Annotated in this window: 53 protein-coding genes, 2 tRNA genes and 1 pseudogene (1 of these 56 only partly in view); 33 read left to right on the top strand and 23 right to left on the bottom strand. The window is 54.3% G+C overall.

Annotated elements, in window-relative coordinates:
• Positions 1 to 90 precede the first annotated feature (90 nt).
• Genes IGQ16_RS05205 through IGQ16_RS05215 form a run of 3 tightly spaced genes read left to right on the top strand, consistent with a single transcriptional unit; the run spans position 91 to position 1,495 of the window.
• The gene (locus tag IGQ16_RS05205) at positions 91 to 561 is read left to right on the top strand and encodes a thioesterase family protein (protein ID WP_024125375.1); all 471 of its coding nucleotides are present in this window, start codon (positions 91 to 93) and stop codon (positions 559 to 561) included.
• A gap of 12 nt (positions 562 to 573) precedes the next feature.
• Positions 574 to 900 carry a 2Fe-2S iron-sulfur cluster-binding protein gene (locus tag IGQ16_RS05210; RefSeq protein WP_297060496.1) on the top strand — a complete coding sequence of 109 codons (327 nt, stop codon included), beginning with the start codon at positions 574 to 576 and terminating at the stop codon, positions 898 to 900.
• Between the two features lie 4 nt (positions 901 to 904).
• The gene (locus IGQ16_RS05215) at positions 905 to 1,495 is read left to right on the top strand and encodes a CPBP family intramembrane glutamic endopeptidase (protein ID WP_297060498.1); all 591 of its coding nucleotides are present in this window, start codon (positions 905 to 907) and stop codon (positions 1,493 to 1,495) included.
• 2 nt (positions 1,496 to 1,497) lie between these two features.
• On the opposite strand, the gene IGQ16_RS05220 is transcribed toward IGQ16_RS05215, so the two are convergent.
• The 5 genes from IGQ16_RS05220 to IGQ16_RS05240 all read right to left on the bottom strand — a co-directional run bounded on the left by IGQ16_RS05220 (position 1,498) and on the right by IGQ16_RS05240 (position 6,913).
• The gene (locus tag IGQ16_RS05220) at positions 1,498 to 3,111 is read right to left on the bottom strand and encodes an HD family phosphohydrolase (protein WP_024125372.1); all 1,614 of its coding nucleotides are present in this window, start codon (positions 3,109 to 3,111) and stop codon (positions 1,498 to 1,500) included.
• A 61-nt stretch (positions 3,112 to 3,172) separates the two neighbouring features.
• Positions 3,173 to 4,093: an NAD(+) kinase gene (locus tag IGQ16_RS05225; protein ID WP_024125371.1), complete on the bottom strand. Its 921-nt coding sequence runs from the start codon at positions 4,091 to 4,093 to the stop codon at positions 3,173 to 3,175.
• A 4-nt stretch (positions 4,094 to 4,097) separates the two neighbouring features.
• Complete coding sequence (gene kaiC / locus IGQ16_RS05230; protein ID WP_011056334.1) at positions 4,098 to 5,654, bottom strand: circadian clock protein KaiC; 1,557 nt, start codon at positions 5,652 to 5,654, stop codon at positions 4,098 to 4,100.
• A 75-nt stretch (positions 5,655 to 5,729) separates the two neighbouring features.
• Positions 5,730 to 6,056 carry a circadian clock protein KaiB gene (kaiB, locus tag IGQ16_RS05235; protein ID WP_011056333.1) on the bottom strand — a complete coding sequence of 109 codons (327 nt, stop codon included), beginning with the start codon at positions 6,054 to 6,056 and terminating at the stop codon, positions 5,730 to 5,732.
• A 5-nt stretch (positions 6,057 to 6,061) separates the two neighbouring features.
• Complete coding sequence (locus IGQ16_RS05240) at positions 6,062 to 6,913, bottom strand: circadian clock protein KaiA (RefSeq protein ID WP_297040093.1); 852 nt, start codon at positions 6,911 to 6,913, stop codon at positions 6,062 to 6,064.
• Between the two features lie 201 nt (positions 6,914 to 7,114).
• On the opposite strand from IGQ16_RS05240, the gene IGQ16_RS05245 reads away from it, so the two are divergent.
• Positions 7,115 to 9,241, top strand: coding sequence for a histidine kinase dimerization/phospho-acceptor domain-containing protein (locus tag IGQ16_RS05245; RefSeq protein ID WP_297060500.1), 2,127 nt, complete (start codon positions 7,115 to 7,117; stop codon positions 9,239 to 9,241).
• On the opposite strand, the gene hemL is transcribed toward IGQ16_RS05245, so the two are convergent.
• The gene (gene hemL / locus IGQ16_RS05250; protein WP_315862939.1) at positions 9,232 to 10,467 is read right to left on the bottom strand and encodes a glutamate-1-semialdehyde 2,1-aminomutase; all 1,236 of its coding nucleotides are present in this window, start codon (positions 10,465 to 10,467) and stop codon (positions 9,232 to 9,234) included. The two genes, IGQ16_RS05245 and hemL, sit on opposite strands and share 10 nt — an antisense overlap.
• 681 nt (positions 10,468 to 11,148) lie before the next feature.
• On the opposite strand from hemL, the gene IGQ16_RS05255 reads away from it, so the two are divergent.
• The 5 genes from IGQ16_RS05255 (at position 11,149) to IGQ16_RS05275 (ending at position 18,800) form a co-directional block, all read left to right on the top strand.
• Positions 11,149 to 11,385 carry a hypothetical protein gene (locus tag IGQ16_RS05255; RefSeq protein WP_024125367.1) on the top strand — a complete coding sequence of 79 codons (237 nt, stop codon included), beginning with the start codon at positions 11,149 to 11,151 and terminating at the stop codon, positions 11,383 to 11,385.
• A gap of 50 nt (positions 11,386 to 11,435) precedes the next feature.
• Positions 11,436 to 12,182, top strand: coding sequence for an A24 family peptidase (locus tag IGQ16_RS05260; RefSeq protein ID WP_367116115.1), 747 nt, complete (start codon positions 11,436 to 11,438; stop codon positions 12,180 to 12,182).
• 123 nt (positions 12,183 to 12,305) lie between these two features.
• Positions 12,306 to 14,981, top strand: coding sequence for an alanine--tRNA ligase (alaS, locus tag IGQ16_RS05265; RefSeq protein ID WP_297060504.1), 2,676 nt, complete (start codon positions 12,306 to 12,308; stop codon positions 14,979 to 14,981).
• A gap of 33 nt (positions 14,982 to 15,014) precedes the next feature.
• Positions 15,015 to 16,247, top strand: a complete 1,233-nt coding sequence (locus IGQ16_RS05270; protein ID WP_024125365.1) for an LL-diaminopimelate aminotransferase — start codon at positions 15,015 to 15,017, stop codon at positions 16,245 to 16,247.
• Positions 16,248 to 16,256: 9 nt separating this feature from the next.
• Entirely contained in the window at positions 16,257 to 18,800 is a 2,544-nt protein-coding gene (locus IGQ16_RS05275) for an O-antigen ligase family protein (RefSeq protein ID WP_024125364.1), read from the top strand.
• A gap of 27 nt (positions 18,801 to 18,827) precedes the next feature.
• Here the strand turns inward: IGQ16_RS05275 and IGQ16_RS05280 are convergent.
• Positions 18,828 to 18,901, bottom strand: a tRNA-Met gene (locus IGQ16_RS05280).
• Between the two features lie 318 nt (positions 18,902 to 19,219).
• On the opposite strand from IGQ16_RS05280, the gene IGQ16_RS05285 reads away from it, so the two are divergent.
• From IGQ16_RS05285 to nagA, 8 genes are all read left to right on the top strand, one after another.
• Positions 19,220 to 19,825, top strand: coding sequence for a hypothetical protein (locus IGQ16_RS05285; protein ID WP_297060505.1), 606 nt, complete (start codon positions 19,220 to 19,222; stop codon positions 19,823 to 19,825).
• A 51-nt stretch (positions 19,826 to 19,876) separates the two neighbouring features.
• Positions 19,877 to 20,575 carry a response regulator transcription factor gene (locus IGQ16_RS05290; RefSeq protein WP_297060507.1) on the top strand — a complete coding sequence of 233 codons (699 nt, stop codon included), beginning with the start codon at positions 19,877 to 19,879 and terminating at the stop codon, positions 20,573 to 20,575.
• A gap of 84 nt (positions 20,576 to 20,659) precedes the next feature.
• Positions 20,660 to 23,227, top strand: coding sequence for a leucine--tRNA ligase (gene leuS / locus IGQ16_RS05295; protein WP_024125361.1), 2,568 nt, complete (start codon positions 20,660 to 20,662; stop codon positions 23,225 to 23,227).
• A 114-nt stretch (positions 23,228 to 23,341) separates the two neighbouring features.
• Complete coding sequence (locus IGQ16_RS05300) at positions 23,342 to 23,548, top strand: DUF2839 domain-containing protein (RefSeq protein ID WP_024125360.1); 207 nt, start codon at positions 23,342 to 23,344, stop codon at positions 23,546 to 23,548.
• A gap of 7 nt (positions 23,549 to 23,555) precedes the next feature.
• Positions 23,556 to 24,803, top strand: a complete 1,248-nt coding sequence (locus IGQ16_RS05305; RefSeq protein ID WP_024125359.1) for a D-alanyl-D-alanine carboxypeptidase — start codon at positions 23,556 to 23,558, stop codon at positions 24,801 to 24,803.
• Between the two features lie 13 nt (positions 24,804 to 24,816).
• Positions 24,817 to 26,448, top strand: a complete 1,632-nt coding sequence (locus IGQ16_RS05310) for a DUF87 domain-containing protein (RefSeq protein ID WP_297060509.1) — start codon at positions 24,817 to 24,819, stop codon at positions 26,446 to 26,448.
• 60 nt (positions 26,449 to 26,508) lie between these two features.
• A complete protein-coding gene (locus IGQ16_RS05315) occupies positions 26,509 to 26,736 on the top strand; it encodes a ferredoxin family protein (RefSeq protein WP_024125357.1) in 228 nt (75 codons plus the stop codon).
• Positions 26,733 to 27,875, top strand: a complete 1,143-nt coding sequence (gene nagA / locus IGQ16_RS05320) for an N-acetylglucosamine-6-phosphate deacetylase (protein ID WP_297060511.1) — start codon at positions 26,733 to 26,735, stop codon at positions 27,873 to 27,875. The genes IGQ16_RS05315 and nagA overlap by 4 nt, the downstream gene beginning before the upstream one ends.
• Here nagA and IGQ16_RS05325 read toward each other — a convergent pair.
• Positions 27,850 to 28,122, bottom strand: coding sequence for a CD225/dispanin family protein (locus tag IGQ16_RS05325; RefSeq protein WP_024125355.1), 273 nt, complete (start codon positions 28,120 to 28,122; stop codon positions 27,850 to 27,852). The genes nagA and IGQ16_RS05325 overlap by 26 nt on opposite strands.
• A gap of 210 nt (positions 28,123 to 28,332) precedes the next feature.
• On the opposite strand from IGQ16_RS05325, the gene IGQ16_RS05330 reads away from it, so the two are divergent.
• The gene (locus tag IGQ16_RS05330) at positions 28,333 to 29,202 is read left to right on the top strand and encodes a tetratricopeptide repeat protein (protein ID WP_024125354.1); all 870 of its coding nucleotides are present in this window, start codon (positions 28,333 to 28,335) and stop codon (positions 29,200 to 29,202) included.
• A 1-nt stretch (position 29,203) separates the two neighbouring features.
• On the top strand, positions 29,204 to 29,752 hold the full coding sequence (locus IGQ16_RS05335; protein WP_297060513.1) for a GNAT family N-acetyltransferase: 549 nt from the start codon (positions 29,204 to 29,206) through the stop codon (positions 29,750 to 29,752).
• Here the strand turns inward: IGQ16_RS05335 and recA are convergent.
• The gene (recA, locus tag IGQ16_RS05340) at positions 29,719 to 30,786 is read right to left on the bottom strand and encodes a recombinase RecA (protein ID WP_297060515.1); all 1,068 of its coding nucleotides are present in this window, start codon (positions 30,784 to 30,786) and stop codon (positions 29,719 to 29,721) included. The two genes, IGQ16_RS05335 and recA, sit on opposite strands and share 34 nt — an antisense overlap.
• A gap of 68 nt (positions 30,787 to 30,854) precedes the next feature.
• On the bottom strand, positions 30,855 to 31,667 hold the full coding sequence (locus IGQ16_RS05345) for a hypothetical protein (protein WP_297060517.1): 813 nt from the start codon (positions 31,665 to 31,667) through the stop codon (positions 30,855 to 30,857).
• A gap of 123 nt (positions 31,668 to 31,790) precedes the next feature.
• Between IGQ16_RS05345 and IGQ16_RS05350 the strand changes: the two genes are divergently transcribed.
• The gene (locus tag IGQ16_RS05350; protein ID WP_297060519.1) at positions 31,791 to 32,159 is read left to right on the top strand and encodes a co-chaperone YbbN; all 369 of its coding nucleotides are present in this window, start codon (positions 31,791 to 31,793) and stop codon (positions 32,157 to 32,159) included.
• 14 nt (positions 32,160 to 32,173) lie between these two features.
• Complete coding sequence (locus IGQ16_RS05355) at positions 32,174 to 33,331, top strand: DUF58 domain-containing protein (RefSeq protein WP_024125349.1); 1,158 nt, start codon at positions 32,174 to 32,176, stop codon at positions 33,329 to 33,331.
• Here the strand turns inward: IGQ16_RS05355 and IGQ16_RS05360 are convergent.
• Entirely contained in the window at positions 33,328 to 36,018 is a 2,691-nt protein-coding gene (locus IGQ16_RS05360; RefSeq protein WP_297060521.1) for a CHAT domain-containing tetratricopeptide repeat protein, read from the bottom strand. The two genes, IGQ16_RS05355 and IGQ16_RS05360, sit on opposite strands and share 4 nt — an antisense overlap.
• A 527-nt stretch (positions 36,019 to 36,545) precedes the next feature.
• Between IGQ16_RS05360 and IGQ16_RS05365 the strand changes: the two genes are divergently transcribed.
• Positions 36,546 to 36,806: a hypothetical protein gene (locus IGQ16_RS05365; protein ID WP_024125347.1), complete on the top strand. Its 261-nt coding sequence runs from the start codon at positions 36,546 to 36,548 to the stop codon at positions 36,804 to 36,806.
• Positions 36,807 to 36,962: 156 nt separating this feature from the next.
• The gene (locus tag IGQ16_RS05370) at positions 36,963 to 37,178 is read left to right on the top strand and encodes a hypothetical protein (RefSeq protein WP_297060524.1); all 216 of its coding nucleotides are present in this window, start codon (positions 36,963 to 36,965) and stop codon (positions 37,176 to 37,178) included.
• Here the strand turns inward: IGQ16_RS05370 and IGQ16_RS05375 are convergent.
• On the bottom strand, positions 37,175 to 38,620 hold the full coding sequence (locus IGQ16_RS05375; protein ID WP_297060526.1) for a DUF58 domain-containing protein: 1,446 nt from the start codon (positions 38,618 to 38,620) through the stop codon (positions 37,175 to 37,177). The two genes, IGQ16_RS05370 and IGQ16_RS05375, sit on opposite strands and share 4 nt — an antisense overlap.
• Positions 38,617 to 39,558, bottom strand: a complete 942-nt coding sequence (locus tag IGQ16_RS05380) for a MoxR family ATPase (protein ID WP_024125344.1) — start codon at positions 39,556 to 39,558, stop codon at positions 38,617 to 38,619. The genes IGQ16_RS05375 and IGQ16_RS05380 overlap by 4 nt, the downstream gene beginning before the upstream one ends.
• Positions 39,559 to 39,659: 101 nt before the next feature.
• On the opposite strand from IGQ16_RS05380, the gene IGQ16_RS05385 reads away from it, so the two are divergent.
• Complete coding sequence (locus IGQ16_RS05385; RefSeq protein WP_297060528.1) at positions 39,660 to 40,415, top strand: hypothetical protein; 756 nt, start codon at positions 39,660 to 39,662, stop codon at positions 40,413 to 40,415.
• 144 nt (positions 40,416 to 40,559) lie between these two features.
• A complete protein-coding gene (locus IGQ16_RS05390) occupies positions 40,560 to 43,088 on the top strand; it encodes a glycogen/starch/alpha-glucan phosphorylase (protein WP_297060530.1) in 2,529 nt (842 codons plus the stop codon).
• Positions 43,089 to 43,168: 80 nt separating this feature from the next.
• Here IGQ16_RS05390 and IGQ16_RS05395 read toward each other — a convergent pair whose 3' ends face one another.
• Positions 43,169 to 43,531 (bottom strand): DUF6464 family protein, encoded by a 363-nt coding sequence (locus IGQ16_RS05395; RefSeq protein WP_024125341.1) that lies wholly within the window; start codon positions 43,529 to 43,531, stop codon positions 43,169 to 43,171.
• 112 nt (positions 43,532 to 43,643) lie between these two features.
• Between IGQ16_RS05395 and IGQ16_RS05400 the strand changes: the two genes are divergently transcribed.
• Positions 43,644 to 44,294, top strand: coding sequence for an exopolysaccharide biosynthesis protein (locus IGQ16_RS05400; protein ID WP_024125340.1), 651 nt, complete (start codon positions 43,644 to 43,646; stop codon positions 44,292 to 44,294).
• Between the two features lie 81 nt (positions 44,295 to 44,375).
• Entirely contained in the window at positions 44,376 to 44,942 is a 567-nt protein-coding gene (locus IGQ16_RS05405) for a hypothetical protein (protein WP_225871806.1), read from the top strand.
• On the opposite strand, the gene IGQ16_RS05410 is transcribed toward IGQ16_RS05405, so the two are convergent.
• The 6 genes from IGQ16_RS05410 to rsmH all read right to left on the bottom strand — a co-directional run bounded on the left by IGQ16_RS05410 (position 44,939) and on the right by rsmH (position 49,031).
• A complete protein-coding gene (locus IGQ16_RS05410; RefSeq protein ID WP_297060532.1) occupies positions 44,939 to 45,169 on the bottom strand; it encodes a hypothetical protein in 231 nt (76 codons plus the stop codon). The genes IGQ16_RS05405 and IGQ16_RS05410 overlap by 4 nt on opposite strands.
• Positions 45,170 to 45,193: 24 nt before the next feature.
• Positions 45,194 to 45,266, bottom strand: a tRNA-Ala gene (locus tag IGQ16_RS05415).
• A 10-nt stretch (positions 45,267 to 45,276) separates the two neighbouring features.
• Positions 45,277 to 45,828, bottom strand: coding sequence for a photosystem II reaction center PsbP (psbP, locus tag IGQ16_RS05420; RefSeq protein ID WP_024125338.1), 552 nt, complete (start codon positions 45,826 to 45,828; stop codon positions 45,277 to 45,279).
• A gap of 24 nt (positions 45,829 to 45,852) precedes the next feature.
• Positions 45,853 to 47,619, bottom strand: a complete 1,767-nt coding sequence (locus IGQ16_RS05425; protein WP_024125337.1) for a penicillin-binding protein 2 — start codon at positions 47,617 to 47,619, stop codon at positions 45,853 to 45,855.
• 9 nt (positions 47,620 to 47,628) lie between these two features.
• The gene (locus tag IGQ16_RS05430; protein WP_024125336.1) at positions 47,629 to 48,069 is read right to left on the bottom strand and encodes a hypothetical protein; all 441 of its coding nucleotides are present in this window, start codon (positions 48,067 to 48,069) and stop codon (positions 47,629 to 47,631) included.
• A gap of 89 nt (positions 48,070 to 48,158) precedes the next feature.
• Complete coding sequence (rsmH, locus tag IGQ16_RS05435; RefSeq protein WP_024125335.1) at positions 48,159 to 49,031, bottom strand: 16S rRNA (cytosine(1402)-N(4))-methyltransferase RsmH; 873 nt, start codon at positions 49,029 to 49,031, stop codon at positions 48,159 to 48,161.
• A gap of 59 nt (positions 49,032 to 49,090) precedes the next feature.
• On the opposite strand from rsmH, the gene IGQ16_RS05440 reads away from it, so the two are divergent.
• The 4 genes and pseudogenes from IGQ16_RS05440 to IGQ16_RS05450 all read left to right on the top strand — a co-directional run bounded on the left by IGQ16_RS05440 (position 49,091) and on the right by IGQ16_RS05450 (position 52,116).
• Entirely contained in the window at positions 49,091 to 49,636 is a 546-nt protein-coding gene (locus IGQ16_RS05440; RefSeq protein WP_297060534.1) for an Npun_F5560 family protein, read from the top strand.
• Between the two features lie 297 nt (positions 49,637 to 49,933).
• Positions 49,934 to 50,068: pseudogene (locus IGQ16_RS11730) on the top strand (nucleotidyltransferase); the annotation flags it as partial.
• Between the two features lie 29 nt (positions 50,069 to 50,097).
• The gene (locus IGQ16_RS05445; protein WP_297060536.1) at positions 50,098 to 50,730 is read left to right on the top strand and encodes a hypothetical protein; all 633 of its coding nucleotides are present in this window, start codon (positions 50,098 to 50,100) and stop codon (positions 50,728 to 50,730) included.
• 27 nt (positions 50,731 to 50,757) lie between these two features.
• Positions 50,758 to 52,116: an OB-fold nucleic acid binding domain-containing protein gene (locus tag IGQ16_RS05450; protein ID WP_297060538.1), complete on the top strand. Its 1,359-nt coding sequence runs from the start codon at positions 50,758 to 50,760 to the stop codon at positions 52,114 to 52,116.
• Here IGQ16_RS05450 and IGQ16_RS05455 read toward each other — a convergent pair.
• Positions 52,113 to 53,363 carry a SufS family cysteine desulfurase gene (locus IGQ16_RS05455; RefSeq protein ID WP_024125332.1) on the bottom strand — a complete coding sequence of 417 codons (1,251 nt, stop codon included), beginning with the start codon at positions 53,361 to 53,363 and terminating at the stop codon, positions 52,113 to 52,115. The two genes, IGQ16_RS05450 and IGQ16_RS05455, sit on opposite strands and share 4 nt — an antisense overlap.
• Positions 53,364 to 53,653: 290 nt before the next feature.
• Here IGQ16_RS05455 and IGQ16_RS05460 point away from each other — a divergent pair, with 290 nt between their 5' ends.
• Positions 53,654 to 54,892 (top strand): DUF4912 domain-containing protein, encoded by a 1,239-nt coding sequence (locus IGQ16_RS05460; RefSeq protein WP_297060540.1) that lies wholly within the window; start codon positions 53,654 to 53,656, stop codon positions 54,890 to 54,892.
• Between the two features lie 81 nt (positions 54,893 to 54,973).
• Here IGQ16_RS05460 and IGQ16_RS05465 read toward each other — a convergent pair whose 3' ends face one another.
• Together IGQ16_RS05465 and IGQ16_RS05470 are read right to left on the bottom strand one after the other, a co-directional pair.
• On the bottom strand, positions 54,974 to 55,849 hold the full coding sequence (locus IGQ16_RS05465) for an alpha/beta hydrolase (protein WP_024125330.1): 876 nt from the start codon (positions 55,847 to 55,849) through the stop codon (positions 54,974 to 54,976).
• 83 nt (positions 55,850 to 55,932) lie between these two features.
• Positions 55,933 to 56,253: a DUF1815 family protein gene (locus IGQ16_RS05470; RefSeq protein WP_024125329.1), complete on the bottom strand. Its 321-nt coding sequence runs from the start codon at positions 56,251 to 56,253 to the stop codon at positions 55,933 to 55,935.
• A gap of 355 nt (positions 56,254 to 56,608) precedes the next feature.
• Between IGQ16_RS05470 and IGQ16_RS05475 the strand changes: the two genes are divergently transcribed.
• Positions 56,609 to 56,739, top strand: the 5' end (the start) of a protein-coding gene (locus IGQ16_RS05475) for an NUDIX hydrolase (protein WP_297060542.1). The gene runs 304 nt beyond the window's last position; the window shows 131 of its 435 coding nt (coding positions 1–131); it begins with the start codon at positions 56,609 to 56,611; the stop codon falls past the right edge of the window.

The following is a 56,739-nucleotide window of genomic DNA, read 5'->3' on the forward strand; positions in this document are numbered from 1 at the left end:
TACCCTAATATTAACAATAAAGGCTGTGGCGTGTTTTTGCCGATGGCTGGTGTTGGACAACCCGATGGGATGGCGATGGAATGGCGATAGATGAATACACCACCCCTGCGCGACTATCAGCGCACGGTTCATTTTGCGGATACCGATGCGGCTGGGGTCGTTTACTTTGCCAATCTGCTGCGGTTTTGCCACGAGGCCTATGAGGATGCCCTTGCCCAGTTGGGGGTAGATCTGCGGCAATTTTTCAGCAACAGTGGCCTGATTGTGCCGATTACGGAGGCGCAGATGCGCTTTTTGAAACCCCTCTACTGTGGTGATCGCCTGCGGGTGACCATTGACCCCCAAAGACTGGATAGTAGCCGTTTTCAACTGGCCTATACTCTCTACAACGGGGCGGGGGATCGGGTAGCCATTGCCCAGACGCAGCACATTTGCCTGCAACTGCCCCAACGCCAGCGAGTAGCGATTCCTGATCCTGTGCGGACATGGTTGAAGTCTGCCCCCGAGGAAGCCAGCGATCGCGAGGATTCGGGGGATAATAGGGAAGATGTTGCGTCATAGCTCACTGCCAGAATGACCCAAACCTTTCGTGTTGAGATCCTGCACCAAGGGCAAACCTACACCTTTGAAGCCAGTGCCGATAAACCCATCCTGCAATCGGCCACCGCTGCGGGAATTGATCTTCCGAGTTCCTGTAATGCCGGAGTCTGTACCACCTGTGCTGCCCAAATTCAGGAGGGTACCGTGGATCACGGGGATGCGATGGGGCTGAGTCCCGAACTGCGGGAAAAAGGCTATGTCCTCCTCTGTGTGGCCCGCCCCTGCTCAGATTTGAAACTGATCTCGGAAAAAGAGGAAGAGGTCTATCACTTCCAATTTGGTCAGTTCCAGAAAGCGTAGGCCTATGGAGGAATTCCCCCTGCCCGATGAGCCCCTGAGTCGTACACAGGTCTTAGTGGCCATGGCGTTAACGGCCATCCTGTGGCTGATTTTGGCGCGGGTGTGGTTATTTACCCCCTTTTCTGGCGGACTTCTGCCGCTGCGCTGGGATGTCTGGGCAGTGGTTTTAGGGATTGCCCTCTGCCTAGGAATTACCGGCATCGGCGCTATTTTGTATCGCCTCTGGCCTGCCTACCGCCACGCGTCAGATACCTACCTGAAACTTGTGCTTTCACCACTGCTGTGGCCTGATCTGTTTTGGATTGGCATTCTGCCCGGCCTTAGTGAAGAGCTGCTCTTTCGCGGGGTGCTCCTACCGAGTTTGGGGCTCAACTGGGCAGGGATTATTGGCAGTTCTGTGTGCTTTGGCATTTTGCACGCTGGCTCCCGGCAGCAGTGGCCCTATGCCCTGTGGGCAACCATTGTTGGCGGATTCTTTGCCTATAGTGCCGTGGTAACGAATAATTTACTCTTAGCGATCGTTGCCCATACCTGTACCAATTGGCTGGCAGCTACGCTTTGGAGAGTCTCGTTTTTGCAATCGTCCGCCAATTAGCCCTAGCGCTGGTGCCCCAGCACCCGAAAGACCTCCTGCTGCTCAAAGAGTTCCACTAAATCGGGATTGATCTTAAATTCCTTGGCTTCCTGCCACAAAACCTCTAGGGCCTTATTCACTGGTAGGCTCTTTTTGTAGGGGCGATCCTTGGCTGTGAGGGCATCGTAAATGTCAGCGATCGCCAACATTTGGGTTTGGAGAGGAATTTCGGCTGCGCCAATACCCCGTGGGTAGCCACTGCCGTCCAAGCGCTCATGGTGACCATAGGCAATGATTGGCACATTTTTAAGATGGGGGGTCCAAGGAATACGGGCAAGAAACTGGTAAGTATAGGTCACGTGGGCTTCGATGATCCGTCGTTCCTGTTGGGTGAGATTGCCACGGCGCACCAAGAGTTGTTCAAGTTCAGTGGCCGTAATGAGGGGATGGAGTTCGCCATCAACGCCGCGATAATAAAACTGGGTCAATTCCTGCAGGCGGGCAAGGGGTTCTTCCTCTAGAATTCGCGGCTCATTGGCCTGCTCCAGCAATTGCCAGTAGTTCTCTAAGGTGTGCAGTTGTTGCTGGAGTTCTTGGTCGAGCTGTCGTAGAAAAGCGCAGTGCTGACACCCCTGTTCTGGGGTATGGAGCTGATGGGGATGGGAGAGTAAATAATTGACTTTAGCTTGAGCGGTTTCCATTTCCAGGGTGCGGCGGACAAGGGCAAAGCGTTGGCGAATGACCTCCAGTTGTTCGGGGTAAATTTTCTTTTGCTTGTTGAGAATCGCCTCCGGCACGCCCACCTTGCCAAAATCGTGGAGCAGGGCAGCATAGCGGATTTCCTGTAGCTGGCGATCGCTAAAGAAAACATCGCGAAAGACGCCCCTAGAGGTGGCACTGGTGATCTCGGCGAGGCGCACCGTCAGAGCTGCCACCCGTTCGGAATGCCCTGCGGTTACTGGATCCCGAGTCTCAATGGCTTGAACCGAAGCGGTGATAAATCCCTCAAAGAGCTGTTCAATACTTTCAAGTAAATGGTTGCGCTCAATAATCACAGCGGCCTGACTAGCCAGCGATCGCACAATGTGTTCTTCCCAAGGGCTATAGGGCTGGGTGAGAGCCACGCTGGTTTCCGGTGTCAGTAGGGTGTCGGGCGATCGCTTGCGGTTAATCAGTTGCAGAACGCCAATCACCTCACCACTGACATTTTGCATCGGCACCACCAGCACCGAACAGGTTCGATAGTGTAGGGCTTCATCAAAGGAACGATTGAACTGGTACATCTCGCTCCCCTTAAGGGCATACACATCGGCAATATTCAGCGATTCCCCCGTGAGAGCGGCATAGCCCACCAAGCTATCGGCGGTGAGGGGTACGGTATAGTCCTGCACTTGCTCAGGAAGGGTGACGCTATCGTTTTGAGCTGCCTTGAATTCCAGCACCGCCCGTTCGCGCTGAACTAGAAAAATCGTGCCAGCATCGCTAGCAGTAATTTGGCGACTTTTCGTCAGAATCAGATGCAGCAGTTCCTCTAGGGATTGACTGGCAGAGAGGGCAATCCCAATTTCTAACAACTGATCAACCAGGGCTTCCGCCTCTTGGCCAAGAACAGCGCGTTCAAAAGGACTGAGAATCATAACAAGGGTTGAGTGAGGAATGCCCCTAATTATAGAGACCTTCTGTGGGGGCGGTTGTGATCTAATTGCGGTGATTGTTGTGATAGGGAATCCGTGCCCCTGCCCAGGCCAACTTCTCCCGTAGGGTTTGATAAAAGGAGTAGTGATCCCGCAGGATGATAAAGCGAGCTTGACAATCGGCCATTGTCACCTGTACCCGCTGTCCTGGCCAAATGGAGGTAGCCAGTACGCCATCCATCCACAGCTTGGTATTGAGGCTGTGATCCTCCAACGGCCAAATGCTGACTGAGGAGCGCGCAGGCAAGACAATGGGGCGGCTAGAGAGACTCAAAGGGCAAATGGGCGTCACCACAAGGGCTTCCATCCCCGGGTGCAAAATGGGGCCATTGGCGGCGACCGTATAGCAGGTGGAGCCGGTAGGGGTGGCCACCAGTAACCCATCCCCTTGGTACTGATCCACAACATCGCCATCAATTTCCATCTCGAGGATGGCAGTGATCATGCGATCAGCAGAGGCCGGCTTAATGCACATTTCATTGAGGGCATAGTAGCGATCGCCCACCGCTTCAGGATGAGCCTTTGACCCCTCAAAAACCTGGGCCTGCAGCATCATCCGCTGTTGCATCGCGTACTCGTCCCGCTCAAGGCGCTCCCAAACCGCCTCCATATCGCGAAACAACTCCAGCGGCTCCGTCAAAAACCCCAAATGCCCCCCCACATTCACTGCTAGAATTGGAACCCCAGGCGCCGCTAGATGCCGTGCCGCGGCTAAGGAGGTGCCGTCTCCCCCCAGAACAACGGCCAGATCAATCGGCTCTGTCACTGAAGCCATAAAGACGGGGTAGGGGTTGTCCTTAGGCCCACTCGGCCCCACAAGCACATTGGCGCCACGCTGTTGCAGCTGACGGGAAGCGCGATCTGCCCATTCCTTGCTCTGGCGATCGCCCGCCTTGTGCACGACAATGACTTGGTTTAACTGCATGGGGCTACTCGCTCTCTAGATCCTGCATCCCCTTGGCAATTCGCGCCAGCTCTGTTTTCTCGTCCACGGAAATGCGGGTGGGGGTACCGCTAATAATCCCCTCAAAGTTGCGGAAGGAATCGCGGATTTCTGCCCCCTTCTCAGTGATCACATACTCCCGAATCCCCTTGTCGTGCCAAGAACCACGCATCTTAAAGACGTTAATTGCCCGGGACATCTCACCGCGGATTTCCACGTACTGCAAAAGCAAAATCGTATCTGTAATTGTGGAGATATGGGACTCGGTAATCGAGTTGGACCCCATAAACTGATCCGTGGTGTTGGTGAAAAAGCCAGTGATTTCCTCCTGTTTGGCAAATCCAGTAACCCCGATAACAAACTGCCGGAAGGCATTGTTACTCACCCCCCGCGCCAAGGCAGACAAAGAGTCAATGGCCACCCGTGAGGGCTTAAAGTCTGCAATCTCCGACTTGATAATTTGCAAGTGATCCTCAAGCCCCGCTGACTCTGGATAGGCACAAATGATCCGCAACAAACCCCGCCGTTCCAACTCCTCAAAATCAATGCCCCAAGAGGAGGCATTGCGCGACAACTGCGCCCGCGATTCTTCGTAGGCAAACAGCAGTGCCCGTTCTCCCTGTTGGCAGCCCGTCTCCAAGAATTTACTGACCAAGAGAGTCTTGCCAGTACCCGTAGCGCCCGTGGCCAAAATAATCGAATCCTTGAAGAAGCCACCGCCACACATCTCGTCGAGGGTCTTGACCCCTGAAGACACCCGCACATTCGATGAGCGCTGGGTCAGGCGCATGGCCCCCAACGGGAAGATGTTAATACCGTTGTTGATTGTAAAGGGATATTCCCCCTTCATGTGGGTGGTGCCCCGCAGCTTGAGAATTTCAACCGTGCGCCGCCGCCGTTCTCCCTCAAGAACATTACGCAAAATAACCACATTATCGGAGACAAACTCCTCAACACCAAAACGCGCCACAGGGCCGTATTCATCTACCCGCTCGGTGGTCATAATCGTGGTCACGCCCAGTTGCTTGAGGCGAAAAGCCAGGCGAAAAATTTCCCGCCGCACCACCGAGGCCGCATCGTATTGCTGGAAAACCGCTGTTACCGAATCAATGGAGACCCGGGTTGCTTTGTATTTGCGAATGGCATACTGAATGCGCTCAATCAGAGCAGATAAGTCAAAGTCACCAGCCACCTCTTGGCCATCGGGATCCGGAGAAGCATCCAGGATAAATAGCTTGCCTTGGTCAATCAGACTTTGCAGGTTCCAGCCAAAACTGAGGGCGTTTTTGATAATATCTTGGGGGGATTCTTCAAATGTAACAAATATACCTGGCTCATTAAAAATGGTAATGCCATTGTAGAGAAACTGAACTGCAAAAAGGGTCTTCCCTGTGCCTGAAGTGCCGCTGACTAAGGTGGTGCGTCCTTGGGGAAGTCCCCCATGGCTGATATCGTCAAAGCCCTCAATCATCGTCGGGATTTTCTTGACTTCCGCCGAGGACTGCTCCGTTGGACTGGACTGATGTTCGGGTAGGTTTGTCATAGAAGATTTTTAGATTCGGTATTGCACAAAAATTCCAAAAAGCTATTCTAAGCTGAGAGACTCTAAGAACTGTGCCTATTCCAAGCCTAAGTCATCCTCGGCTTGGTCACCAATCTCTTCATACAAGAGATCTAAGCCAATGAGCACCTTCTCACGATTGGACAAGTCCCCAATAATACGGCGTACAGGGGGCGGTAGGACTTTGGCAAGGGTAGGCGTGGCCAAAATTTTATCTTCCTCAGCCAGTTGGGGATTTTTGAGGACATCGATTACCTTGAGGGCATAGACTCCCTTAAATTCTTTTTCAAGAATGTTATTGAGAGTTTTTAGAGCCCGCACTGAGTTGGGTGTGTTACCGGCAACGTATAGCTTGAGAACATAGGTTTTCCGCAAGGGGGCCATCGGCATTACACCTCCCGCGGAATGGAACGACGATACATCTCGCACAGATGGGCGATCACATCAATCAGCGTCAGGCGATAGTCGAGCAAAATGTCCTCACTGCGGCCTTCGAGTTTGAGTTGCTTGGAGAAGTTATCCATGAGTTCGACGTGAATCTCTAGCACTTGGGAAACAGAAATATCTGCGAAGAATGCTTTACTAACAAACTCGTCAATGCGCTCATTAACTTTGGCATCGGTGTTAAAGTATTCAAGGACAATGGTACGATAAATTGAGCGCAATTCGTCCAGCAGTTTGCGTTTATCGGCAGGGGACATCCGTCGGAAAAAAAATGCTGTATCTCGTTTGTAATACACCCCCAGGTAGCCGAGTCGCTCCTTCAATTTTTGGGAAAGACGATGCTGGGGGTCAACATTACTGCTCTCTTTGAGGGCTGGCATGCGAAACAGGACATGGGGCGGCACTGCACATCCCGGACAGAGCTTGACAAAGCCTGTGATGGCTTCCTCAATTTGACGGTTGAGCTGATCCAGCTGATCGGTTGTCAAAATCACTTCAGCAATGTGATAGTGGGGACCGACGGGTGGAGGGGCTGGTGTGGCTGGGAAAATGAGGATGGCGGGCAATAGGGTGGCGCTGTGGTGAAGATAGGTAATGATTTGCGGAGTCCCCTCTCCCCATTCTAAAATTAAACAAGCGATGCTATTGCGCCGTGCCTCTAAATAGTTACAAAACTCCCTCTCGCTTGAAAAGTAAACCAGCTCATCAATATCAGAGGTGTGCAAACGAACGAGTTCTTGGCCAATAGCGGGCGAGTAAACTAAGCCACAAATTGTTAGTGCGGTTGACTGCGCCACGTGCTTTCAGAACTGGAGTTTGCATCTGATAGCATCCTATCACTTTCCCGCAGGTGGTGACAGGGTCTTCTGGAGGCCTGTTGCCATTTCATTACAAGCTTAGGCTCGCCAGTACAAAACACACTCAACAATGGAAAAACCAGTGGCAGGGCATCCTATCTCCTTATTTGATGTACCCCAGTTCAGAAAAGGACTGTATCCATGAATTCCCTCTCCCTAGCGAGCTTTACTGAACCGGCAATGGCGGTGGGGGCCGGTCTGTCTCTCAAGGAGGTGTATCAGCGTTGGCAAGAAACCCTCCCAGAAACGATCGTCGTTGTGGATGAGGGGCAAAAACCTGTGGGGGTGGTGCAGGGCTGGGGGTTGGCTTTGAGTTTGGAGCGGGAAGGGACGTTAGCCGACTTCGCGGTAGGCAGTGTGACGGCTCCTTGGCGATCGCCCGTGGTGGGGGTACCGGCAGTGTGGACGCTATTGCAGTTTCAGGAATGGCTGCGCACTCAAGCCCAGATGCCCCCCTATATTGCGGTTGTGGATGCACAGGAGTGCTTTGTGGGACTGCTGGATCAGCGACGCTTGCTCTATCATTGGGCCTGCCAGCCCCCTTTGCCTTGGCTGGCAGTGATTGAACAATTGCCTTTGCCAGTACAAATTCAAAACGCCCAAGGGAGAGTGATTTGGCAAAATCATGCTTGGTCAGAATACTTAACTGACTTTTTGCCGCTGGTACAGACTAAATTTGAGGGCATGAGTTGTCAGGCACTAGAGGGGCGATCGCTCTGGCAGGTGTGCTCATTTCCCTTGAATTTAATGTCGTTGGACTGGGAGAGAGCACAGAGCAGTGTGGCGATCGCTAGCGATCGCTATTGGGTATTTTTTGCCCAACAGCGCCAAGAGGCTGATCCAACGACCCCCACCCGCTTGCAGCAACTCCGCCTCCATCAGCAAAAGCGCCTCCTCCTGAGCTTGGGACATGAACTCAAAAACCCCCTAACGGCAATCCTCGGCCTTACCCAACTCCTGTGGCAACACCCCCTACCCGAGCAACAGGACTACCTTGCCCTAATCCAGCGTAGCGGTTGGCAAATGAATCGCCTCATTCAGGCATGGCAGGACTACACCCGCGCCCTCTGGCGAGAGTTGGAATTGCAATGGGAAACTGTAGAACTGGCGGATTTGTGGTTGCGATCGCAGGAGTTGGCGGAGCATCTCTACAATCTGACCCCGCCGAGTTGGCATTGGCAAATTGATCAGCCCTTGAGTCATGTCTACCTCTGGGGCGACGCTTTGCGGCTACGGCAGATTCTTGGCCATCTCCTAGGGTGGCTGATGCTCTTTCCCAGCGATCGCTATGGACTGCGCTTGAGTCGCTGGCAAAATTGGCTGGCGTTGCAACTGTGGGAAGAGGGACATGGTATTCCTCTTCAGGATCACGATCGCCTGCTACACGAATGTCTCGAGGACTACGCCGAAGTAACAATGGGGCTGATGCTAGCCCACCAACTCTGTCGTCTCCACAATGGTGAGCTTTCCTTTATCGCCCAAGCCGATCGCTGGAGTGAGTGGACAGTGCTGCTGCCCTTTAGGGAGGAACTTCCCCCTGAATTGCCCACTACAGCTCAATTGATCCTTTTAATCAGTAATGATGCCACGTGGATCATGCACACCACTGCCGCATTGCGAGACAGCCATTACGGATATATGGTCGCTCGCCATCCCCTTGAAGCGCTGGATAAGCTGGAGCAACTGCAACCCACAGCAATTATCGTCCGCCCCGCCAGTAGTCTCATTCTGGCTGATGTGGTTGAAAGTCTTGCCACCAGTCCCTTCACTGCCACTGTGCCGTTGATCATCCTCTCCGATGAGGCCACTCCTTTGGGCCTGACCGGTTTTGTGCAACGGCTGCCCTTGAGTAGTCATCCCAGTCTGCTGATCGATGTCCTCGATCGCTGGTGTTTTCCGCGACTGACTTCTCCAGCGGCAAAACCAACCTTTGAGCATCCCCCCCTGAATCAGACGGTACTTCGCCTCGGTTTACTCCATGAAATTAGTCTACCCCACCTGCGGCTTCTCGAAGCAGAAGACCTTGAACAGGCCGATCTCTTGGTGGATATTTGGCAGCCTGACGTTCTGATTTGGGACTTGCCCGCTGCGGAAGTCCCCCATCTGGAGAATCACCCCAAAGTGCGAAAACTCCCCGTGATTACCTTGGCAGAAGATAGCAGCCGAGCCATTCATCAATTGGGAGATGTCATGGTCTTTCCCTGCCTCAACCTTGAGGACTTAATGGATGTGGTGCTCCTTGCTGCAACGGTAAAGACTCAAAGCTGACTCAGGACTGTCCGCGCCGCCGCAATGGTGCGCTCAATATCCGCCTCCGTATGGGCAAGGGAGGTAAAGCCCGCTTCAAACTGGGATGGCGCAAGGTAAATCCCCTGCTCTAGCATGCCGCGGTGGAAGGCAGCAAACTTTTTCAAATCGGACTGCTTGGCTTGATCATAGTTGGTCACCGGACCAGCGGTGAAAAAGAGGCCAAACATACCACTGATGTGCCCACCACACACCTCGTGGCCAAACTCCCGGGCAGCGTCTAAAAGTCCCTGTACCAGCTTGCCCGTGATCCGATCCAAGTACTCATAGCTGCCGGGGCGGCTGAGAATTTCCAGGGTTTTAATGCCCGCTGTCATTGCCAAGGGATTGCCGGAGAGGGTACCCGCTTGATACACAGGCCCCGCAGGCGCCACCATCTTCATAATGTCAGCGCGACCACCATAGGCACCCACGGGCAGACCACCGCCAATCACTTTTCCGAGGGTAGTTAGATCCGGTGTGACCCCAAATTTTTCTTGGGCACCGCCATAGGCAATGCGAAAGCCCGTCATCACTTCGTCAAAGACCAAGAGGGCGCCATATTGTTTCGTCAGCTCCCGCAGTCCTTCGAGAAAGCCCGCATCGGGGGGAATAAAGCCAGCATTGCCAACCACGGGTTCAAGGATCACACCCGCAATATCATTGGGATACTGTTCAAAGAGGCGAGTGACCGCTTCCAGATCGTTGTAGGGCGCCGTTAATGTTGCGGCGGTGGTTGCTTTCGGCACGCCGGGAGAATCGGGTAAACCCAAGGTGGCGACGCCTGACCCCGCCTTGACCAAGAACATATCAGCATGGCCGTGGTAGCAGCCTTCAAATTTGATCACTTTTTCCCGCTGGGTATAGGCACGCATTAGCCGCAGCACTGCCATACAGGCTTCGGTTCCGGAATTCACAAAGCGCACCATCTCAACGCTAGGGACAGCGGCAATCACCATTTCCGCCAAGATATTCTCAAGCAGGCAGGGGGCACCAAAGCTAGTTCCCTTTTCGAGGGCGGCATGGAGGGCGTCAATGACTTCAGGATGGGCATGGCCAACGATCGCGGGTCCCCAAGACCCCACATAGTCAATGTATTGGTTGCCGTCCACATCCCAAATGTGGGCACCCCTGACGTGATCAAAGACAATGGGCTGGCCGCCGACGGACTTGAAGGCACGCACAGGTGAACTGACGCCACCGGGCATGAGTTTTTGGGCAGCGGCAAAAATTTCTTGGGATTTGGTGGTCTGAAAAACAGTCGTGGTCAACGTCAACTCCCTCAAGCATTGGCGTGCTCACAGTATTATAGGCAATTCTTCTGCTCCTTAACCCCACAAGGGCACATGTTGCAATTCTTTACGGTCTTGGCGGTTGATTTATGGCTTTTGGGAGAATCACACTGGATTTTTAGCCACAGCACAGCTATCTTTACAAGAGGTCTATTGTCGTCCACGCCACTTCTGCCAACTTTCTCCATCTTCTCCCACTGAATTACTCCTCTACGGTGGCAACTAGTCTTCATGCCCACACATGGCTGGAACCAGGGGAGTGTATTTGGCCTCAACCCAAGCCCGTGCAAGTCATGCTTCCCCTCAAGGAATCCTTGCTAAATCAGCACTTCAGCATAGCAATAGCGATCGCGGGGGTCTTGGCATGATGAAACAACCAATTCTTTAGTAATACTCTCCTCAGGTGATTTCCCAGGGAAGACGTCCTCGCTCTGTGGTAGCTCTATCTCTCCCTTGGTGAAGAGAAGATCATCAATTTTCAGGCGGCGGATTTCAGATCTGCTTTTGCATAGGCGGAGCACTTGGTGAGAACTAAATGGTTGACTTAAAGCCAAACATCACCGTTTCTCATTGTTCGATTGCCGAGGAGTGGGGCAGATGCCAGTTTTGCAAACCATGGAAACCGTTGATACCCCCCTATTAGCCGCTGCTCAATCCATCTATAATCTCTACCAGCAGGTTCATGGGGCAAAAACGGTGCCTGCAGGTGTTGCTATTAATCGGCAAACCCTACGGGGTTATGTGCTGTTTACTAGCCAGCCAGTCCTGCTGCCCCAAGAATGCTTTATTCCCTACGATCATCTGCCGGAAGTAACACGCCTATCAATGCACTAACTGTTTTGACCTTTGCCAGCTACTGCTTTGTTTTTGGCCTTGGGGCAGCGGTGGGAAGCTTTCTCAATGTTGTGATCTACCGTGTGCCAAGGGGGCGATCGCTCCTCTATCCACCGTCTCGCTGCCCGATCTGTTTGACAACGCTCAAGCCCTGGGACAATATCCCGATTTTGGGCTGGCTATTCCTGCGGGGGCAATGTCGGTATTGCCATGCGCCAATTTCTTGGCGGTATCCTGCGATTGAGCTGTTGACGGCACTGCTTTATGTCCTGATTGTGGCTGTCAGTGGTTGGCAGGGGCAAACGCTGGTGCTGTGGCTGCTGAGTGCATGGCTCTTGGCCTTGGCCTTGATTGATCTTGATACGATGACGCTGCCCCATCCCCTGACGAAGTGGGGGTTGATCACTGGGTTGCTCGTGAGAGGCTTAACCACGGGTCTAGGAGGACTTACAGAGGGGATCATTGCCGCAGTGATTGGCATTTGGCTTTTTGATCTGATCCGCTGGGGGGGAGCGATCGCCTTTCATCAAGAGGTAATGGGCGGCGGAGACGGTAAACTAGCAGCGATGATCGGCGCTTGGCTGGGTTGGCAGGGGCTGCTTGTTACGTTTTTTTTGGCCTGTGCCCTCGGTGGCCTCATGGGGGGATTCGGTATTGCCCTGGGTTGGATTCAGCGCCGCCAGCCCATTCCCTTTGGCCCTTTTCTAGCAGTGGCGGCCATCTTTAGCGGTCTCTTTGGCCGCCAATTGATTCATCTTTACCTGGAAACCTTTTTACGCGGCGTGTTTGTTCCCTAAGCGAATGCCATGGAGGTAGAGACTTCAACTTGGCGATCGCCTATGGATTTCACATCCAAGACAATCCAGTATGATGGAATAGTATTTTTGCCGTTTATTACGCTCCGTTGAGACTTCGCTCCAATGACCTCCTCCCCCTCTGCGTCGGCGATCACTGCTCTCACCGGTGATCAAATTCGCCAGAAATTCCTCGATTTCTATGCGGCCAAAGGACACACCATCTTACCGAGTGCGTCCCTGATTCCTGAGGATCCAACGGTGCTGCTGACGATCGCTGGCATGCTCCCCTTCAAGCCAATTTTCCTCGGTCAAGAAGCGCCGAAGGTGCCCCGCGCCACCACCGCTCAAAAATGTCTGCGCACCAATGACATTGAAAATGTGGGTCGCACCGCTCGCCACCACACGTTCTTTGAAATGCTGGGCAACTTTAGCTTTGGCGACTACTTCAAGGCGGAGGCCATTGTTTGGGCATGGGAGCTGATGACCACGGTTTATGGTTTAGCTCCGGAACGCCTCTTGGTGAGCGTCTTTGAAAATGACGATGAGGCCTATGACATTTGGCATCGCCAAGTGGGCTTACCCAAGGAGCGCATCCAGCGCATGGGCGAGGAGAGCAACTTTTGGACGGCGGGGCCGACGGGTCCCTGTGGCCCTTGTTCTGAGATTTACTACGACTTCTATCCAGAAAAGGGGCTAGCTAACGTTAATCTCGATGACGATGGCCGCTTCATCGAACTCTACAACTTAGTGTTCATGGAGTTGAACCAAGACGACCAAGGTCGCCGTACCCCCCTCAAGGCGAAAAACATTGATACCGGTATGGGCTTGGAGCGGATGGCGCAGGTGCTCCAAGGGGTGCCCAACAACTACGAAACGGACTTAATTTTCCCAATTATTGAGGCAGCCGCGCAGCGAGCCGGGATTCAGTACCACAAAGCCAATGCCAGCACCCAAACCTCCCTCAAAGTGATTGGTGATCACACCCGTGCGGTGGTTCATCTCATTGCCGATGGTGTCACTGCCAGTAATGTGGGGCGTGGCTATGTCCTGCGGCGGTTGATTCGGCGGATTGTGCGCCATAGTCGGCTGTTGGGAATCAATGGGCTGGTAACCCCTGATCTTGCTCAAGTGGCGATTGATCTGGCTGCCCCTGTCTATCCCAATGTCCGCGAGCGGCAGGCAGTCATTCTCAGCGAGCTCCAGCGGGAGGAGGAACAGTTTCTCAAAACCTTGGATCGGGGTGAGAAGCTCTTGGCGGAGATGCTGTCTCCCCTGAAGAAGGCTAAGGGCAAAAAACGCAGTCAACCGCAACTGGCAGGGCGCGATGCCTTTGTTCTTTTTGATACCTATGGCTTCCCATTGGAGTTGACCCAAGAGATTGCCGCAGAGCAAGGTATTGGTGTGGATGTGGCTGAGTTTGAAGCCTGTATGGCGGAGCAGCGACAACGTTCCCAAGCAGCCCACGAAACTATTGATATTACCGTTCAGGAGGGGATTGATTCCCTGGCGGATCAACTGCATCCTACGCAGTTTCGCGGCTATGACGAGTTTAGTTTGACAACGACAGTAACAGCGATTTTGGTGGCGGGTCATCCGGTAACAACGGCAACGGCAGGAACGGAAGTGCAGGTGATCCTTGAGGAAACCCCCTTTTATGCCGAATCAGGGGGTCAAATTGGCGATCGCGGGTACTTGGCCGGCAGTGATGCCCTGGTGCACATCCACGATGTGCAAAAGCAAAAGGAATTGTTTGTTCACTACGGCAAAGTGGAGCGCGGTAGCCTAAAGGTGGGCGATCGCGTGACTGCACAAATTAATCTCAGTTGTCGGCGGCGGGTACAGGCGCACCACACAGCAACGCACCTCTTGCAGGCGGCCTTGAAAAAGCTGATTGACGAGAACATTTCCCAAGCGGGGTCACTGGTGGCCTTTGATCGGCTGCGCTTTGACTTTAATTGTCCCCGTGCCCTGACCCGTGAGGAGCTGCAACAGATTGAAGATCAAATTAACGCCTGGATCAGCGAAAGCCACACCACCCACACTTATATCATGGCCCTGAAGGAAGCCAAGGCCAGGGGAGCGATCGCCATGTTTGGCGAAAAATATGGTGAGCAGGTGCGAGTTCTCGATATTCCCGGTGTCTCTATGGAACTCTGTGGTGGCACCCATGTCCACAACACCGCTGAAATTGGCCTCTTTAAGATTGTGAGTGAAAGTGGGGTGGCCGCTGGAATTCGTCGCATTGAAGCCATTGCTGGCCCGGCGGTGCGTGACTATTTGCAACAGCGCGATAGCATTGTCCGCGAGCTGTGCGATCGCTTCAAAGCCAAACCGGAAGAGGTTCTCGACCGCATTAGCCAACTACAAGCAGATCTCAAAGCCCAGCAAAAGGCACTGGAACACCTCAAAGCGGAACTGACCCTCGCCAAGACCCAAGCCCTCTTGGAGCAGGCTGAAGCCGTCGGCAATACCCACCTTCTCATTGCCTCACTGGCGGGCGTGGATCCCCAAGGGCTAAAAACCGCCGCCGAGTGGCTCCTAAATAAATTGGGTAGTGGAGCTGTGGTGTTGGCCACTCAACCTGCTGCTGACAAAGTGAACCTCTTAGTAGCTGCCAGTCAGGATATTGTGCAGCGGGGTGTGCATGCCGGTCAACTAGTCGCAGAACTTGCCCAAGTCTGTGGCGGGCGCGGTGGGGGGCGTCCCAACTTTGCCCAAGCGGGGGGATCTCAACCGGAAAAATTGGCCGAGGCGCTGGAATTGGCGCACTCTCGCCTGAAAGGGATTCTCGAATCCTGATATATTGACCTTCTGTTCCCACTCAACCGCACTATGGCCTTTGTTAACGCAAACTACCTCAAACTCAAAGCGGGGTATCTGTTTCCAGAAATTGCCCGCCGTGTCAATCAATTTTTGCAAGCCCATCCCGATGCTCCCCTGATTCGCCTAGGGATTGGTGATGTCACCGAACCACTGCCGGCGGCCTGTCGCCAGGCGATGATCAAAGCCGTCGAAGAAATGGGCGATCGTGCCACCTTCAAAGGCTATGGCCCTGAGCAGGGGTATCCCTGGCTGCGGGAAAAAATTGCTGCCCACGACTTCCAATCGCGGGGCTGTGACATTGATGCCAGTGAAATTTTTATCTCTGATGGCTCCAAGTGCGACACCGGCAATATCCTGGACATTTTTGGCAGCAACAACCGCATTGCCGTTACAGACCCCGTCTATCCCGTCTATGTGGATACCAATGTCATGGCAGGGCATACGGGCGAAGCCAATGAACGGGGGGAGTACGCTGGACTGGTCTATTTGCCAATTACCGCTGAAAACCACTTCACTGCCATGCTACCCAGTGAACCTGTGGACTTAATCTACCTCTGCTTCCCCAACAACCCCACCGGTGCAGTGGCCCCGCGGGAGCATTTGCAGGCCTGGGTAGACTATGCCCGTGCCCACAAAGCAATCATCTTCTTCGATGCTGCCTACGAAGCCTTTATTACCGATCCGGCTATTCCCCACTCGATCTATGAAATCCCCGGTGCCCGCGAGTGCGCCATTGAATTCCGTTCCTTCTCCAAAAATGCCGGCTTTACGGGAACCCGCTGCGCTTTTACCGTTGTGCCCAAGGATCTCAAGGGAGAAACCAGCGGTGGTGAAGTGGTGCAGCTCTGGTCGCTTTGGCTACGGCGACAATCCACGAAGTTTAATGGCGTCTCCTATATTGTGCAGCGGGGCGCCGAAGCCGTCTATTCTGAAGCCGGCCAAGCCCAAGTACGGGAATTGGTGACCTTTTATATGGAAAATGCCCGTCTTATCCGCGAAAAACTGACCCAAGCAGGCTTTGAGGTCTATGGCGGTGTCAATGCCCCCTACGTTTGGCTGAAGACACCTGCCGGTATGGGTAGTTGGGACTTTTTCGATAAATTGCTGCACACCTGCTTTGTAGTGGGTACTCCCGGTGCTGGCTTCGGGGCCGCGGGCGAGGGTTATCTGCGTCTTTCGGCCTTCAATAGCCGCGAGAATGTGGTTGAGGCCATGGACCGCGTCGTGGCAGCCTTTACTTGAGGAGACTGGATGAGCCAGGGGGAAAGCTGGCAGGAAAAAGCCGCTAGGCAAGAGGGGATATTGCTGGGGCTCCTCAGCGCAGCCGGCTATGCCCTTTTTACCCTTCTGCCGGACAGTCACAGCCTAATGGTGGCTTGGCCTTGGGTACTCCTGTGGCAAGCGGCAGTGGGGGTGCCTCTCCTTTGGTTTTTGCAGGTGTTGGCCTATCAACGGCGGGTGCAGCCCTTGGGGAATGGCTTTGATGGCGTGGTGCTGTTACTCCTGTTGGCATTGGGGATTTCCGGAACCCTGAGTGCCTTTCCCAATCAGGCTCGCTGGTATGGCTGGGCACTCTTGGGGGGAATCGCTGTCCTTTATCCCCTAGGGGCTTGGTTGCGCACTCCAGAGCGACGCTGGCAAATCGTGGGCTTTCAAGGCTATCTCACTGCCCTCGTGATCCTTGTCAGTTTAAGTCTTTGGTTGGGCACAACGATCGCCACGGCAATTTTCGATACCCCCCAAGGATTACCCCCCCACCTCAATGGGGACAGTTTGGAACTCCGCAACTGGGCACCCTTTGGCCACCAAAACTATGTGGCGGGCTATCTGCTGCTAGCGTTACCTTTGGTGGGACTTTTGGCCATTGAAGCAGAAGCCAGTGAACCGTGGTGGCGATCGCGCCCATTTTGGATTGCCGTGCTGCTTTTGGGTCTAGTCACCCTCTACACCACATTTTCACGGGGGGGCGGCCTCGGCTTGCTGGCAATGGTGATTCCCCTTGGGGTGGGTTGGATTTGGCACTATCGCCGCCAGCGCCGCTCTGGGTGGGGATTCTTGGCTTTGGTGGGCTTAGCGGTGGTTGCTCTGGCCAACGATCGCCTCCGACGCAGCTTAGCGGCTCTTTTGCAGGGCGGACAAGGGAGCGAACTGGCCTACCGCTGGATTACCAGTATGGTTGGCTGGCGCATGGGAGCTGCCCACCCTCTTAGGGGGAATGGCTTGGGCAGTGTGCCCCTCTGGTATCAGCACTATCGTCCGGGCTGGGCTGGCCGCGAAGCGGAGTGGATTTATCAGCTCCACAGTACTCCTGTGCAACTGTGGGCAGAGCTGGGGATTGGTGGGACAGCCGCTTTGGCTTTAGGGGTAGGGCTCCTCGTCTATTGGGGCAGCCGCTACCGTCGCTGGTGGCCGAACTTAGAAGAGCGGGAACAACGGCTGGCGATCGCCCTCTACCTCGCCCTTTGGGGCTATGGGGTTCTCAGTCTCACGGATTTTCAGCTCGATAACGTCGGTATTGGTGGTCTCTTTCTGATTGAACTGACACTCCTAACCACCCTGATTCGCAGTGGTCAAGGTCAAATCCCTCCCGAGCGGTTACGAACCCGCTGGGCACTCTCTCTGGTGGCTGCTGGTCTGGGGATCACCGTGGCAATGGCGGCTTGGCTCACCCCCATCCATCGCGCTTGGAGCAGCAGCAGCGAAGGCTTCCTAGCACTTTTGACGCGCCCCCCCGACTGGAATCAATTTAGCGAAAAGCTCTTCCATGCCCAGGAACTCGCCCCTTGGGAACCCTACTATCCGCTGCAACTGGGCTGGAACTATGGTCAACGAGCCATGATGACAGATAACCCCACGGCCCAGGGCAATCTCTTGCGTACTGCCATCCTGGAGTTTGAGAAGGGCATTGCCCTGTCTCCCCACCTTGAGTTTGGCTATAGTAATCTGGCATGGCTTTACTGGCGCAGTGGCAATTTTGCAGCAGCAATTCCTACCTTTGTGAAAGCGGCTCAATTGGTACCCGCTAAACGGGGGAATTTTCTGGGACTAGGCTTAGCCCTCATTGGTGCTGATCAACCCCAACTTGCCACCCAAGCCTTGACCCTTGAGGTGCTGCGCCATCCCATCTTCATCACCAGTCCAGCTTGGCGGGTGGCCCCTTTGGCGCCCTTTTACCAACCAGTTCTGAAGGCGGTCACGGAGCGCTATCGTCAGCTAGGGCAAGAAATTCCCAGCGATCGCCCTGCCGGAAACTATGTGCGTCAGGTGTCAACCCTGCTGCGCTGGTGGCAAGGGGAATTGCCCTCGGCTGCTGACCCCCTCGCTGTGTGGCTGCGCCCCTTGGCCAACCCCAGGGAGACAACACTCAAGGCTCCCACAACGCTGGCAGTCTTTCTCAAGGCGTGGGCTGCCCCCAACAACCGCCGTGACCTCTTGGCCTCCATTTGGTCGGGTAGCCCAGAGCAACTGGAACAACTCGTGCGCTCCATGACTGGTCAGCCAACCCCCCTTGATTGGCTGCGTTCTGCAGCACCTGCCGTTGCCATTACCTATACCCGCGCCGGTTTTGGCGTGAATAGCCGCCACATTGATGGCCCTCAACCCACAGACTTTTTCATTGCCATTGACAACTTGCCGATGGTAACTCTGTTTGCACCGCTGTGGCCAGACAACTACTTTTTGCCCGAACTGGATCAAGCGCTAGAGGGCGATCGCCAGCGTCTTATTGCTGCCCTGCACCAAATCAAGGCCGACACCCATGCATCAGCCGGGCACAAAGACATCGAGAGTCAGTAGGCTCTGGGATTCGTCTAAAACTTGAAATGGCGGGGCATGGATTTGAACCATGGACCTTCGGGTTATGAGCCCGACGAGCTACCAGACTGCTCTACCCCGCGTTGCTTTAGCTTATTTAGCATAGCGTATTGTCTAGGGGCTTGGCAAGCGATCGCCAGCGGATTGACAACCCTTTTTTGCATAGAACGGGCTCAAAACAGCAAAAGCTCCAATTGAAAAGAATTTCATCCCCTTGAGCTATCCCCTGTTTTAGAAACAGCGCCATCAGTAAATAAAATACTATACTATTGAAGAAATAGATTATTTTAATTATCTGACTCAGACTAAATGTAGCAGCGCTAACTTACAAAACCCGCAAAAGTAAATAAATTATTAAAGTGAATTATTAAAGTGGGCTTGTTGAGCTTACTCCTTTAACCATGTGCCTACCTCCTCCGCTCCTCAGTACACTCCAAGAAATCTATCAACACCAAGCCTCAATGCTCTCTGAGAGCCCCCTGCCAACCGAAAACCAGCTTCTGCTTCTGATTGAGGCACTCCCAGAAGCAACCCGTGCCACCCTAGCAACACTGCTGATGTGCCACTCTCAGACTAAGGCGTCTGTGCCCATCAACTTGGCCTACCTCTTGACACTAGAGGGTGAAATCCTCAATCTACTTGGTGTGACATCCCCAGTACGCCCTCTGTTGACGCCGCCAGGCCTACAGAGGCTGCAAAACTATCTGCCATGGTTTAGGAAGGCTAGCCAGATTGTCCAGAATCACCTCGGTTGCGACCTTGTGCGCAATTACTGGTTGATTAGCCGCCCTAACGATCCCTGGCTGCGCACCATTCGGGTTGAGATCTTTTACAATGAGCAAGGGTCTGCTCCCGATCGCTGCCTCAACGAGGAGCAGCAAGATCTGTTACAAATGTGGTTAGAGCAATTTATTCTCTACTGCTATCGCCTTTTACCCACGCTCCCAGCAGAGGCAATGGCAGCAGGAATTCCTGTTCCTCCTCAATTGCTACAAGCAGCGGCCTAACTCAAAAAGACCTTGCTCAAACTTTGGTGTCCGTCGGCCATCAATTGAATTGTGGAGCACATTCTGCTACTAGAGGATGAAACGGAACTAGCCGACCCCTTAGGTCACATCCTACGTCAAGAGGGCTACCACGTTGACGTGGCCTATGATGGTGAAACGGCTCAAGCCTACTGGCAAAGGCAGCGCCCCTACCACCTATTGATTTTGGATTGGATGGTACCCCCGCCCACAGGGCTAGAACTCTGTCAACGATGGCGCCAAGCAGGTGATGAGACCCCCGTTCTCTTTCTCACTGCTCGAGATACAGTCGATGACCGGGTATGCGGTCTGGATGCCGGTGCCGATGATTATTTGGTGAAGCCCTTTGAACTACGGGAATTGCTAGCACGGGTACGGGCACTGCTGCGACGGCGGCATGCGATGGGGTGTACAGCCCCCATTCTTTGCTGGCAGGATTTGCGTTTAGATGTTGAAGGTCGTTTGCTCTACCGGGGACAACAGTGCATCTGCCTGTCGGAAAAGGAAACGGCACTTTTGGCGCTCTTCCTCAAGCACCCGACGGAACTGCTCAGCCATGAATTGATTGCCAGTCAACTGTGGCCGGATCAGCCCTGTGTCAATCGCAACCTATTGGCAGCCCAGATTCGGCTCCTACGCCGCAAAATTGAGCACAGGGATGAACCCTCCCTGATTCAAACGGTCTATGGTCAAGGCTATCGGCTACGCCCAGTTGCTGCACCTGAAAGCTAAGGCCACCGTTGCAGCATCTTGGAGGGGGAGGGGCCAGATACAATCCAGATACAATAGATAAGCTGTTCTTTCGGGAAAACTGTTGTGGACGATCGCTACGACCCCCAAGTGATTGAGGCCAAGTGGCAACAGGAATGGGCTGCACGCCAACTGGATCGCACCGACACCGATCCGCAAAAGCCCAAATTCTATGCCCTCTCCATGTTTCCCTACCCCTCAGGGAATCTGCACATGGGGCACGTCCGCAACTATACGATTACCGATGTCATTGCCCGCTGTCGGCGGATGCAGGGTTACCGCGTTCTCCACCCCATGGGCTGGGATGCCTTTGGCCTGCCGGCGGAAAATGCTGCCATTGAACGGGGAATTCATCCCCGCCTTTGGACACAACAGAATATTGGCCAAATGCGCCAAGAACTGCAACGTCTTGGCCTCGCCTACGATTGGGAACGGGAGGTGACCACCTGTGACCCCGACTACTACCGCTGGACACAATGGCTGTTTTTGGAATTTTTTGAGGCGGGCTTGGCCTACCAAAAAGAGGCAGCGGTGAACTGGGATCCCGTGGATCAAACGGTTTTGGCCAATGAGCAGGTGGACAGTGAAGGACGGTCCTGGCGATCGGGGGCCTTAGTGGAACGGCGACTGCTGAAGCAATGGTTCCTGAAAATTACCGCCTATGCTGAGGAACTGTTGAATGACTTGGAACAACTGACCGGCTGGCCAGAGCGGGTGAAATTAATGCAGGCCAACTGGATCGGTCAGTCCACCGGTGCCTATTTGGAATTCCCAATTGTGGGCAGCAATGAGAAAATTGGTGTTTTTACCACCCGTCCCGATACCGTCTACGGCGTAACATACGTGGTACTGGCGCCAGAACATCCCCTCACGCTGAAGGTGACCACGAGCCGCCGCCGCAAAACCGTCGAAGCCTTTATTGCCAGTGTGCAACAGGAAAGTGAACTGGAACGTACAGCGGGCGATCGCCCCAAACGGGGTGTGGCCACCGGCGGCAAAGCCCTAAATCCCTTTACCGGCGAAGCAATCCCCATTTGGATTGCCGATTATGTCCTCTACGAATACGGTACCGGTGCCGTGATGGGCGTACCTGCCCACGATGAGCGGGATTTTCAGTTTGCCAAAGCCCACAAGCTCCCCATCCGCCAAGTGATTATCCCCCCAGACGGCAAAGCCAGTGCCCGCCCCAAGGCCGCCTATACAGAGCCGGGGAGATTGATCAACAGTGGTCAATTTGATGGCATGGACTCCACCGCAGCTAAAGTAGCGATTACCGAATACGCAGCGGCTCAAGGCTGGGGACGGGCGCAAGTGCAGTATCGGCTGCGGGATTGGCTCATTTCCCGCCAACGCTATTGGGGCGTCCCCATTCCCATCATTCACTGTCCGCAGTGTGGGCCAGTGCCGGTGCCGCGCTCAGAATTACCGGTGCTCCTCCCTGAAGACGTGGAGTTTACCGGTCGCGGGCCTTCTCCCTTGGCGAAGCTTGCTGCATGGCGCGATGTCCCCTGCCCGCAGTGTGGTGGGCCGGCCCAGCGGGAAACGGATACCATGGACACATTCATTGACTCCTCTTGGTACTACTTCCGCTACGCTGATGCCCGCAACAGTGAAGCCCCCTTTGACCCCGCAGCCATCAAGGACTGGTTACCGGTGGATCAGTACGTGGGGGGAATTGAGCACGCCATTCTGCATTTGCTCTACTCGCGCTTTTTTACCAAAGTCTTGCGCGATCGCCAGCTCGTGCATGTGAGTGAACCCTTTCAGCGACTGCTCACCCAAGGCATGGTTCAAGGGCGCACCTACAAAAATCCGCGCACTGGTAAATACATCATTCCCAGCCGCATCCCCGATCTCAACCAACCCACCGATCCCGACACAGGGGAAGCCCTAGAGGTGGTCTATGAGAAAATGTCCAAGTCGAAGTACAACGGCGTTGCTCCCGGCGATGTCATCCAACAGTACGGTGCCGACACAGCGCGGATGTTTATCCTCTTCAAAGCGCCCCCCGAAAAAGACCTGGAATGGGACGATGCTGACGTTGAAGGGCAGTTTCGCTTTCTCAACCGCGTCTGGCGACTCGTACAAACGTTCAAAGCCAAGGGGGGTCGGCTGGGGCAACCCCTGCCCACAACCCTAACCAAAGCCGAAAAAGATCTGCGCCGTGCCATTCACACAGCCATTAAAGAAATCAGTGAGGACATTGAAGGTGACTATCAACTGAATACGGCTGTTGCTGAACTCATGAAACTCAGTAATGCCCTCAGCAGTGCCGACTGCTACACCTCTGGGGTCTATAGCGAAGGCATCCAAACCCTACTCACCCTCCTTGCTCCCTTTGCCCCCCACATCAGCGAAGAACTTTGGCACCAACTGGGGGGCACTGATTCAATTCACCGCCAGCCTTGGCCAAAAGCAGACCCCACTGCCCTCGTTGCCGATGAAATTACCCTTGTCATTCAGGTCATGGGTAAAACCCGTGGCGCGATCCAAGTGCCAGCCGCTGCCAGCCAAGCCGAACTTGAGGAAGCTGCCAAGCACTCAGAGATTGGCCAGCGCTATCTCGCGGGTAAAACCATTAAAAAAGTCATTGTTGTGCCGGGCAAGTTGGTGAACTTCGTCCTAGAGTCCTAAAGGTAAGCCCTTGGCGGCGGTTACTCTAGAGACTTGTCAAGGACTTGTCAAGATTGCTCACCATTGCTCCCCAAAAGCTCTAGGATAAGGACTGTAACTGTTCTCGCAGCAACTATGGGTGAGGCAAAGCGGCGCAAAGAAACCCTCGGTGAGGCCTACGGTCAACAACAGGGGGGCTGGCTAAAAAAGGAGCAACTGTTGCTGATTCAGAAATGGGTGACGCGAGGAACGTGGCTGGGGATTGGCCTACTGGTGGTGATTTGGTTAACAGTGCGTTTTATCGGCCCCAGTTTTGGCTGGTGGGAATTGACGGTGAATTAGAGGGCCCATGTTGGAGCTATTGGCAGCAGTAGCATGGTACTGGGGACAGCCGCCCTTTGAGGCTCTCAAAGCAGTGATTTTTCCCTATCATGCGGCGCTGTATCAGTATCGCGATCGCTACCTGCAAACGCTAGCTGAAGAAGGCTTTGCCCCCAGCCAACAGGGGATTTGGATTCAAAGTGCCCAGCAGTTACTTGTAAACCACCAGGGAGATCGCCCCCTTCCTGCTGCATCGGTCACCAAAATCGCCACGAGCCTTGCTGTTCTCGACAAATACCCCTTTGAGCATCAGTTTCTCACTCGCATTGGCACGACAGGCAGGCTACAAAATGGTGTCCTCAGGGGGGATTTGGTCTTGATTGGCGGCAATGATCCCCTGTTTGTGTGGGAGGAGGCGATCGCCCTTGGCAATGCCCTCAATCGCTTGGGAATTCAGCAAGTGCAAGGGAACTTAGTCATCGTCCCTCCCTTTATCATGAACTTTTACTCTGACCCCCAGATCAGCGCAGAGCTATTCAAACTGGCCCTAGATCATCGCCGGTGGACCCCCGAAATTGCAGCGGCCTATGGGCAGCACCTCAAGGAACAACCGCGCCCCCAAGTGAGTATTGCCGGTGGAACACGCTTCCAAGGTACGATCCCCGCCAATGTCACGATTCGCCTAGAGCACCGCTCCCTTCCCTTAGGGGAAATTGTGCGACAAATGAATATCTACAGCAACAATGGAATTGCAGAAATGCTGGCAGAAATGGTAGGAGGTGCTGCAACCGTGGCTCAAGTGGCTGCCCGTAAAGCCAATGTTTCCGCCGCTGAAATTCAACTGATCAATGGTTCAGGGCTGGGGGAGGAGAATCGAATTTCTCCCCGGGCAGTGTGTGGTATGCTCTTTGCCCTCCAGCAGGAGTTAGCCGCGAAAAACCACAGTTTGGCAGATGTGCTACCCATGGCAGGGCGCGACGGCGGTACATTAGAGGATCGTCAATTGCCTGCGGCAACGCTAGTGAAAACCGGTTCCCTTTGGAATGTGAGTGCCCTAGTGGGGGTCTTGCCTACGGCTCGATACGGCACTGTCTGTTTTGCACTCTTGAATGGTGGCAGCAACCTAGAGGGCTTTCGGCGGGCGCAGGATCGCTATGTGCAGCACCTCAGTCAAACCCTCCAACCGAGTCAACTACCGGGGGCGGAATTCCACAGCCAAGCTGGTGCTCCCCGCTTTGGGGATCCCCAACGGATCCAGGCTGTAACGGCGCAATAAAGACGCAATAAAGATGACGGCTCAACAACTGGGAATAGTCGTCCAAGGCTCCCTCAGTCAAGGCCTTGAAGTGCGACTCAGTGGTCAGGTTTCAGTGGAGGAACTGCGGGTTGGGCAATTTTTGGTGGTGCAAGGCCGGCGATCGCGCTTCTTTTGCCTGCTGACGGATGTTGCTCTCGGCACTGCCAATCCCCGCATTCTCCTCAATCCCCCCGCCCTTGAAGATACCTTTTTGCAGGAGGTGCTAGCAGGCAATGGCACGTTTGCCACCTTGAGTGTGGCGCCAATGCTAATGATTCTCGACGATGAGCAGGAACTCCGTCCTGTGAAAACCATTCCTGCCCACTTCAGTCCGGTTTACGAAGCCAGTGAACGAGACTTTCGTGCCGTCTTTGGCTGGGAGGACGATCCGCAGCGGCGCCACTTTGCCATTGGTACCCCTTTGGATATGGCGGTGCCCATTTGTTTGGATTTAGATCGCTTTGTGGAGCGCAGCAATGGCGTATTTGGCAAGTCGGGCACGGGCAAGTCCTTTTTGACGCGGCTGTTGTTGTCGGGGATTATCCGCAAACAGGCGGCGGTGAACCTGATTTTTGATATGCACTCGGAGTATGGCTGGGAGGCCACCCGGGAAGGCAAGCAACTGAGTACCGTTAAGGGATTGCGGCAACTGTTTCCACGCCAAGTAAAGATCTATACCCTTGACCCTGAATCCACCCAACGGCGGGGCGTGCGCGATGCCCAGGAACTCTACATTGGTTTTGATCAAATCGAGGTCGAGGACTTGGCGCTGGTGCAGGCAGAACTCAACCTCTCGGAGGCCAGCCTAGAAAATGCAATGATTCTGCGCAACGAGTTTGGTAAGGGCTGGATCACTCGCCTGCTGATGATGACCAATCAGGAGATTCAGGAGTTTTGTGAAACAAAAATGGGCAGCAAGGCTTCTATCATGGCCCTGCAACGCAAACTCACGCGGCTGGAACAACTGAAGTACCTACGCAACACCTGTAGCAAGAACTACATTGGCCAAATTTTGGCGACCCTGGCTGCAGGTCAACATGTGGTGATTGAGTTTGGCTCCCAAGCGAATATGCTCTCCTATATGCTGGCGACGAATATTATTGCCCGCCGCATTCACCAAGCCTACGTGCAGCAGTCAGAGGTCTTTCTGCAAACGAAAAATCCGAGCGATCGCCCCCGGCAACTGGTAATCACGATTGAAGAAGCTCACCGCTTCTTGGATCCAGCAACCGTAAAACAGACGATCTTTGGCACGATCGCCCGCGAAATGCGCAAGTATTTCGTGACCTTGCTGGTTGTGGATCAGCGGCCTTCCGGCATTGATAGTGAAATCATGTCGCAAATTGGTACTCGCATTACGGCCCTCCTCAACGATGAAAAAGACATTGAGGCAATTTTCACTGGGGTGCCCGGATCACAGCAGTTGCGTTCAGTGTTGGCAAAGCTGGATTCCAAACAGCAGGCTCTGGTCCTTGGCCATGCAGTGCCGATGCCAGTGGTGATTCAAACCCGTAGCTATGATGAAAGTTTCTATGGGGAAATCGGCGATCGCGACTGGCAGGAACTACCCACACCTGCGCTCTTAGAGGCGGCTGAAGCTGCTAAGTCAGATTTAGGGATTTAGCCGCGGGATTTACAGATTTACAATGGATAGGTGAATTCCACTCTCAGTGAGGAAAACACTGTGGCCCACACGATTGTCACCAATACCTGTGAAGGGGTTGCTGATTGCGTCGAGGCTTGTCCGGTAGCCTGTATTCATCCAGGGCCGGGCAAAAATAGCAAGGGCACGGATTGGTTCTGGATTGATTTTGCCACTTGCATTGACTGCGGCATCTGTCTGCAAGTGTGTCCTGTCGAGGGGGCAATTGTGCCCGAAGAACGTCCTGATTTACAAGCAACGCCCGCATGATGGCGGCGCAATGGCTGGATCGGGTCCGGCTTTTGGGGCGCGATCGCCTGCAACAGGTACAAATTGCCGATGGCAAGGTAGTCGCCATTGGCTCAGATTTAATTCCACCGCAAGCTGTTGGCGTTGTGGATTTTGCTGGTGATTATCTCTCCCTGGGGGGGGTCGATTTACAAATTAACGGTGCCTTGGGCATTCCTTTTCCGGAGTTGAAGACGGCAGAACCGCTGCCTAAAATTAGCCGCTACCTTTGGCAACAGGGGATTGATGCCTATGCCCCCACCATCGTAACCGCTCCCCTAGGGGCAATTCACACCGCTTTGGGACTGATTCACCAGTATGTGCCGAACTCTCTGGAGCCGGAAGCTGAGATTCTCGGCGTCCATTTAGAGGGGCCGTTTCTCAATCCCCACAAGCGGGGGGCCCACCCCCAAGAGTATCTGCAACCCTTGACCTTGGAAGCTGTTCAAGCAGTTCTGGCAACCTTTAGCCCAGCAGTGTGCATTCTCACCCTAGCGCCGGAATTGGATACAAGCCATCAGGTTTTGCCCTACTTGCGGGAGTTAGGAATTACCGTCAGTTTAGGCCACTCCATGGCCACCCTAGCCCAAGCCCAGGCGGCTTTTGAGGCGGGTGCCACTATGATTACCCATGCTTTTAATGCCATGCCTCCCCTCCACCATCGAGAGCCGGGACTGTTAGCAGCCGCCCTGACCGATCAGCGGGTCTGGTGTGGGGTGATTGCCGATGGGGTTCATGTCCATCCCCAAATGTTACGGATTTTGTGGCAATGCGCGGGCGATCGCCTGTTTTTGGTCAGTGATGCGCTGGCACCGCTGGGGTTAGGGGATGGCCTGTACCCTTGGGATGAGCGGCACATTGAGGTCAAAAATGGCACTGCACGATTGGCTGATGGCACCCTCTGCGGTACCACAGTGCCGCTGCTGACCATGGTGGGACGATTAGTGGACTGGGGAGTGTGCAATTTTGAAGCAGCGTTAACATTGGCGACGGTAAACCCGCGCCGGGCTCTGGGCTTGAGGACTGAACTATTGCAACAACCGGCCACTCACCTGTTGCGCTGGCGATCGCCTGACCATTATGAACGCCTGCCGGCTACTGGCCCCCCTGCTCGGCGATAATTGCGAGAACCATGAGCACCGCATAAAGAACACTTCCCAGCAATCCTAAAATGACAGCCATCCAAGTGAACAACTTGGCCTTATTTGAGGCCTCTAGCGCCCCGGCACGATCGCCGGCGGTCAACTTTGAGTCAACTTGGGCGGCAAAGATAATTGCGATAATTCCAACGGGTAAACAGCAACAAATTGTTGAAAGAATTGCTGGAACAAGATAGTTGGGGATGTTTTGCTCTGAACTGCTTGACATTTAAGCTTCCTCAAAAACACATTTAATTTTGTTTAGAAAATGTAAAGAGAAATATAAATTGAGATCCTAGTCAAGGTCTAAATTAATCTATTGTTTTTCAGAAAGCAAGCGTCTTGGCGCCAAGGCGGCAACAGCAAACACCAAGTGCGGAGAGGTTGTGGCAAACTAAAGAAGAATCCGTCCTGCTTAGTCAACACCGAGACGCCCATCGTGCTTAAAACAATTGCCCGCTCTATCTTTGGTCTGAGTCTAGTCCTCCTCAGTAGCAGTGTGGCCACGGCGCAGGTGGTGCTACCGCGCACCCTTGAACTCAATCCTAAGGAGATGGAGCAAAATGGCTTTATCGTGGCACAAGAAGCCCTGCAACTGGCGCAGTTCCAGCAATTTCAAGATGCGTTGGTGCGAGCCAAGCTGGCCGTGCAGTTAGCACCTCAGGCCCACGAGATCTGGGCCTTGCTCGGTGGCCTGTATCTCACGGTCAATCAACCTCAGGAGGCTGTTCCTGCCCTAGAGCAGGCCTTGAAACTGAATACCAAAAATCCAGCCGCCTATTTCAACCTAGGCACTGCCCACTTTCGCCTAGGACAGTACGGGGCAGCGGTGCGGGCAATCGCCCAGGGATTGGCTCTCAAACCCGATGCCACAGAGGAATGGTTTAATCTGGGCAACGCCTATCTCAAACTGGGAGAAAAGGAGCAGGCGATCGCTCAATACCGTCGTGTCCTGCGTTTGGATCGCCAGTTTTGGCCAGCCTACACCAACATTGGTTTGGTGCTCTATGAGCAAGGCAGGATTCAGCAGGCGGCAAAGAACTGGGAACAGGCGGCAGACATTGACCCCAAGGCCAGTGAGCCTAAACTGGCTTTGGCCACGGCTCTCCTTCGCCTGGGGCAGGAAGAAAGGGCAATACAACTCGCAGAGGAGGCGCTGCGTCTCGATAGTCGCTACGGCACGGTGGAGTTTCAACGGGAGAACCTCTGGGGCGATCGCTTGGTGGCGGATACGCAAACCCTATTGGCCAAGCCCCCCCTGCGGGCACTGATGAGCCAACTGGAGCAATCTGCCCTTCCTCAGCCCTAGCATGATTGAGATTCGTGCAGCAGAGATCACCGACTTGCCAAGTGTGGCTCAGCTCGTGGCGCTGAGTTTTCATCCCGGTGGCGGTTGGCAAGCCCTTTGGCGCGGTTTTCTCCAGTTGGGGATTGAGCAGGATTTGCGCGATCGCTGGCAGCGCGAGCGTCCCCACTACCACTGTTGGCTAGCCATTATGCCCATAGGAGGCGCTTCTCGATGTGTAGGAAGTGTTGAGGTGCAGCTCCGTGAGATCAAGGGGCAACCCAACCCTTATCTCTCTAACTTGGCCGTGCATCCCGACTACCGACGACGGGGCATTGGCCGGCGGCTATTACAGGCGGTTGAGACCCACCTTTACGCCATCTATTCCGACTATTCCGATCTCTATCTCCACGTCCTTGCTCAAAATCAAGCAGCACGGCAGTTATATGCCCGCTGTGGCTTTGAAGTGGTTGAGGAAGACTTCACGTTTTGGGGAGAGCGAAAGTTACTGCTGCGGAAGTCCCTCACAGGCGATCGCCCCTATTCCTCTTCGCCAATTTCCTCATGGATATGAGTCACCCTATTGGCAAAATTGGCAAAGCCCGCTGCTCCTTGGTCTAGCTTTTGCCGCACCTGCTGTTCAACCTCTTGGGCAAAGGGAGGGTTCTCCTCCATGTACTTAATTGTGTTCTCGCGGCCTTGGCCAAGGTTTTCACCGTTGTAGGAATACCAAGCCCCTTTGCGGGTAATCACACCGGTTGCCTCGGCTATATCGAGAACGCAGCCTAACTTGGAAATCCCCTGACCAAAAATAATGTCAAACTCTGCAATGCGAAAGGGAGGCGCCACCTTATTTTTGGCCACCTTGACTTTGGCGCGAATCCCAAATTCCTCTGTTCCCTTCTTCAGGGTTTGCACTCGCCGAATATCTAGGCGCACCGAGGCAAAGAACTTGAGGGCTATTCCCCCCGTTGTCGTTTCCGGGTTGCCGTAGGTGACGCCAATCTTTTGCCGCAATTGGTTCAGGAAAATCACCGTACAGCCCGTTTTACCGATATTGCCGGTAATTTTGCGCAGGGCTTGGCTCATGAGGCGGGCTTGCAGCCCCACATGGCTATCTCCCATGTCTCCCTCAATTTCGGCACGGGGCACCAAGGCGGCCACGGAGTCCACCACCACAATATCCACAGCCGTCGAGCGCACCAGTTGATCCACGATTTCTAAGCCCGCTTCTCCAGTATCCGGCTGCGCCACCAGCAGGTTTTCAATATCTACCCCTAGGGCAGCAGAATAGGTGGGATCTAGGGCATGTTCGGCATCCACAAAGGCAGCGACCCCACCGGCTTTCTGGACTTCGGCTACGGCGTGGAGTGCCAACGTGGTTTTCCCTGAACTTTCAGGCCCATAAATTTCAATGATGCGTCCTTTTGGCAGACCGCCGCCCAAGGCAAGGTCAAGGGTGAGGGCGCCACTGGAAATGGTCTCCACTTTCATGCGGGTAGCATCCCCAAGGCGCATAATGCTACCCTTACCAAAGTTGCGTTCGATCTGGGCGACGGCAAGCTCAAGGGCTTTGCGCTTTTCGGCGGAAACGGTGGTGTTACTCATAGAAAGCTAAAAAAGTTAGCGTTCTTCTAGATTAGCGGATTGGCAAAGTTTATCGCTGTGAGGCAGGGTTAGATCAGCTTGCGACGGACAACGATGGCATTCTCACCCACTACGGGATCACGCAGAAGTAGGTGACCTTCGGTATCCATAACAATTATGGCCTCATACCCCAACTCATGGGCGGTTTGCCAGAGATTTTGTGCCAGTTGATCTTGCTTGGTAGGACTAAGATCATACCAACCATTGGCCAGCACTAGTTCTAGGCGCTGCTCGCTGGGGGTGAGGGTCAGGGTGGGATCAAGGGCGTTGCTGTAGCGATCGCAAATGGCCAGCAACCGCTGGCGGACGGTGAAGCTGTCACTGACGGTGGAGGAAGGAGCAATCGCCACCGCTGAGGGAGTGGGCAGCAGTGGCGGCTCTGGTATTGGTGCGGACGGCGGGGCTAGGGTTGCTGCCGTTGGTGAGGGAGCAGAACGAGGCGGCACCAGAACACTGGGTTGGGGAGGGTGGGTCGCTTTCACCGTTGGCCGAGCGGCAGACTGAAACCAACGGAGGGGATTCAACAGGAGCAGAATAAGGAGTAGGGCGATCGCGATCCCAGTTAATGTCGTGCGGTTATAACGCTCCTGGAGGTGACTCGGCAGCCGTCGCTGTACCCAGCCCATGCCCTGCCACCATAGGGCTGCCCCTCGACCAACCCATGAATGTTCGGGATTCAGCTGTTCTGGGGCGATCGCCTGTTGTGTGGCCATCCCCTTAAGTTGCGCCGTGGCTTTGCTGAGGAGGTGAGTGATCCCCTGAAGCATGGCGATCGCTTCCCGTAGCAGCAGGGGGAAAAGTTTTTGCCAAAGGGTGGACTTGGGGGAAGGTTTAGGAGGCATTTGGGAGGGTCAATTGACATCCTATGAACTATTTTGATCCTACGGCATCATATCGCTGCAAATCGCTGCTGCAAAACTGTCGCTGACTGCTACCATGATCCCAAGACAAAACGAGATAAGAACGTGAAGGGCATTCAGCAATTTAATATCGAAGGATTCCAGCGGCAAATTCGCAGTGCCCCTGTGCCTGTGATCGTGCATTTTTGGGCTCCTTGGTGTAGCCTGTGCCACCTCATTGATCCTCTCCTGGATCAACTGGAGCAGTCGCTACCCCAACAGTTGCAAATTCTCAGGGTCAATGCCGATGAAAACTTTGCCCTCAGTCGTCACTTTCAATTGACGAGCTTGCCAACGCTTCTCTTTTTTGATCGTGGGGAATTGGTGCAGCGGTTTGAGCCTGGCTGTGTGAGGGGGGATTTTCGTCAAGCTTTGCAGCAACTGCTTGTCCACCTGTTCCCTAGCCGATTGCCCGCTGAGTCCCACCGCTTCTAAGACCCAAATTTGCGATGACCAAGCTGCGTCGTCTCAATCAGCTTTTGGAGGAACGCTGGGTGACCCCCGCCTATGGGGGACTGCTGCTGCTGGGAATGAATCTGTTTTTCTTTGCCGCTGCCATTAACTCCATGGCAGGTTGGCTCTACGTTATTACGGGGATCATTTTTGGTCTGCTCTTGGTGGCGGCAATTTTACCACCGCGCCATTTGCAGGGATTAGTGCTGGAGCGTGTAAAGGTGGCTCCAGTGCATGCGGGCGATCGCCTCCGCCTTACGGTCTTGCTCACCAACGCCACCCAAACGCCTCGCCACAATCTGCAAGTGATTGACCCGGTTCCCCGTGGCCTCTGGTCAGCTACTCAGCGCGAATTTCCCCAACAGGCGATCGAGCAACTGCTACCACAGCAAACCCTGCCTTGGCAGTACGAGCTTATCCCATCCCGTCGGGGCGTTTATGAATGGCAACAGCTTCGGCTGCGCACCGGCGCCCCCTTGGGCCTCTTTTGGTGTCAGCGTTCCTTTCCTGTACCACAACAGGTGGTGGTTTATCCACAGGTTCTGCAACTGCAACAGTGTCCTTTGTTAGATCAGTTGGGGCAAGAGATTTCCCAGGAGTGGCGCGATCGCCAGCATCATCTTCACATTGCCCAAGAGGGCATCACCCGGGCCTTGCGTCCCTACCGCTGGGGAGACCCTCTGCGTCTGGTGCATTGGCGCACCAGTGCGCGCTATGGAGAACTGCGGGTGCGAGAGTTTGATACCTTTAGCGGTGGCAATGCGGTGACTATTGCCCTTGATACCCGTCCCCACTGGAGCGAGGCAGACTTTGAGCAGGCGGTCATTGCGGCGGCCAGCCTCTACCTTTACAGTTTGCAACAGCAAATTCCCGTTCAGTTTTGGAGTCCGGTCACGGGGATGCTCCACGGTCAACCAACCGTCCTGCGGGCACTGGCGGCGATCGCCCCCGGCGACTCCGCTGCTGAGTATCCCCTTGATTCCCTTGTCTGGCTCACTAGTCAATGGCCTAGCCCTGAACCTTTGCCCCCCGGCAGTGTCACTGTGCTCTGGGGAGAGCCACCCCCGCGGCGGCAAGGGCCAATCCTTTGGATTGATCGCAATCGCCCCCTCGGCATCCAATTACAAACCCCTATCAGCTACCCCCGGCCCTAAGGAAGCGGTCGCCACTCACCACTACTGACAAAGGCAGCCCAAAAATAGGGACTTTGCTTGCGGGGGTCATTCATTAACTGCAACTGAGCTTGGCGGAGGGCTTCACTACGTCCTTTGCCCGCTGCCAGATGTTGATAAAAGATAACCATGAGTTGTTGAGTCGTGGTGTCGTCCACTTTCCAGAGGGAACTCACTTGGGTGCGTGCCCCCGCCAAGGTAAAGCCTCGCCGCAATCCATAGACACCATCGCCATTGAGAATATCACCGCGTCCCGTATCACAGGCGGACATCACCACTAACTCGGTGCCATCGAGGTTGAGGCCGGTGACTTCAAAAGCCGTTAATACCCCATCATCCACCCCGCTCTGCCGTTGATTGAAACCCGCCAGCGCCAGACCAGAACGCAAAAGGGGATTTTCACCACCCAAGGGGACATAGGCATTCAGACCACGGGTATTTTGCAGGCCTTGGGGAGACACGGACGGCCTTTCCAAGAAAAATCCATGGGTGGCCAGGTGAAGCACACGGGGGCCTCGGGTTTCTTTGATTGCCGTTTCGGTGGCATCCCTGCCCGTGAGCACTTGAGCTTGGGGCAACAGGGTGCTCAGGGTTTTTACCTCGGTGGCCGTCCCCGGCAATTCTGTAAATGTGAGGCTGCGCAAATCCAGCGATCGCGGGTTGACCCCCCGCTGACTCCCTGCCAGGGCGCGACCACTCCCTTGACTAAAGGTGGGATTACCCACCACCAAGGGGGGATTTGCAGGTTTGCGCCGCTGTTGCAGCCGGAGCAAGTCGCGGCCTGAGGTGAGCAGTGTGATCGTATAGGACTGCACTAGATAGCGATCCTGCCGATCCACCAGAGCCTCAAAGGACAGAGTGTTCAACTGACCATCGGGAGCCACTAGCAGATGGGTACTGCCCGCTAGGAAGGGTTCCAAAGGAGCCAAGAGGCGCTCATAGGCCGCCTTCAAAGAGGGCTTCGTTACCGTAGCTGGCAATCTTGGATCCGCCATCCGCTGTCGCGCCGCTTTAATGACCGTATTCAGATCAGCCACCGTACCCAAGTCTTGCCATTGGGGGGTACCGCTATTCTTCAGCCCATAGAGGGCGTAGCGGGGAGCCTCCCAACGGTTGGTTTTTGGGTTGTAGGGCACATATTCAATAAACTCCAGCAGCACGGCATTGGCGGGAATAGCTTGCTGCACAACCCTGAGGGTTACGGGGGTGAATTCTAAACGGAAGTTGGCATTTTGGCTCACCAGTTGCGCTTCCAGTTGGTTAGCACGCTGTTGCAGTTGGCTCATTTGGCTGGCCAGGGGTGGGCGATCGCGCCCAAAGGTGAGGCTGGCAATCTGTGTTCGCACCCGAATTAATTCATCCAGTTGCTGCTGAGCCACCGCATCCAGTTGATTGCGCAGGCGGCTGATCGTTGCCGCTAAAACATCCAACAATCGACCTTTACGGCGCAAAATGGTTGTCAGCGCGAGGTTGGCTACTGCTGGATTCTGGGGATTCCCCTGCAAATGGAAGGAAATGGCGGTATTGGTGGAGTCTTGAAATGTGGCTAGATAGTTGCGTTTATACTCCTCGGAACCAACCACTAGGTTACGGCTGAGGTTGATCTCTTCAATCTCAAGGGCCCGGTTGAGGGCCGTTAAGGCTTCATTGATATTCCCCTGTGCCCAGTAGGCTTTTGCTAAGTTGGCAAGACTCAGAGCCAAGTAGGGATGGTCGCCACCGAGGGTACGCTGCCGCAGGGCAATACTGCGCTGATAGAGGGGAAGTGCTGCCCCGTAATTCCCCTGTACCCGATAGAGTTCAGCCAAGTTGTTAAGACTCGTAGCAACATCGGGGTGATCTGTCCCCAGCACCTTTTCACGGATAGTCAAACTGCGTTGGTAAAGGGGAAGCGCGGCACCATAATTACCCTGAGCACGATAGAGTTCGGCAAGGTTATTCAACACTGTTGCCACAAGGGGATGTTCTGCCCCTAAGGCGGGTTCAAGGAGGCCGAGACTGCGCTGGTATAGGGGCAAGGCCGTGGTTAAGCTGCCCTGCAAATGGTCCATCACTGCCAAGTTGTGGACACTCAAGCCCACATCGGGATGGTTCTTGCCAAGGGCTTGTTCACGGATCCTAAGGGCACGCTGGTAGAGGGGCAGCGCCTCGCCGTAGTTACCTTGATCGGTGTAGAGATTGGCGAGGTTATTGAGGCTGGTGGCAACATCGGGATGATTTGGGCCAAGGGCTTGTTCACGGATGGCCAAGCTTCGCTGGTAAAGGGGAATGGCCTCACTAAAGTTGCCGAGTTCCTTGTAGGTAACGGCAAGATTGTTCAAGGCGGCAGCAACGGTGGGGTGATTAGGCCCTAAAACCCGCTCGGCGATCGCCACCAAGTCCCGCGAGGGTGCCACCGCTGCGCCATAATTCCCCTGTTTTTGGAATTGCTCAATTTGATTTGTAAGGGCAATAACATTATGGGTATCGCCGCCAAAGGAGGTTTTACGAATCACGTCTAGTTCACTGACGGCAGCACTATAGCGCTGTTGGAGGGCATCCAACCGCTGCATAATATCGCGCAACTGTTGGGTTTCATTTTGCCCAAATGCCGGGAAATCAACTCCTGTGGCGGTGGCGATCGCCAACAGAATCGCAAAACAGCACCGATGGCTCAAGAACCGTTTCATAGGCACCTGCCGCTGTTGCTCCTTCCATCCTAGATACTGACCCTTGAAATATATTCTGATGTAACAATTAATTACAGTTACAGCTCTGTGCACAAGGATTCATCCTGCTTGGAAAAGTCAAAACCGCTTGCTGACAGGATTACAGCCTACTTATGTACTCTCTACCTTAGAGAAAGGCTATCTTTCCTAGGGCATGGCGGTTGTTTATAATAGAAGTATTACGGTTTTTAAAAGTTTCCAAAAATCCCTCAGCTGGGTGCTGTTCTAGCACAATCCATCACAGCCGGCAGCGCATTTTTCAAAATTTCTAAACATTAGGATATATCCTTCATCGGGGGATAATAATTGATTGATACCGTATTGATTCGGGTTTCAACTCTTGTACAAAAGGTTGTAAATAATTTTGCAAATAATGACAATGTTGTAAATAATGACTCGATTGATGTATGTTCCATACCTGCAAAACAGACGGTATTTAAGCTGTACTTAAAATTATTTTCTGCGTCGAATTATTTGAGAAGACATTTATGGATAGTGATGGCTATTTATCAGAGATTCTTGCTCTGCTGCGGCAGTTGTTCCCTTTGCTGATTAGCCTCTTGGACGATGCCCTTGCCGTTGTTCTCACTCGCCTCGGTTGCCACCTGCCTTGGCTGGAGCAGCTCATGCCTTTTGTTCTCAGTGGCGTGACCCTCTATGTTGTTATTCATGGCGGTAAGGTGATCTACGAGTTTTGCGAACACAAAGGACAGTCGCCCCCGTCTGGGAATGTATCCTCTTCGCAATAGTGTCAGCAAATCCCCACAAGCCCCCTGCATTTTGGTAGTCGTTTTTACCAGCGCGGGCAATGGTCGCTAAGATCAAACTGAGGGCTATCATCTGTGGGTGTAGGAAGCGCACGGAAGCCGGTGTCGCCGTGAGCAACGGTGAATTCGAGGCAAGCTATGGAACTGCAACGTTCAGTCCCCCCAGCAATTGAGCAAGCATTTATTCAACGTCAGGTGGTGAGTCAGCTCCTGCAAGCCCGTTTGCGGGCAACTTGTGGGCTGACGCAGACCTCAACACCCTTTCCCCAAGCAACACCAACGGGCGATCGCCCACCCCTATGGCCGCTGCAGGAGGGAAGGAAGACCCGTGTGATCGAGGCGAGCCAAGCCTAGAGTTGGCCACGGGCTTTTAGCAGCAGATAGCGATCCACCAGTTGCTCACTCACCTGATCCGCAGGGGCGTCAAGCACGAGAACCCCTTTTTGCTCCAAATGGGCAAAGGCACGCTGTCGCTGATGCAGCAGATCGAGAGCAACAGCCTGTTCATAAAGGGTGGCCACCTGATCTACGGGAGCCAAGGGCTGTGGCATTAAAGGGCGGTGGGCAAGGGTTTCAATGTGGCGATCGCGCAAAGCAACACAGAAGGGTAGAAAACGGGGCGTCAGGCGAGCCATGGCCGTGAGGAGTTCTTGGGAAGCCACCTCATCAATCACCTCTGTGAGAACGACGACAAGGGCACGACGGGTATAGTGTCCCAAAATGGCGCTCACTGTGCCGACATAATCCGATTCTTCAAAAACCGGTTCACAGCGATACACCTGAGTGAGCATCCGCCCCAGATGGGAATCACCACCTTGAGGCGCAATCCAGGTGTGCAATTGCTGATCAAAAATCCCTAAGCCCACCTTGTCACCCCGTCGCAAGCCCGTCAGCGCCAAGGCCAATGCCGCGTTTAAGCCCCAGTCAAAGCGTTTCAAACCCGCCACAGTAGCGGTCATCAAGCGTCCCCGATCCAGCAGAATGATCAGGGGTTGATCCCGTTCCGGCTCCATGGCTCGCACAAGAGGCCATCCCCGGCGAGCACTAGCTTTCCAATCCATAAGGCGCAGATCATCCCCCAGATGGTATTCCCGCAATTCCGCAAACTCGGTGCCTCCCAGGGCGTAGCGTCGCCGCCGCAGGCTACCACTGGACTCTAAACTGAGGCGAATTGAGAGCGATCGCAAGGCCATCAAATCAGGATAGACCTCAACCTCCGTGACAAGGGGTGCAAACCAACGTCGCCACGCCAAGCCCCAAGAACTGCGCAAACGGACATCACAGCCGGGCCATTGAAAGGCACCCCGTCGCGGTGGAAACACATGGTAGAGCAATTCCAAGCTGCTGTGGACTAGCGCCGCAACGGCAAAAGAGGGGGTTTCCCCCGTCAACTCAGCGGGCACATAGTCGTAGAGTTCAACCCAGATCTGCTCACTCAAGGGGACCTCACCACGGATGTGTAGCCTGAGGCGAATCGGGTTTTGCCGACCAATGGATAACCGTGACTCACAGACGCGATCGAGGGTCAGTTGCCAGCGACCGATGCGGCTGTAGTCCCACAGGGACATGCCGAAAATCACCAGATCGTAGAGCCCCATCAAGACTAACCCCAGCCCCAGAGGCCAGTAGGGCAAGGTTGCCTGCGGCTTCCCATCGGCGATTGGCCATAGCTCCGACGGTAGGAAGTTCGTCAGCACCGGCAAGACTCCCCCCAGCAGCAACAGGCCATAGAAGCGGACCGTCGGCACCCAGCGGGGGCGGTGGCGACCAAACTGGTAACTGGCAGGTGCCTTCATCGGGGAACAGCAACTTTGGCAAGAATACTTTGGATCACTTGGGGCAGCGTGGTGCCGTCTAACTGGGCCTCGGGCTTGAGGATCAAACGGTGTTGCAGTAGGGGGATGGCGATCGCCTTCACATCCTCAGGAGTGACGTAGGGGCGATCCGCTAGCCAGGCCTGGGCTTGGGTAGCACGTAGCCAGCCCACTGCCGCCCGTGGGGAAGCCCCCAAAAGGAGTTCGGGATGTTGACGACTGGCCTGCACCAACGCCAAAAGATAATCTAGCACCACCGGCTCCACATGGACTTGCCGCACCTGCTGTCGTGCTGCCAAAACTTGCTCTACGGTAATCAAGGGCTCCAAATTGAGTTGATCGAGATCGCGGGCTTCAAAGCCTGCAAGGGCATTTTCCAGCATTTGCCGTTCAGCGTTTGGCTCTGGATAGGACACCACCAGCTTCACAAGAAAGCGATCCAGTTGGGCCTCGGGCAAGGGATAGGTTCCCTCAAATTCCAAGGGGTTTTGGGTGGCCACTGTCCAAAATAAACCAGGGAGGGCGAGGGTAGTGCCGTCGAGGGTCACCTGCCGTTCTTCCATCGCTTCTAGGAGAGCCGCTTGGGTTTTGGGCGGTGTGCGGTTAATTTCATCCGCCAGCAGTACTTGGGTAAAAATTGGCCCCTTGCGCAGGCGAAATGTGCGACTGTTGAAGTCAAAAATGCTCGTACCGAGAATATCAGCGGGGAGAACATCGGGGGTGAGTTGGATACGGCGAAATTCCGCTGCAATCAGGCGAGCGAGGAGCTTGACCAGCAGGGTTTTGGCAGTGCCCGGCACCCCCTCAAGGATGACATGGCCTTCGGCGAGGAGAGCCACAATTAATCCTTGGGCGATCGCCCCTTGACCAACCACAATCTCATTGAGACGCTGCTGCAAACGATGGAAAAGCGCTCTCACCGTTGTTCTGTCACCCCTAAACTCTCCCAATCCTAGCAGAAGCCCTCACCCTCCCTTGGCCATCAGCAGGATTAAACCACTGTCTAGGAAAATTGGCTACAATGCAGTACCGAGGGACGTTTGGCCAACCTGTGACCCCAACGACTTCTACCATTGCCACCGCTGCCCAACAAATTGCCCAGCACCCGCAGCAGAGCCGCCTTTTTAAGCTACTGTATGCCCTTCAGCAACATCAGTGGCCGACCCAAGCACCGCCATGGACCGTGAGCGACGTGCAACAGGTCCTCATCGAAATCCTTGAACGGCTGAAAACCCCCACCCTCTTGGGACAGCACCTAACTGCCCTTGTCAATAGTCTCAACAAAGCACAGGCCTATCAGGTTCCCTCAGCCGTACTGCTGCAAATTTTGGTCCCCCTTTACAGCCAAGCTGCGACGGCTACACTGACCATCGAGGCGCCAACCCTCAGCGCTGCAGATCTCTACGATTTGCGATTAGAAGTCACCCGCTACTGTACCCCTCTGCATATGAAGCTTCTTGTGGCCGCTCTGTTGACCACCAAGCCGGTGCATGCCCAAGCCCTAGAGCGGTTTACCCTCATTGATTTGCTGCAACGGCTGACCCGCCGCTATGGTGATTTAGAGATTTTGCAGACGCAAATGGCCACTGCTTTGGCACGTTTGCCCCAGGATCCTCTCTATGCCAGTGGGGGCGATCGCCTGATCAAACTTCTGAGTACGCTCTATCAACGCTATCAACACACCCAAGCCCCAGAGGCTACCCGCGGCAGTCCTCCCCCTGACTCCTCCGATGAAGAGCTGACCTGCCAACTGTTTCCCACAGTGAATGAAGGCTAGGGAAGGGCTTGCCCCCCTTTACTAGCAAAGAGTGCGAGTAAAGAGATTCTGTACTTAGGGGGGAATCCTGGGCGATCGCGATAGAACAGATAGGGAAGGGCTGACTACTACTAATCGCGCTAATTCTTTGCGAGGATTCCCACAATGACCAGTCTCATTCCGCCCGGTTGTCCTACAGTGCTCACGGAAGACGATCGCACCGGTACGAGCATTGAAACCCTGCGGCGCGCCTTTATGGATAATCTCTTCTTTATCCAAGGGCGATTTCCCGAAGTGGCGACGAAAAATGATTACTACTTGGCCTTGGCCTACACCGTGCGCGATCGCCTACTGTTGCGCTGGCTGAATTCTGCAAAAACCTATCGAGATCAAGAAAGCCGCACTGTTTGCTATCTCTCCGCCGAATTTTTGCTAGGGCCACACCTTGGCAATAACCTAATTAACCTCGGACTCTATGAGGCCGTTGAAGAAGCCATGCGGCAAACCGGTTTGAACCTCAAAGAACTCCTCGATCAGGAGGAGGAGCCGGGGTTGGGGAATGGCGGGTTGGGACGCTTGGCCGCCTGCTATATGGATTCTCTCGCTACATTGGAAATCCCCGCCATTGGCTATGGCATTCGCTATGAGTACGGTATCTTTGACCAAGAAATTCGCGATGGTTGGCAAGTCGAGATTACCGACAAGTGGTTACGCTATGGCAACCCTTGGGAAATTCCCCGACCGGAATTGATTTTGCAGGTGAAGTTTGGCGGCTACACCTATAGCTATACCGATGATCAGGGCCGCTATCGGGTTGTTTGGCAACCCCACCAAGTGATTCAGGGAGTGGCCTATGACACCCCCATCTTGGGCTACAAGGTGAATACCGCCAATCTTCTGCGTCTATGGCGGGCAGAGGCGGTGGAGTCCTTTGACTTTCAAGCCTTTAACACGGGCGATTACTACGGCGCTGTCAACCAAAAAATTGCTTCAGAAAACATCACGAAGGTCCTCTATCCCAATGACGAGCAGTTGCAGGGCAAAGAACTGCGGCTGATGCAGCAGTATTTCTTCTGCTCCTGTGCCCTTCAGGACATGATCCGCCTCTACAAACAATCGGGCAAACAAGATCTGAGCCGCTTCCATGAGAAGTTCACCGTTCAGTTGAACGATACCCACCCAGCCATTTCAGTGGCGGAATTGATGCGCCTGTTCGTCGACGAGCATCTCATGCCTTGGGAGCAGGCATGGGACATTACCCGCCGAACCTTTGCCTACACCAACCACACCCTCCTGCCCGAGGCACTGGAAAAATGGCCCCTAGATCTCTTTGGCTCCCTCTTGCCCCGCCACTTGCAAATCATCTATGAAATCAACCGTCGTTTCCTAGATGAGGTACGCCTGCAATACCCGGGGGATAACGATCGCCTGCGGCGGCTGTCCATTATCGATGAAAGTGACTGTCGCTATGTGCGCATGGCCCACTTGGCAGCGGTGGGGAGTCATGCCATCAACGGCGTGGCAGCACTGCACTCAGAACTCCTGAAAAAAACGGTGCTCAAGGATTTCTACGAACTGACACCAGAGAAATTCTCCAATAAAACCAATGGCGTCACCCCCCGGCGCTGGATGGTGCTCAGCAATCCGAGATTAACCCGCCTGATTACCGAACGCATTGGCGAAGATTGGGTGAAGCACTTGGATCAACTGCGGCAATTGGAACCCTTGGCAGAGGATGCCGAGTTTGCAGCCCAATGGCAATCGGTGAAGCATGGGAACAAGGAACGCCTTGCGGAATACATTCGCGATCGCCTAGGGGTAACGGTGGATCCCCATTCCCTCTTCTCGATCTTGGTGAAGCGCATCCACGAATATAAACGCCAGCACCTGTGTGTCCTCAATGTCATCACGCTTTACCAGATGTTGAAGGACAACCCCCAACTGGAGATGGTGCCCCAAACGTTTATTTTTGGCGGCAAGGCGGCCCCAGGCTACTATATGGCCAAGTTAATCATTAAGCTCATTAACTCCGTGGCTGAGGTGATTAACCGTGATCCAGCGGTGCGCGATCGCCTAAGGGTCGTCTTTTTGCCCAACTACAGCGTAACGCTAGGGCAGCAGGTCTATCCAGCAGCGGATCTTTCCCAGCAAATTTCAACAGCCGGCTACGAAGCCTCAGGCACAGGGAATATGAAATTTGCCCTCAATGGGGCGTTGACGATTGGCACCCTCGACGGCGCCAACGTGGAAATTCGCGAAGAGGTGGGGGCTGACAACTTCTTCCTCTTTGGTCACACGGTAGAGCAATTGCAGGAATTGTGGCGCAACGGCTATCGCCCCTGGGAGTTTGCCAATAGCAACCCAAGGCTGAAGCGGGTGCTCGACCTCATTGCCTCGGGGTACTTTTCCCATGGCGATACGGAACTCTTTCGACCCCTGGTTCAGCACCTCTGGCAAAGCGATCGCTATTGCCTCTTGGCAGACTACCAAAGCTATGTGGACTGCCACCAACGGGCCCTTCAGGTCTATCAAGATCAAGCCCAATGGGCAAAAATGTCAATTCTCAATGTGGCACGGATGGGGAAATTTTCTAGCGATCGCGCCATTCGCGAGTACTGCCAAGACATCTGGCACGTTCAACCGGTGAAAGTTGTCCTACCGGCAACGTCCTACCTGACCTCCCCAGGGCAGTAGCTGGCCGGTAGCGAGTTCAATTCAAACAACCCAGACCCTCCCCTGCCCTGGCGGGGATTTTTGAGCTGAGAAAGGAAATGCTAAGGTTCTCGAGGCTGGTAATCTCGACACGCTTGGCAGGAGCCCTGAGGGTTCACAGCACAGCGCAACAAGGGTGAAAGGGCATTCCAGCGGCAGGAGGGATCCCCAATCACCCACTGTCCATTCACGAGATGGCGATCGCTAAGGGTGTCACTGGGCTGCACATAGAGGGCAATTTTTTCCAGTTGATAGCGTCCACCACGAAACCGGTAGCGATGACGGCGTTCTAACACTGTATAGGTTTCCCCTTCGTGATCCACATGGCAACCGGGTTGGGGTGTCCAGTCGAGATAAACCTGCCCTAGCGATCGCCGGGGATTAATCAGGTGCAACTCTGTCGGTAAGTCAGATGGGGTTGCCATGGATTCCGGTTGATCGCGGCTTTGGAATTGCCGTCAACTGTGTTGAGCATAAACTCACGATCAATTTATCGTATCCTAGCAGTGGGAACATTTCCACTTCCTGTAATTTTTCATGGCAAAATTGTCCACAGACCTGGAATATGCCTTTTTGAGTCCTGTGCCCAGCCCTAGGCATGGAGAGGTTTTAACGCAACCACTGGTGTCCTTGGCAGAGATTGTTCAGTTGGCGGGGGAGCGAACCTTTGGCTTTTTGCTGGCCGTTCTTTCGTTGCCATCGGCGCTGCCCATTCCAGCCCCCGGTTACGCCACACCCTTTGGCATTGTGCTGTTACTGTTGGGTTGGCAATTGCTTGTGGGTGCCTCAGTCCCTTGGCTGCCGCCGTGGCTGCTCAAGCGCACGATGCCGCGCTCCCAGATGCAGAAGATTGTGCGCACAGCTTTGCCTTGGCTGCGACGGATTGAATTGATCTCCCGTCCCCGCTGGCGCTTCATTTGCACGACCCGAGGCGGACGTTTGGGCTTGGGGGTTACTGTATCGCTGATGGCGATCTCGATGATTTTGCCTATTCCCGGCACCAACACCATTCCCGCCATGGGCATTTTTACAATCGGCTTTGGTCTTTTGGATGACGATGGTTTGATTAGCCTGGCAGGGGTGGTTATCTCTTTGATTGGTCTAGCAGTCACCACATCAATTTTGATTGCCCTTGCATGGGGCGGCAATAGCCTCCTGGATGTATTGAAGGCATGGCTGCATTTGTAACATAGGGGTAAGTTCCTTCTTGACTCAAGGCCAATGAGAACCCTATCCCCTCCTAAGGCCTGGGGCCGATGGTTGAGTGCCGTGGGAGCGATCGCTCTATTAGGATTCCATCCCCTTAGAACGACTGCCAATCCCTCTACAGAGGACTTACCCCTAGCGGTGGCGGCGGCGATCGCGCTGCCTGTCAATGAAAAGCAAGTTGTGGTTAGCGAGTCTCCCTCGGCAGTGGGCTTAACAGTACCCAGCCTCTGGTGGGCCGTGCAGCAGTTTGGTGACCAGGTGATTCAACGCTGGCAAGCCTTTCCAGCCATGACAGCACCGGGGGGCAGAATTGAAGCCTTTGTCTCCCCCGCCGCTTGGGGACGCTTGCCCTATTTACGGCGTTTTGCCCTGATTAATCAGTTGGGCCATGCCAGTCGCAGCTTTGGCTATCAGTTGATCCTGCGCGATCGCCAACAAGTCATTTATGGTGCCTACACCTGTCAATTTGATGCCCTAACCGTTGAATACCTGCCAGAAGTCACCGATGCCGCAGGCAACCCGATTCCTTTTTTCCCACCCAGCAGCGAACTCAACTGTCAAGTATGGGTCAATCCCAATATTCCCGTTATGTTTCCAACTCAAGGACTTCGTTCAGAGCAAAGTTAAATCAAAGCGCAGATATCTTGTTCTCGCCCCACAATGTTGCGCACGATGTTAATGTTTCGCACGATGTTGCCCAGTGCTGTCACTGACAATGGGGCAATGACCTCCAGAGGAGATTCGGCAGAGCGGGTCAGCAGCAGTCGCAGTGAAGGCGATTGCGGATTGAAACGAAGTGTCAGGAAATTGGGGTAGGTGGGTAATGAGTTGCGATCGCCGCCAGTCTTTAACAAACTACGGCAGCGGGGGTAGTACCATGGAGAGTAGGGAACTCGAATCCCTGACCTTCGCGGTGCGATCGCGACGCTCTACCAACTGAGCTAACTCCCCGATTCTTTCTTTAATATACGCTAAACGAGGACACGATGGTCTTAAATTGGTCTTCCACTTTTGGCCAGCGCTCTTCAGGCGCTGACACACTGAGGGTATAGACCTTACCTCGACTTACGGCAATACTCGACAAATTGTGCCGCTGCTGAGCATTGTTGCCATCCCCCGGTAGAGTGACCGCATACTCCAGAATGTAGTAGGTCTTATCATCAGCCTTTTGGGAGGTGGCGGCAATTAAGGCAGAACTGCGGCCACTTTCACTGGGAGCAATGATATTGCGCAGCAGGCGATCGCCCACCTCCTCAGGCGACCCCAATTCCTCAAGGGATTTCGTACTAGACACGGGATTGACCACCACGCTGACGTTTTCCGTCGTCTCAATAATGTCGTGAAAAACCACATCCACCGGATCCTTGGCCTGTACCTGTACCCAACCGCGGGGGTAAAGGAATTCATAGCCATCGTAGCTATCAACATAGGCCTGTAGCCCACTGGTGGCCGAACAGCCTCCCAGCAACACCACGAAAATAGCCAACACTGTAACAAAAAACCGTTGAAGCATACCGTCCTTTTGCGCTGTTCTTCCCTATTGTGACACCGAAGCTGGTGCAGCGGGGCGCCGCAATTCCTGTGGATGTGAGGGAGGAATGCCCTCAATCGTAATCAGTGACTCCGTAACCGCTCGCACAATTGGAATGGCCACCGTTGAGCCATAGGCATCATCTCCCTTGGGTTCATCCACCACCGCCAAAATCACATATTGGGGCTGTTCTAGGGGAAAGACAGCAAAAAAGCTGGTAATACGCAGATTGCTATAGGTACCGCCAATCGCCTTTTGCGCCGTGCCCGTTTTGCCCCCCAAGCGATAGCCGGGAATATGGGCGGGTTTCCCTGTACCAAAGCGCACAACTTCTCCCAGCATTTTGACCACCGCTTGACTGGTGCGCTGCGAAAAGACCCGTCGAGGGGGGCGTTGCTCAAGGCGTTTTTGCAGTTGGCCATTTTCATCGTAGAGGCCGTCAATGACATGGGGAGTAACCATCTCCCCACCGTTGGCGATCGCCCCCACTAGTTGAGCCAAATGGAGCGGCGTCAGGGAAAAGCCTTGACCAAAGGCGGCCGTTGCCGGTTCAATCGGATAGTTAATAAATTGCTCCGGAGGTTTTAACTGGGCGGCTGTTTCAAAGGGCAGATCACTGCCCACTTTCTCTGTGAGTCCCAAGCGATGGAGATAGCGATAGTAGTGGCGGGCTGGAATGCGGCTCATCATGTGCACCATGGCCACATTGCTAGAGTAGGCGAGAACTTCGGCAATTCTAAGGGCACCGCGGCCGCCGCGTTGACTATAGTCACTATTTTGAATTGGCCAACCGCCAACAACAATTCGTCCCTCATCGGGCAACACCGTATCAGGAGTAATGGCATTTAGTTCAAGGGCAATGGCGGTATTGATTGGCTTAAAGGTTGATCCTGGTTCATAGAGGTCCGACACCGCCCAGTTGCGAAAAAGGGCTGGATCAGCACGGTAGTAATGATTGGGATCGTAGGCGGGTTCTGAGACCAAGGCTCGCAGTGCCCCAGTTTTCACTTCTAGGACAATAACCGTGCCGCGTTTAGCATTGAATTTGCGTAACTGCTGTTGCAGGGCTTGGCGTGCCGTTTGTTGCAGACGACTATCAATCGTGAGGCGCACATGGTACCCCTGATTTAAGACCCGCGGATCCGCAGGGGCAAGCGCTGGCAGCCACTCCCCTAGGGCACTCATCGAGAGGAGTTGGCGGCTATGGGGAACCTGTAAAAATTGATTCTGGCTAAACTCAATCCCCGCTTGACCCTGGTGGTCACGATCCACATAGCCAACAATGCCCGCCATGAGTTCCTGTTGCGGATAAATGCGCTGCCACCCTTGGTTCAGTTCTAGGCCATCGTAGTTGAGGGCGCGAATTTTGGCGGCGGTTTGTTCATCGATGTCGTAGGCAATGGGGACGCCTGTAGGATAGGAGCTGAATTTGGCCAAGAGTTGCTCTGGGGATTGCTGGAGTAGGGGAGCTAGATCGCGGGCGATCGCTGAGCGCGCCACTTTGAACTGAATCGGATGGGCAAAGAGGGTAAACACGGGCCGATCTAGGGCAACAACCGTCTCTCGGCGATCAGTAATTGGATAGCGTGCCAAGGTTGGCGGGGTATAGCGCCGTTGTTGTTGCTGTGCCCGTGCCGCTAAGGTTTCCCCCTGAACCACTTGCAAATAAACCAAACGCGCAACCACCCCCCCCATCCCCATGAGCAAAAAGCCAAAGATCAGACCGACGCGCAAGGGTGGCAGGAATTGATTTTGGGGGCGGGCAGTTTTCATGGATAGCGGTCAGTAATTGACAGTGCGCTGAGGCGGTGGCGTCACGGGGAGCCCTTCAAAATGAGTCTTGGCAGCAATCTTGCTCTCATTGGGCATAAAAAGAACGTGTTGTGGTGTTTGGGGTACAAGACCTTGGGGGGCCCGTTGCACTTGCTGCGTCACCCGATAGCGGAGGGTTTCATTGCTCACCAGTAGCTCCCGCTCCTGCCGTTTTAGGGTTTCCAAGCGGTCATAGGCTTGACTCCACTGCTGCTGACAGAGGGCTGACCAACCATAGAGAGGCAGCATAGCCACGAGGGCACCGGTGGCGACCACTCCAGAAACCCATTCAATCCTCAGCAAAGTTTTTTGCCAAAGGGGCACCGGTGGCTTGGGGAGGGGCCGAATTTCCGTCAGCGTTGGCGAGGATTGGGGAATAAATCGGGATTTGAATTTAGGGGCAGCAACCATAGACTCCAGCACTCCTCAGGAATGGATTGCCCTAAAAGATTAGGACGCACTGTAAAGATACCCAATAAATAAACCATCATTCGGGCAATTCATGCACAAGTACGCGCCGCAATTCGTAACTTTGCCGATCGCGATCGCGGGTTCCGGCTCACTTCCACTGCATCCGCCACGATTGGTTTACGAGTCAGGACTGCCAAAAGGGGATTGGCGCGCCACGCCTGCTTCACCCGGCGATCTTCCAAGCTATGGAAACTAATAACAGCAATGCGCCCTGTGGGCTTTAACCAGTGGGGCGATCGCGCCAAAAATTGGTCGAGCACCGCTAACTCTTGGTTGACATAGATACGCAAGGCCTGAAAAACCCGTGTGGCTGGATGAATGCGGTGTCGGGGGGAAGCCTTGAGGCAATGGGCAACCAACTGCGCCAGTTCTTGGGTGCTGTTGAGGGGGCGACGGGCCACAATTTGGCGGGCAATGCGGCGGGCAAAGCGTTCTTCCCCATATTCATAGAAAATATCCGCCAGTTCTCGCTCGCTGTAGTGATTGATCACCGTTGCGGCTGTCAAAGGGTTAGCGGGATTCATGCGCATATCGAGGGGGGCATCAAAGCGAAAACTAAACCCTCGCTCTGGGCGATCCAATTGGGCAGAACTCACACCTAAATCGGCGAGAATGCCATCAAACATCGGTTCAGCCACAGGCAGATCAGCAAAGTTGCCATGCCAAAACTGGACGCGATCGCCAAAAGGGGCAAGGAACTCCTGAGCCGCTGCCAAAGCCATCGGGTCTTGATCGATCGCGAGTACCCGACAAGTGGGTTCACGCCGTAGGAGCAGCGCTGTGTGTCCACCACCCCCCACTGTGGCATCCAAGTATAGCCCCCCGGCCTTGGGCTGGAGTGCCTCAAGCACCGCAGGTGCTAGCACCGGTTGATGGTACGTAGAAAATTCCAAATCTTGCATGAGCGGATCAAACGCAGCGTAAAATTTGCCACAGCACAGTCCCTTGGAGAGCCGCCGCCGTGAACGATACTCCCCTCAACTTCGCCGATGAACTGCTGGTGCGAGATCAACTCGTGCAGCAACTCTCAGAGGAACTCTATCAACTCATGGTGCAGCATCCTGAGTTATTTGTGCGCTTTTACCAAGCCCGCAAAGCCGAAGCCGCCAATGCCGAAGCCCTGAGGTTGTTGCAAGCACAGGTGCAACAGGTGGAGGCGCAAATCGCAGCCTATCAAGAGCAAATTCTTGCCTACCAACAACAGGCACAAAACCGCGAAGCAGAAATGAACGACTTGAAGGCTCAAGTGATTGCATTGAGCGATCGCAATGAGATGCTGGAGCGCATCATCCAAGAAATGCCCGAAGTCTATCGGCAAAAATTTAGTGAGCGACTCACTCAAGTGAAACTGAAGATTGAAAGCCTCGAAAAAGAAAACAGTCAACTGCGTGCCGAATTGCGGAATCTGCAAACCCTCTTGGCCGCCCAAGCCCGCCAGCAACAACAGCAGGGATTAGCCTCATTACAACCTGCGCGGATTGGCCTGATTCCCAGCTTTCATACTTAGGTGAGCAGGAATCAAAGGGTGAGCTCCGCAGGAACCCAAAAACATCCTAGCAGACTTTTGGCAGGGCTCCCCGTCAAGGTCCATGGATTCGGCTCGGCTACCCGTGGGGCTTTGAGGTGAGTTGCGGATGCGCCTAGAGATGTCTAACTTGATCGTTGATCGATGCAGCAGCTGGGGTGGATTTGTCAGAAGTGTCTGCCGACTATTGATCGCCAGTGATCGCAGCCGGCATTGAGTAGATGGTTTAGGGAAGGATGAGCGATGCCCCAAGGGCACAGGTAGCTTTGCAGGAACTGCCTACTCACCCCCGAGGAAGTCCGCTTAGCCCTGCAAAGGGCAGAGGATCGCAACTTGACCGCCCACACCTACAATGAAACTTTGGCGGATGTGATTTTCTTAGCACAGCAGGTGATGCTCATGGAACGCTGGTGAGCTGCCCTAGCAGCAGGAGGATGGGAGGATTGAAAATACGGATCTGGTGTGCGGCACAGCCAAGGGAGGCCGAACTGTCTGCGGAGCAAGTAGTCACAAAAGTGGTACCCGTGCTGCAACAATGTCACAGCAGTGCCGAGATTGTGGTTTGTCCCCTCGATGCCCCGATGGCGATCGCTCCCCAAGCAGCGGTACTGGACTATAGCCTTACCCATTGGGCATCATCCCACCTTTGGCAGCAGTGTCGAGCTTTGGGCCCCTTGGTTTCCCAGTGGGGAATAGGAACCGGCACAGGGGGTCTCTATCAGTTGCCCCTGGCCCAAACGGCAAAGGGGACGCTCTTTGGCGAAATTATTGGCTGCCTTGAAGGGACATGGCAGTTACCCATCCATGCCAGCGATCGCCAGCGACAAACCCTCTATGCCCTCGGACGACGACTCCTAGATTACTTGCAGGCACCCGTGGGCTGCTATTTTCTGCAATTTGACTGGCAGGGGGAAGTGATCTTTGAGCGACTGTGGCCTTTTCCCACCGTGGCGGCTCTCGCCAGTATTGGTGTGCAAACCCCCGACTGGTTGGTGGCTCACTACCAGTGTCTCAGGGGGATGCCCCTGCGAGATGTGCGGATTCCCGCTCGCGACACAGTGCGACGATTAGAATAGAGAGCGCAGCGTTTGGAAAGGTGAAGCGTGAAGATTGTTGGCCGGCAGTTGGTGGGGTGGCAAGCGGTCTATGACATTGGTGTTGCCAGGGATCACAACTTTCTTTTGGCCAATGGGGCGATCGCCGCTAATTGTTTCAACAAGTCCCACTCCACGGCCTACGGCTACGTTACCTATCAAACGGCATTTCTCAAGGCCAACTTTCCCGTCGAGTATATGGCAGCCTTGCTCACAGCAAATAGTGGCGACCAAGACAAGGTACAGCGCTATATTGCCACCTGCCTGAGCATGGGGATTGAGGTGTTACCCCCCGATGTGAATCACTCAGATATTGACTTTACTCCTGTGGGCCAAAAAATTCTTTTTGGTCTATCGGCAGTGCGCAATGTCGGGCAAGGGGTGATTGCGGCCATTTTGCAGGCACGGGCAGAGGGCGGCACCTTTCAAAGTTTGGCGGATTTTTGCGAACGGGTTCCCCGGGCAGGGGGCGATAGTCGCATTCTCAACCGTCGCGCCCTTGAATCCCTGATTGCCTGCGGTGCCATGGATAGTCTCCATCCCCAGCGCAACCGCAACCAACTGATGCAGGATCTCCCCCTCGTGCTGGAGTGGGCACAGGGGCGCGCCAAAGATCGGGCGGTGGGGCAAGTGAATCTCTTTGATATGTTGGCGGGGGGCTCCAACAATGAATCCAAGGGCAGCTATGACCCAGCCCCCAGTGCGCCCCCGGTTGATGATTTACCCGATGCCGAAAAGCTCCGCCAAGAAAAAGACCTACTGGGATTTTATGTATCGAACCATCCCCTCAAGGATATTCACCGGCCAGCGGCCATGATTGCCCCCATTAGCTTGGCCGATCTTGAACAGCACACAGGTCAAGGGGTGGTGAGTGTGATTGCCCTGCTGACGGCACTGAAGGCCATTACCACCAAGCGCGGCGAGCGAATGGCCATTGTCCAGTTGGAAGACCTCACGGGTCAGGCGGAAGCGGTGGTTTTTCCCAAGGCCTATGAGCGAATTCATGGGCAATTGCAGCTTGATCACCGCCTATTGCTGTGGGGCACCCTAGAAATGCGTGACGATCGCCCCCAACTACTGATTGAAGATGCCGAGCCCCTTGAAGAGGTGAAACTGGTGCTTGTGAATTTGCCCGTAGAGCAGGCGGGGGACATTCAGGCCCAAAGTCGCCTCTCGGAAGTGCTTAAGCAACAGGCGGGAGAAATGCCCAAGGTGCCGGTGGTGGTCAAAGTAACCGATGGCTACCATGCCCAGTACGTACGCCTAGGGCCACAGTTTCGCGTTGAGGATGCCGATCGCGCCCGCCATGCCCTCACCAGTGCCGGTTTTCAGGCCCAAGCCAGTGAACTGCTCAGCCTCAAGCTCTAGGCAAAGACCTCGCTAAAGAAGGCAATCGCTTCCCCCAAAGCAGCAATAAACTGATCAATTTCAGCGCGGGTGTTGTAGAAGTAAAGGCTAGCCCGTGCCGTGGATTGAACCCCTAAATAGCGGTGCAAAGGCTGAGTGCAGTGGTGGCCTGCCCGAATCGCAATTCCCGACTGATCCAGGATAGTCGAGAGATCGTGGGGGTGCACCTCACCAACCGTAAAGCTGGCCAAGGCAGCGCGATCGCCTGATTTGGGGCCATAGACCGTGACAGCAGGAAGCTCTTGGAGGCGTTCAAAGAGGTAGGCCGTGAGTTCCTGCTCGTAGGCATGGATGCGTGCCATCCCCCACTGACTCAGGTAATCTACCGCTGCCCCCAGGGCGATCGCCTCCGCAATGGCCGGCGTTCCCGCTTCAAACTTATGGGGAATATCAGCGTAGGTAGCATGGTCAAGAAAGACATCGGCAATCATTTCACCGCCGCCCAAGAAGGGGGACATTTGCCGCAGGAGTTCCGAGCGTCCCCAGAGGAAGCCGATACCCGTGGGGGCACACATTTTATGGCCAGAGGCCACTAGCCAATCGCAACCCAACTGCTGTACATCAATGGGGAGGTGAGGCACACTTTGGCAGGCATCCACCAATACCCGCGCCCCCTTGGCATGGGCAAGGCGGACAATCTCGGGAATCGGGTTGAGGCACCCCAGCGTGTTGGACACATGGGCCACAGCCACTAAGCGCGTGCGATCGCTCAAAAGGCTTTCGTAGTGGTTGAGGTCAAAGGTTTGCTCTGGCGTCAGTTCAACAAACTTAAGGCGAGCACCGGTTTTTTGGGCAACAAACTGCCACGGAATCAAATTACTGTGGTGCTCCATCACCGTCAGGATAATTTCATCCCCGTCCCGCAGCGTATTCATGCCCCAACTATAGGCCACGAGGTTAATCGCCTCACTGGCATTGCGAGTATAGATAATTTCCTCGGGATGGGCAGCATTGACAAAACGCGCCACCTTTTCCCGTGCCCCTTCATAGGCGGTAGTGGCCTCAGCACTGAGGGTGTGTACCCCCCGATGGACATTAGCGTTATAGCGCCGATAGTAGTCCTCAAGGGTATTGAGAACTGCCAAGGGCTTCTGGGAGGTGGCCGCATTGTCAAAGTAAATCAAGGGGCGATCGTGGACCTGTCGCGCCAAAATCGGAAAATCAGCTCGGCAAAGGTCAGCGAGGGAGCGGCTCGGGGCGATCGTCATAGCACTTGGAATGATCTTGGTTACGTGATGCAACTCCTAGGGAGATTGCAGGCATACATCTTTAACTATAGCCCCTAGAGAACGCGGCCTAGGGAGGGAATGGCAGCCACTCCCTTGATCCCCATGCAGCAGAATTGTTATGAAGCCCTAACATTTGATCCCCACAAAGGGATAAACTGCGTATAAATCCCTAGGGGTGTTCGGCAATTCCCTTGACGCCCCACGAGTTTTTTGCCAAAGATCAAGGGCAAAGGATAGCTTCGTCTATCAACCCAGCAAAGGAGGCACCCATGCCAAAAGATCGCCCCCCTTTAGAAGAAATGACATTGCGGCAGTTGCGGCGAGTGGCCAGTGAACTGCAAGTATCCCGCTATAGCCGTATGCGCAAAGATCAGCTCCTCGCTGCCATCCGTGAAAAACAGGCGCAAGCCAACGGATCGACCACCACCATTTCTATCCAACCTGTCCCCTCTAGTCTGGAGTCCCAAGAAAAAGTGGAAGCCGCAAAGTTTGACCTCGGTCCTACTCAAGATGATGTTCTCTTGGCCTCAGTGGATGAAGGCCTTGGGGATTTGCCGGGTGGCTATGGTGAAAGCCGCATTGTCCTCATGCCCCGTGATCCCCAGTGGGCCTACGCCTATTGGGATGTGCCCAACGAGCACCGCGAAGAATTGCGGCGGCAAGGGGGGCAGCAACTGGCTCTACGCCTCTACGATGCCACGAATATCAACCTCGATAGCCAAATTCCCCACAGCGTTCAGGAGTACCCCTGCGATGAGTTGGCGCGGGAGTGGTATCTGCCCATCCCCGTCAGCGATCGCGACTATGTAGTGGAAATTGGTTATCGCTGTGCCGATGGCCGCTGGTTAGTTCTAGCTCGTTCTGCCCCCATTCATATTCCCCCCGCCTACCCCTCAGATTGGGTTTGGGATCAATTCATTACCGTGGATTGGGATATGGATCTGCGGGGCAAAACCCTCTTTGATCTGGGGGCACCCTTGGCAAGCACGGCCGAACCCAATCCCATTTATGAAGGCATCTTTGCCATGGCCGAAGGGGCAGAAGCGCAGCGGGTGGCGGGTTCCCTCTTTGGTTCTATGCACCAAGTCCCTGGCGCCATCTCCCAGTTGCCAGAAATGGCCATCAGTTCCTATGTCTTCCCCTCTGGAGTTGGGCTATGGGCGGTGCCGACGGTTTCGGGTCTGACAATGTCGGGCGTTGGCTTCTCAGCTTCGGCGGCTCCCATTCGTCCGCGCAAATTCTGGTTGGTGGCGGATGCTGAACTCATTGTCTATGGGGCTACGGAGCCAGATGCCACCGTCACCATTGGTGGGCGCCCCATCAAACTCAATCCCGATGGCACGTTCCGCTTCCAAATGTCCTTCCAAGATGGCCTCATCGACTTCCCGATCTTGGCAGTGGCGGCAGATGGGGAACAAAACCGCGCTATTCACATGAAGTTCACTCGCGAAACCCCCGAACGCCGCACCAATACCAAGGAAGAAGCGGTGCTGGAGTGGCTCGCCTAAGGAAGTTGATTGGCTCAGTAAATGCCTGATTAAATACCTAATTCAATACCTTTCCCTCTGCCTAATGGGTAGGGGGATTTTTTATGCACGCAAAAAGGCAAGGAGTTCGCGATTGACGAGCCCTGGCACTTCCTGTTGTGCCCAGTGGCCACAGTCAGGCAGGTATTTCAGCCGCCACGGTGCATGGATCAACGCTTCAATACCATTGGCAAGGCAGGGCTGGGCGAGGGGATCATCGGCGCCCCAGAGGATCAGGGTGGGGCTGGTAATGGCTTCCCTGTGCTGTTGCAGTAGGTGCCACCACTGTTGGGGTGAAAAAAGATGGCGATAACTTTTGAGGACAGCAGCGATCGCTCCCGCTTTTTCGAGAGCCGCCTGATAGAGTTGCACAGTTTCTGCTGAAAAGGCCGCCTTGCGGATGGAGTAGCGCTGAAAGAAATCCTGCAAAAAACTCCGCAGATTGTGCCCTAGCCAGTATTCCGCTAAGCCGGGGATGTGGCAGGCCAATAGCGGCCAGTTGCGCCAAAAATGCTCCACCTGCTGCCAGAGTTCCAGTCCCACAGGGTAGAGGTGCGGGGTATTCAAGACCGCTAAATGCTGCACCCTCTGCGGAAAGCGGGCCGCCACATGCCAAGCTATCAGGCCACCGCAATCATGGCCGACAATGTGTGCTCGTTCATAGCCCAGCTCTTGAATGAGCGCCGTAACATCTTGGCTGAGGGTATCGAGATCATAGCCATGGGCAGGCTTCTCGGAGTCATTGTAGCCCCGCAGATCTGGCACTACGACCTTGAAATGACGAGCCAGGACGGGAATTTGAAATCGCCAAGAGTACCAAAACTCTGGAAAGCCGTGCAACAAAATCACTAGATCACCGCTGCCTTGGGTGACGTAGTGCAGGCGCACTTGGTTAACGCTGAGGTACTGGTGTTGCCAACTCAGGGAAACTTCAGTCATTGAGGGTGAGGATCAAAGCAGAAGGGAAATCCAACTACTTTTAAGCTAGCACCGACAAAGAGGCAAGGGTAGCCCCGACAGGGTTAAATCGCAGTGGGGACACGGACTTCCTTGAGGAGATTGGCCAGTTCCTGCAGTTGGTTGATGGCCTCTGCCCCTTCTAGTTTCATCAGTTCGCGGTCGTCCCGCATTTCAGTCCAAGTAATTCCATAATCAGAAACCAAAAAGCGAATCAGGTGGTTGTCGGCCAAGCTGACCATAAAGGAGGCACTGTTGAGTTCACCGCCACAGGTGTAGCAGGAGGCCATGTAGCCTCGATTTTCTAGGGCGATCGCTAGGGCTTGCAGGTTCAGCACCAAGTCGCGAATAAACTGGCGGTGTTGTTCGGCTAAGCGATAAAACATAGGACAATTAACTCCAGAAAACGAGTAAATGAATAGCGCAACCCCAAGAAAAATATTAAGACAATCTTAAGAATGTGCCACCGTATACCAATTTGTCAAATCTTATGAAAAAGATGTAACAATCTAAAATTTGCTATAGGTATGAGTAGCTTTCATTTCGCTCGGATGGAACGGCAATACCCTCTAAACGCCTAGCTTGATGTCTAGTTCACCCTTGATTGCCTTTTGATTACCGTCGCAATAGCAGCCTGCCATATTTCTCAAGGGCTATGCTTTTCATTTTACTTTAAGATTCCTGTTTCTAGGGTAACCTAACCCTAAGGACACATTCTGCAAGACAATGCCAGCACCTACGATGGTTCCCGTGGCCCTTGCCATTCTCTACCAAGGCGATCGCGTTCTTATGCAGCTGCGAGATGATGATCCCCACATCCTGTATGCTGGCCACTGGGGACTTTTTGGCGGTCACCTTGAACCTGAAGAAGC

It is taken from the genome of Thermosynechococcus sp. M3746_W2019_013, from assembly GCF_015296045.1.
In the GTDB taxonomy this organism is placed as follows: Bacteria; Cyanobacteriota; Cyanobacteriia; order Thermosynechococcales; family Thermosynechococcaceae; genus Thermosynechococcus.

Bases quoted from the DNA above. Each gene is read 5' to 3' on its own strand.
- IGQ16_RS05205 (WP_024125375.1), top strand. From the start codon at position 91: ATGAATACACCACCCCTGCGCGACTATCAGCGCACGGTTCATTTTGCG.
- IGQ16_RS05210 (WP_297060496.1), top strand. From the start codon at position 574: ATGACCCAAACCTTTCGTGTTGAGATCCTGCACCAAGGGCAAACCTAC.
- IGQ16_RS05215 (WP_297060498.1), top strand. From the start codon at position 905: ATGGAGGAATTCCCCCTGCCCGATGAGCCCCTGAGTCGTACACAGGTC.
- IGQ16_RS05220 (WP_024125372.1), bottom strand. From the start codon at position 3,111: ATGATTCTCAGTCCTTTTGAACGCGCTGTTCTTGGCCAAGAGGCGGAA.
- IGQ16_RS05225 (WP_024125371.1), bottom strand. From the start codon at position 4,093: ATGCAGTTAAACCAAGTCATTGTCGTGCACAAGGCGGGCGATCGCCAG.
- kaiC (WP_011056334.1), bottom strand. From the start codon at position 5,654: ATGACAAACCTACCCGAACATCAGTCCAGTCCAACGGAGCAGTCCTCG.
- kaiB (WP_011056333.1), bottom strand. From the start codon at position 6,056: ATGGCCCCCTTGCGGAAAACCTATGTTCTCAAGCTATACGTTGCCGGT.
- IGQ16_RS05245 (WP_297060500.1), top strand. From the start codon at position 7,115: ATGAATTCCCTCTCCCTAGCGAGCTTTACTGAACCGGCAATGGCGGTG.
- hemL (WP_315862939.1), bottom strand. From the start codon at position 10,467: ATGCCCGGTGGCGTCAGTTCACCTGTGCGTGCCTTCAAGTCCGTCGGC.
- IGQ16_RS05255 (WP_024125367.1), top strand. From the start codon at position 11,149: ATGCCAGTTTTGCAAACCATGGAAACCGTTGATACCCCCCTATTAGCC.
- alaS (WP_297060504.1), top strand. From the start codon at position 12,306: ATGACCTCCTCCCCCTCTGCGTCGGCGATCACTGCTCTCACCGGTGAT.
- IGQ16_RS05270 (WP_024125365.1), top strand. From the start codon at position 15,015: ATGGCCTTTGTTAACGCAAACTACCTCAAACTCAAAGCGGGGTATCTG.
- IGQ16_RS05275 (WP_024125364.1), top strand. From the start codon at position 16,257: ATGAGCCAGGGGGAAAGCTGGCAGGAAAAAGCCGCTAGGCAAGAGGGG.
- IGQ16_RS05285 (WP_297060505.1), top strand. From the start codon at position 19,220: ATGTGCCTACCTCCTCCGCTCCTCAGTACACTCCAAGAAATCTATCAA.
- IGQ16_RS05300 (WP_024125360.1), top strand. From the start codon at position 23,342: ATGGGTGAGGCAAAGCGGCGCAAAGAAACCCTCGGTGAGGCCTACGGT.
- IGQ16_RS05305 (WP_024125359.1), top strand. From the start codon at position 23,556: ATGTTGGAGCTATTGGCAGCAGTAGCATGGTACTGGGGACAGCCGCCC.
- IGQ16_RS05310 (WP_297060509.1), top strand. From the start codon at position 24,817: ATGACGGCTCAACAACTGGGAATAGTCGTCCAAGGCTCCCTCAGTCAA.
- nagA (WP_297060511.1), top strand. From the start codon at position 26,733: ATGATGGCGGCGCAATGGCTGGATCGGGTCCGGCTTTTGGGGCGCGAT.
- IGQ16_RS05325 (WP_024125355.1), bottom strand. From the start codon at position 28,122: ATGTCAAGCAGTTCAGAGCAAAACATCCCCAACTATCTTGTTCCAGCA.
- IGQ16_RS05335 (WP_297060513.1), top strand. From the start codon at position 29,204: ATGATTGAGATTCGTGCAGCAGAGATCACCGACTTGCCAAGTGTGGCT.
- recA (WP_297060515.1), bottom strand. From the start codon at position 30,786: ATGAGTAACACCACCGTTTCCGCCGAAAAGCGCAAAGCCCTTGAGCTT.
- IGQ16_RS05345 (WP_297060517.1), bottom strand. From the start codon at position 31,667: ATGCCTCCTAAACCTTCCCCCAAGTCCACCCTTTGGCAAAAACTTTTC.
- IGQ16_RS05355 (WP_024125349.1), top strand. From the start codon at position 32,174: ATGACCAAGCTGCGTCGTCTCAATCAGCTTTTGGAGGAACGCTGGGTG.
- IGQ16_RS05360 (WP_297060521.1), bottom strand. From the start codon at position 36,018: ATGAAACGGTTCTTGAGCCATCGGTGCTGTTTTGCGATTCTGTTGGCG.
- IGQ16_RS05365 (WP_024125347.1), top strand. From the start codon at position 36,546: ATGGATAGTGATGGCTATTTATCAGAGATTCTTGCTCTGCTGCGGCAG.
- IGQ16_RS05370 (WP_297060524.1), top strand. From the start codon at position 36,963: ATGGAACTGCAACGTTCAGTCCCCCCAGCAATTGAGCAAGCATTTATT.
- IGQ16_RS05375 (WP_297060526.1), bottom strand. From the start codon at position 38,620: ATGAAGGCACCTGCCAGTTACCAGTTTGGTCGCCACCGCCCCCGCTGG.
- IGQ16_RS05385 (WP_297060528.1), top strand. From the start codon at position 39,660: ATGCAGTACCGAGGGACGTTTGGCCAACCTGTGACCCCAACGACTTCT.
- IGQ16_RS05390 (WP_297060530.1), top strand. From the start codon at position 40,560: ATGACCAGTCTCATTCCGCCCGGTTGTCCTACAGTGCTCACGGAAGAC.
- IGQ16_RS05395 (WP_024125341.1), bottom strand. From the start codon at position 43,531: ATGGCAACCCCATCTGACTTACCGACAGAGTTGCACCTGATTAATCCC.
- IGQ16_RS05400 (WP_024125340.1), top strand. From the start codon at position 43,644: ATGGCAAAATTGTCCACAGACCTGGAATATGCCTTTTTGAGTCCTGTG.
- psbP (WP_024125338.1), bottom strand. From the start codon at position 45,828: ATGCTTCAACGGTTTTTTGTTACAGTGTTGGCTATTTTCGTGGTGTTG.
- IGQ16_RS05425 (WP_024125337.1), bottom strand. From the start codon at position 47,619: ATGAAAACTGCCCGCCCCCAAAATCAATTCCTGCCACCCTTGCGCGTC.
- IGQ16_RS05430 (WP_024125336.1), bottom strand. From the start codon at position 48,069: ATGGTTGCTGCCCCTAAATTCAAATCCCGATTTATTCCCCAATCCTCG.
- rsmH (WP_024125335.1), bottom strand. From the start codon at position 49,031: ATGCAAGATTTGGAATTTTCTACGTACCATCAACCGGTGCTAGCACCT.
- IGQ16_RS05455 (WP_024125332.1), bottom strand. From the start codon at position 53,363: ATGACGATCGCCCCGAGCCGCTCCCTCGCTGACCTTTGCCGAGCTGAT.
- IGQ16_RS05460 (WP_297060540.1), top strand. From the start codon at position 53,654: ATGCCAAAAGATCGCCCCCCTTTAGAAGAAATGACATTGCGGCAGTTG.
- IGQ16_RS05465 (WP_024125330.1), bottom strand. From the start codon at position 55,849: ATGACTGAAGTTTCCCTGAGTTGGCAACACCAGTACCTCAGCGTTAAC.
- IGQ16_RS05470 (WP_024125329.1), bottom strand. From the start codon at position 56,253: ATGTTTTATCGCTTAGCCGAACAACACCGCCAGTTTATTCGCGACTTG.